This is a genomic window from Synergistetes bacterium HGW-Synergistetes-1, assembly GCA_002839185.1.
Taxonomy (GTDB): Bacteria; Synergistota; Synergistia; order Synergistales; family Synergistaceae; genus Caenicola.
Genome location: PGXO01000010.1, coordinates 1 through 57,671, shown reverse-complemented (window position 1 = coordinate 57,671; position 57,671 = coordinate 1). Strand labels below are relative to the sequence as shown.

49 protein-coding genes and 2 tRNA genes (1 of these 51 running past the window's edge) are annotated in these 57,671 nt (G+C 46.9%); 26 read left to right on the top strand and 25 right to left on the bottom strand.

What is annotated here, in order from left to right; translation table 11 throughout:
- The 4 genes in view from CVV54_08745 to CVV54_08730 are tightly spaced (at most 21 nt apart) and all read left to right on the top strand, a layout consistent with a single transcriptional unit that may run on beyond the window.
- A protein-coding gene (locus CVV54_08745; protein ID PKL03782.1) for an RNA methyltransferase crosses the window boundary here: on the top strand, nucleotides 1-187 show its 3' portion. It extends 1,133 nt beyond the left edge of the window; the window shows 187 of its 1,320 coding nt (coding positions 1,134-1,320); the start codon falls outside the window, past its left edge; its stop codon occupies nucleotides 185-187.
- A gap of 21 nt (nucleotides 188-208) precedes the next feature.
- Nucleotides 209-1,363, top strand: a complete 1,155-nt coding sequence (locus tag CVV54_08740) for a penicillin-binding protein (protein PKL03781.1) — start codon at nucleotides 209-211, stop codon at nucleotides 1,361-1,363.
- Complete coding sequence (gene rpe / locus CVV54_08735; protein ID PKL03780.1) at nucleotides 1,342-2,070, top strand: ribulose-phosphate 3-epimerase; 729 nt, start codon at nucleotides 1,342-1,344, stop codon at nucleotides 2,068-2,070. Before CVV54_08740 ends, rpe begins: the two co-directional genes overlap by 22 nt.
- Entirely contained in the window at nucleotides 2,048-2,977 is a 930-nt protein-coding gene (locus tag CVV54_08730) for a hypothetical protein (protein PKL03779.1), read from the top strand. Before rpe ends, CVV54_08730 begins: the two co-directional genes overlap by 23 nt.
- A gap of 107 nt (nucleotides 2,978-3,084) precedes the next feature.
- On the opposite strand, the gene CVV54_08725 is transcribed toward CVV54_08730, so the two are convergent.
- The 3 genes from CVV54_08725 to CVV54_08715 are packed head-to-tail and all read right to left on the bottom strand — an operon-like array spanning nucleotide 3,085 to nucleotide 5,853.
- Nucleotides 3,085-3,435: a hypothetical protein gene (locus CVV54_08725; protein ID PKL03778.1), complete on the bottom strand. Its 351-nt coding sequence runs from the start codon at nucleotides 3,433-3,435 to the stop codon at nucleotides 3,085-3,087.
- A gap of 35 nt (nucleotides 3,436-3,470) precedes the next feature.
- Nucleotides 3,471-3,680 carry a heavy metal transporter gene (locus CVV54_08720; protein PKL03777.1) on the bottom strand — a complete coding sequence of 70 codons (210 nt, stop codon included), beginning with the start codon at nucleotides 3,678-3,680 and terminating at the stop codon, nucleotides 3,471-3,473.
- 10 nt (nucleotides 3,681-3,690) lie between these two features.
- Nucleotides 3,691-5,853 (bottom strand): heavy metal translocating P-type ATPase, encoded by a 2,163-nt coding sequence (locus tag CVV54_08715; protein PKL03776.1) that lies wholly within the window; start codon nucleotides 5,851-5,853, stop codon nucleotides 3,691-3,693.
- 72 nt (nucleotides 5,854-5,925) lie between these two features.
- On the opposite strand from CVV54_08715, the gene CVV54_08710 reads away from it, so the two are divergent.
- The 5 genes from CVV54_08710 to CVV54_08690 all read left to right on the top strand — a co-directional run bounded on the left by CVV54_08710 (nucleotide 5,926) and on the right by CVV54_08690 (nucleotide 9,913).
- A tRNA-Ser gene (locus CVV54_08710) sits at nucleotides 5,926-6,013 on the top strand.
- 25 nt (nucleotides 6,014-6,038) lie between these two features.
- Nucleotides 6,039-6,545, top strand: a complete 507-nt coding sequence (locus CVV54_08705) for a hypothetical protein (protein ID PKL03775.1) — start codon at nucleotides 6,039-6,041, stop codon at nucleotides 6,543-6,545.
- Between the two features lie 188 nt (nucleotides 6,546-6,733).
- Nucleotides 6,734-7,477 (top strand): 3-deoxy-manno-octulosonate cytidylyltransferase, encoded by a 744-nt coding sequence (kdsB, locus tag CVV54_08700; protein ID PKL03878.1) that lies wholly within the window; start codon nucleotides 6,734-6,736, stop codon nucleotides 7,475-7,477.
- Nucleotides 7,478-7,576: 99 nt separating this feature from the next.
- Nucleotides 7,577-8,695, top strand: a complete 1,119-nt coding sequence (locus CVV54_08695; protein ID PKL03774.1) for a hypothetical protein — start codon at nucleotides 7,577-7,579, stop codon at nucleotides 8,693-8,695.
- Between the two features lie 36 nt (nucleotides 8,696-8,731).
- Nucleotides 8,732-9,913, top strand: coding sequence for a DegT/DnrJ/EryC1/StrS family aminotransferase (locus CVV54_08690; protein PKL03773.1), 1,182 nt, complete (start codon nucleotides 8,732-8,734; stop codon nucleotides 9,911-9,913).
- Between the two features lie 79 nt (nucleotides 9,914-9,992).
- Here CVV54_08690 and CVV54_08685 read toward each other — a convergent pair whose 3' ends face one another.
- From CVV54_08685 to CVV54_08675, 3 genes are all read right to left on the bottom strand, one after another.
- Nucleotides 9,993-11,156 (bottom strand): aromatic amino acid aminotransferase, encoded by a 1,164-nt coding sequence (locus CVV54_08685; GenBank protein ID PKL03772.1) that lies wholly within the window; start codon nucleotides 11,154-11,156, stop codon nucleotides 9,993-9,995.
- Nucleotides 11,153-11,635 carry an AsnC family transcriptional regulator gene (locus tag CVV54_08680; GenBank protein ID PKL03877.1) on the bottom strand — a complete coding sequence of 161 codons (483 nt, stop codon included), beginning with the start codon at nucleotides 11,633-11,635 and terminating at the stop codon, nucleotides 11,153-11,155. The genes CVV54_08685 and CVV54_08680 overlap by 4 nt, the downstream gene beginning before the upstream one ends.
- Before the next feature lie 266 nt (nucleotides 11,636-11,901).
- Nucleotides 11,902-12,252, bottom strand: coding sequence for an ArsC family transcriptional regulator (locus tag CVV54_08675; protein PKL03771.1), 351 nt, complete (start codon nucleotides 12,250-12,252; stop codon nucleotides 11,902-11,904).
- A gap of 160 nt (nucleotides 12,253-12,412) precedes the next feature.
- Between CVV54_08675 and CVV54_08670 the strand changes: the two genes are divergently transcribed.
- Entirely contained in the window at nucleotides 12,413-14,083 is a 1,671-nt protein-coding gene (locus CVV54_08670; protein ID PKL03876.1) for a CoA-disulfide reductase, read from the top strand.
- A gap of 94 nt (nucleotides 14,084-14,177) precedes the next feature.
- Here CVV54_08670 and CVV54_08665 read toward each other — a convergent pair whose 3' ends face one another.
- From CVV54_08665 to CVV54_08625, 9 genes are all read right to left on the bottom strand, one after another.
- A complete protein-coding gene (locus tag CVV54_08665) occupies nucleotides 14,178-16,157 on the bottom strand; it encodes a heavy metal translocating P-type ATPase (GenBank protein ID PKL03770.1) in 1,980 nt (659 codons plus the stop codon).
- A gap of 84 nt (nucleotides 16,158-16,241) precedes the next feature.
- A complete protein-coding gene (locus tag CVV54_08660) occupies nucleotides 16,242-16,631 on the bottom strand; it encodes an MOSC domain-containing protein (GenBank protein ID PKL03875.1) in 390 nt (129 codons plus the stop codon).
- Between the two features lie 49 nt (nucleotides 16,632-16,680).
- Nucleotides 16,681-17,184, bottom strand: a complete 504-nt coding sequence (gene nifU / locus CVV54_08655; GenBank protein PKL03769.1) for a Fe-S cluster assembly scaffold protein NifU — start codon at nucleotides 17,182-17,184, stop codon at nucleotides 16,681-16,683.
- Nucleotides 17,185-17,219: 35 nt separating this feature from the next.
- The gene (gene nifS, locus CVV54_08650; GenBank protein ID PKL03768.1) at nucleotides 17,220-18,395 is read right to left on the bottom strand and encodes a cysteine desulfurase NifS; all 1,176 of its coding nucleotides are present in this window, start codon (nucleotides 18,393-18,395) and stop codon (nucleotides 17,220-17,222) included.
- A 13-nt stretch (nucleotides 18,396-18,408) separates the two neighbouring features.
- A complete protein-coding gene (locus CVV54_08645; protein ID PKL03767.1) occupies nucleotides 18,409-18,879 on the bottom strand; it encodes an Rrf2 family transcriptional regulator in 471 nt (156 codons plus the stop codon).
- 325 nt (nucleotides 18,880-19,204) lie between these two features.
- Nucleotides 19,205-20,188, bottom strand: coding sequence for a glutaminase A (glsA, locus tag CVV54_08640; protein PKL03766.1), 984 nt, complete (start codon nucleotides 20,186-20,188; stop codon nucleotides 19,205-19,207).
- The gene (gene glgC, locus CVV54_08635) at nucleotides 20,172-21,476 is read right to left on the bottom strand and encodes a glucose-1-phosphate adenylyltransferase (GenBank protein ID PKL03765.1); all 1,305 of its coding nucleotides are present in this window, start codon (nucleotides 21,474-21,476) and stop codon (nucleotides 20,172-20,174) included. Before glgC ends, glsA begins: the two co-directional genes overlap by 17 nt.
- Nucleotides 21,477-21,711: 235 nt before the next feature.
- On the bottom strand, nucleotides 21,712-23,193 hold the full coding sequence (locus CVV54_08630; GenBank protein PKL03764.1) for a glycogen synthase: 1,482 nt from the start codon (nucleotides 23,191-23,193) through the stop codon (nucleotides 21,712-21,714).
- 3 nt (nucleotides 23,194-23,196) lie between these two features.
- A complete protein-coding gene (locus tag CVV54_08625; protein PKL03763.1) occupies nucleotides 23,197-26,496 on the bottom strand; it encodes a hypothetical protein in 3,300 nt (1,099 codons plus the stop codon).
- 376 nt (nucleotides 26,497-26,872) lie between these two features.
- On the opposite strand from CVV54_08625, the gene CVV54_08620 reads away from it, so the two are divergent.
- Entirely contained in the window at nucleotides 26,873-27,853 is a 981-nt protein-coding gene (locus tag CVV54_08620; protein ID PKL03762.1) for a phosphoglycolate phosphatase, read from the top strand.
- On the top strand, nucleotides 27,854-29,173 hold the full coding sequence (locus CVV54_08615) for an AAA family ATPase (protein PKL03761.1): 1,320 nt from the start codon (nucleotides 27,854-27,856) through the stop codon (nucleotides 29,171-29,173).
- A gap of 55 nt (nucleotides 29,174-29,228) precedes the next feature.
- Here the strand turns inward: CVV54_08615 and CVV54_08610 are convergent, their stop codons facing one another.
- Both CVV54_08610 and CVV54_08605 read right to left on the bottom strand, forming a co-directional pair.
- Complete coding sequence (locus CVV54_08610; protein ID PKL03760.1) at nucleotides 29,229-29,741, bottom strand: ATP:cob(I)alamin adenosyltransferase; 513 nt, start codon at nucleotides 29,739-29,741, stop codon at nucleotides 29,229-29,231.
- A 20-nt stretch (nucleotides 29,742-29,761) separates the two neighbouring features.
- Nucleotides 29,762-30,256 carry a hypothetical protein gene (locus tag CVV54_08605; protein ID PKL03759.1) on the bottom strand — a complete coding sequence of 165 codons (495 nt, stop codon included), beginning with the start codon at nucleotides 30,254-30,256 and terminating at the stop codon, nucleotides 29,762-29,764.
- A gap of 114 nt (nucleotides 30,257-30,370) precedes the next feature.
- Between CVV54_08605 and CVV54_08600 the strand changes: the two genes are divergently transcribed.
- From CVV54_08600 to CVV54_08585, 4 genes are all read left to right on the top strand, one after another.
- Nucleotides 30,371-30,456, top strand: a tRNA-Leu gene (locus tag CVV54_08600).
- 878 nt (nucleotides 30,457-31,334) lie between these two features.
- Nucleotides 31,335-34,121: a sensor domain-containing phosphodiesterase gene (locus CVV54_08595; GenBank protein PKL03758.1), complete on the top strand. Its 2,787-nt coding sequence runs from the start codon at nucleotides 31,335-31,337 to the stop codon at nucleotides 34,119-34,121.
- Between the two features lie 165 nt (nucleotides 34,122-34,286).
- Complete coding sequence (locus CVV54_08590) at nucleotides 34,287-34,619, top strand: hypothetical protein (GenBank protein PKL03757.1); 333 nt, start codon at nucleotides 34,287-34,289, stop codon at nucleotides 34,617-34,619.
- A gap of 431 nt (nucleotides 34,620-35,050) precedes the next feature.
- Nucleotides 35,051-36,271: an ATPase gene (locus tag CVV54_08585; GenBank protein ID PKL03756.1), complete on the top strand. Its 1,221-nt coding sequence runs from the start codon at nucleotides 35,051-35,053 to the stop codon at nucleotides 36,269-36,271.
- Between the two features lie 613 nt (nucleotides 36,272-36,884).
- On the opposite strand, the gene CVV54_08580 is transcribed toward CVV54_08585, so the two are convergent.
- Nucleotides 36,885-37,412: a hypothetical protein gene (locus CVV54_08580; GenBank protein PKL03755.1), complete on the bottom strand. Its 528-nt coding sequence runs from the start codon at nucleotides 37,410-37,412 to the stop codon at nucleotides 36,885-36,887.
- Between the two features lie 163 nt (nucleotides 37,413-37,575).
- Here CVV54_08580 and CVV54_08575 point away from each other — a divergent pair, with 163 nt between their 5' ends.
- The 4 genes from CVV54_08575 to CVV54_08560 all read left to right on the top strand — a co-directional run bounded on the left by CVV54_08575 (nucleotide 37,576) and on the right by CVV54_08560 (nucleotide 45,638).
- Entirely contained in the window at nucleotides 37,576-38,877 is a 1,302-nt protein-coding gene (locus CVV54_08575; protein ID PKL03754.1) for a hypothetical protein, read from the top strand.
- Between the two features lie 61 nt (nucleotides 38,878-38,938).
- On the top strand, nucleotides 38,939-39,703 hold the full coding sequence (gene budA, locus CVV54_08570; GenBank protein PKL03753.1) for an acetolactate decarboxylase: 765 nt from the start codon (nucleotides 38,939-38,941) through the stop codon (nucleotides 39,701-39,703).
- Between the two features lie 691 nt (nucleotides 39,704-40,394).
- Nucleotides 40,395-44,720, top strand: coding sequence for a hypothetical protein (locus CVV54_08565; GenBank protein PKL03752.1), 4,326 nt, complete (start codon nucleotides 40,395-40,397; stop codon nucleotides 44,718-44,720).
- 51 nt (nucleotides 44,721-44,771) lie between these two features.
- Nucleotides 44,772-45,638, top strand: a complete 867-nt coding sequence (locus CVV54_08560; protein ID PKL03751.1) for a hypothetical protein — start codon at nucleotides 44,772-44,774, stop codon at nucleotides 45,636-45,638.
- Between the two features lie 289 nt (nucleotides 45,639-45,927).
- On the opposite strand, the gene CVV54_08555 is transcribed toward CVV54_08560, so the two are convergent.
- Nucleotides 45,928-46,719, bottom strand: a complete 792-nt coding sequence (locus CVV54_08555) for an SAM-dependent methyltransferase (protein ID PKL03750.1) — start codon at nucleotides 46,717-46,719, stop codon at nucleotides 45,928-45,930.
- A 46-nt stretch (nucleotides 46,720-46,765) separates the two neighbouring features.
- The gene (locus CVV54_08550) at nucleotides 46,766-47,392 is read right to left on the bottom strand and encodes a TetR/AcrR family transcriptional regulator (GenBank protein PKL03749.1); all 627 of its coding nucleotides are present in this window, start codon (nucleotides 47,390-47,392) and stop codon (nucleotides 46,766-46,768) included.
- A gap of 181 nt (nucleotides 47,393-47,573) precedes the next feature.
- Here CVV54_08550 and CVV54_08545 point away from each other — a divergent pair, with 181 nt between their 5' ends.
- The 3 genes from CVV54_08545 to CVV54_08535 all read left to right on the top strand — a co-directional run bounded on the left by CVV54_08545 (nucleotide 47,574) and on the right by CVV54_08535 (nucleotide 50,418).
- Nucleotides 47,574-48,371 (top strand): hypothetical protein, encoded by a 798-nt coding sequence (locus tag CVV54_08545; protein ID PKL03748.1) that lies wholly within the window; start codon nucleotides 47,574-47,576, stop codon nucleotides 48,369-48,371.
- A gap of 305 nt (nucleotides 48,372-48,676) precedes the next feature.
- The gene (locus tag CVV54_08540) at nucleotides 48,677-49,465 is read left to right on the top strand and encodes an AraC family transcriptional regulator (protein PKL03747.1); all 789 of its coding nucleotides are present in this window, start codon (nucleotides 48,677-48,679) and stop codon (nucleotides 49,463-49,465) included.
- A gap of 71 nt (nucleotides 49,466-49,536) precedes the next feature.
- Nucleotides 49,537-50,418 carry an EamA family transporter gene (locus tag CVV54_08535; protein ID PKL03746.1) on the top strand — a complete coding sequence of 294 codons (882 nt, stop codon included), beginning with the start codon at nucleotides 49,537-49,539 and terminating at the stop codon, nucleotides 50,416-50,418.
- A 60-nt stretch (nucleotides 50,419-50,478) separates the two neighbouring features.
- Here the strand turns inward: CVV54_08535 and CVV54_08530 are convergent, their stop codons facing one another.
- The 4 genes from CVV54_08530 to CVV54_08515 all read right to left on the bottom strand — a co-directional run bounded on the left by CVV54_08530 (nucleotide 50,479) and on the right by CVV54_08515 (nucleotide 53,258).
- Entirely contained in the window at nucleotides 50,479-51,009 is a 531-nt protein-coding gene (locus tag CVV54_08530; protein PKL03745.1) for a hypothetical protein, read from the bottom strand.
- Nucleotides 51,002-51,763, bottom strand: coding sequence for a toxin-antitoxin system, toxin component (locus CVV54_08525; protein ID PKL03744.1), 762 nt, complete (start codon nucleotides 51,761-51,763; stop codon nucleotides 51,002-51,004). Before CVV54_08525 ends, CVV54_08530 begins: the two co-directional genes overlap by 8 nt.
- Nucleotides 51,760-52,128 carry an XRE family transcriptional regulator gene (locus tag CVV54_08520; GenBank protein ID PKL03743.1) on the bottom strand — a complete coding sequence of 123 codons (369 nt, stop codon included), beginning with the start codon at nucleotides 52,126-52,128 and terminating at the stop codon, nucleotides 51,760-51,762. Before CVV54_08520 ends, CVV54_08525 begins: the two co-directional genes overlap by 4 nt.
- A 587-nt stretch (nucleotides 52,129-52,715) precedes the next feature.
- Nucleotides 52,716-53,258, bottom strand: coding sequence for a hypothetical protein (locus CVV54_08515; GenBank protein ID PKL03742.1), 543 nt, complete (start codon nucleotides 53,256-53,258; stop codon nucleotides 52,716-52,718).
- Between the two features lie 591 nt (nucleotides 53,259-53,849).
- Between CVV54_08515 and CVV54_08510 the strand changes: the two genes are divergently transcribed.
- Nucleotides 53,850-54,293, top strand: a complete 444-nt coding sequence (locus CVV54_08510; protein PKL03741.1) for a hypothetical protein — start codon at nucleotides 53,850-53,852, stop codon at nucleotides 54,291-54,293.
- A gap of 12 nt (nucleotides 54,294-54,305) precedes the next feature.
- Nucleotides 54,306-54,605 (top strand): hypothetical protein, encoded by a 300-nt coding sequence (locus CVV54_08505; protein PKL03740.1) that lies wholly within the window; start codon nucleotides 54,306-54,308, stop codon nucleotides 54,603-54,605.
- A gap of 372 nt (nucleotides 54,606-54,977) precedes the next feature.
- Here CVV54_08505 and CVV54_08500 read toward each other — a convergent pair whose 3' ends face one another.
- Nucleotides 54,978-55,583: a hypothetical protein gene (locus CVV54_08500; protein ID PKL03739.1), complete on the bottom strand. Its 606-nt coding sequence runs from the start codon at nucleotides 55,581-55,583 to the stop codon at nucleotides 54,978-54,980.
- 322 nt (nucleotides 55,584-55,905) lie between these two features.
- Here CVV54_08500 and CVV54_08495 point away from each other — a divergent pair, with 322 nt between their 5' ends.
- Nucleotides 55,906-56,892 (top strand): aromatic ring-hydroxylating dioxygenase subunit alpha, encoded by a 987-nt coding sequence (locus CVV54_08495; GenBank protein ID PKL03738.1) that lies wholly within the window; start codon nucleotides 55,906-55,908, stop codon nucleotides 56,890-56,892.
- Nucleotides 56,893-57,671 lie beyond the last annotated feature (779 nt).

The window sequence follows — 57,671 nt, the reverse complement described above, 5'->3', positions numbered from 1 at the left end:
CATGTTCAGAGAAGAGAATGAGAAGGTAGTTGCTGCGGTAATGGCTCAGCACCCTGAACTTACCGAAGTTCCCGTTGAAAGAAGCCATAAGCTCATGTCAAAGGGCAAACCGTACGGTACTCTGATCTGGCCCGGTCTTCCATGGATCGATGGTTTCTATCTGGCGCTTCTTGTAAAGCGCAAATAGAGGAGAAAGGGAGCGTTTTTTATGGGTAAAATTCATCGCTGGGGTATGGTAATAGCATTTATAGTGATCATAGCCAGTGCATATTTAGGGATAAAGACAGTTTTTATTGAGGACAATAGTGCCACCGTGCCAAACATGGCAGGCCTGCAGCTAGTAGATGCCGTAGAAGCTCTTCAGAAGGAAGGACTCCTTGCCAAAGTCGACCAGGTCGATTCGCCTGAAAGGGCAGACACAGTGATCTCTCAGAATCTCCCGGCAGGAGAGAAAGTATCAAAGGGAAAAGTGGTCATCGTCAGGGTCAGCAAAGGCGGATCCATACTCCCGGTCCCGGATGTAAGGGGCCTGAAGTTTGAGGAAGGCGTAAAAAGGCTAAGCGAAGCGGGTTTTAAAGTGGACAAGATAACCAGGGTGACAGATAAACTTAAACCCGCCGGATCGATAATTGCCCAAAACCCAGCTGCACCTCAGCAGGTCGCGGCTAACTGCATGGTCAGCCTCCTTGTCAGTTCAGGCGGCAGCAGCGGAGGTGCATTTGTAAGCGTCCCTGATCTCAAAGGCCAGGGAGTTGATGTGGCGGCCGAGGTGCTCGAACAGATAGGACTCACAGTGGGAAGCAGTACAGAAACGCCTTCAGCAGAGGTCGCTGCAGGTACGGTATTAAGGACCAATCCCAAGAACGGGGCTAACGTCCCTGCCGGAACGCTGATAAATCTTACGATAGCAAGAGCTTTAAAGCCGGGCGAGGCATCCAGTGAAACACCCCCGGCTGACGACCAGGATACTCAGAGGGCCGCTGCCGTCAGGACTGTTGTGATCAAAAACACCGAACCTTCTGATATCCCGACGAAGCTGCCTGAAAACCCGGCCCCCGTTCCGTCACAAGAAGCAAATAAAGTGGAAGTCAAAAACGAGGCAGAGCCTGTAAAAGTCCCGCAGCCGGAAAAACCTGTTCCTGCAGTCGCTCAGAAAACGGCAAAACTGAGATACCAGGTCCCGCCTCTGACTAAACCTCTCTCTCTGAAGATAGAGCTTACAGACGACACGGGAACAAAGGTCATTAAGGATGTCATGGCAAATGGCAGCGAGTATATCTCGATGAATGTTCCTTACGCCGGACAGGCCACGATTACCATTTATCTGGGAGGTGACTTCGTATGGCAGGATCGTTTCAAATAATAAATGAGATGGAAGGCAGGAGCGTGATCATTTCGCCCTCACTGCTTTCCGCGGATGTCCTCAATATGGAGAGGGATATCGAAAAAATCGAGAAGGAAGCCGAATGGCTCCACCTCGATATCATGGACGGACATTTTGTGCCGAACCTTTCATACGGACCCTCTCTTTTAAAGGCCCTAAGAAAGAGATACCCAGACAAATTTATTGATGTACATATTATGGTCGAACCTCCGGAAGCCTTTACAGGAATGTTCCTTGCGGAGAAGCCTTCGGTGCTGACTGTTCACGCTGAAGCGACCCCGCACATACATAGGGTACTCCAGAGCATAAGGCACGAAGGTGTTCCCTGCGGCGTTTCCATCAACCCTGGAACACCCGTTGAAATACTATATCCTATCCTTCACATGGTCGACCTTGTCCTGGTAATGTCAGTCAATCCGGGATACGGTGGACAGTCATTCATACCCGAAACTCTTAAGAAAGTATCGGCTCTGGCGGAATGGCGCAGGGCAAACGAAGGCGGCTATCTTATCCAGATGGATGGCGGGATCGGCCCTGACAACACGGAACTTGCCGTGAGACATGGGTGTGACGTACTGGTCGCAGGAAGCGCAATATTCAGCAAGCCGGATCCGACAGCGGTGATCAGGGAAATGCGCGTCAACGCAGAAAGGGGGCGTCAGATTGGAAAAAAAAGAAACTTATAATGAAGAACAAAAGACCCAGATACAGATAAAGGAACTCGGGTCACGCCTGAAGAGCATAAGGGAAGCCCAGGGACTTTCAATAGCAGATGTTTCCAATGTGACCAAAATACAGAAACACTACCTGGCTGCGATCGAAGAGGGAGATCTTGATCATCTGCCAAAGGGCCCTTATGTCAGGAGTTTCATACGACAGTACTGTGATCACCTCAGCGCTCCTGATATATGGAAAAGCTACGACGTCATAACCAAAAGGCAGAAAGCGGCAGAGCCGCCGATCCCTGCCGGGGACGAAACGAATTACAGCGATTCTCCTAAGATATTCAAGCCGAGATCTTTTTTGTGGCTCTATCTTTTGATAGTTCTGTCACTTGGGGCTGCTGGCTGGATAACCTGGCAGTACAGGGGTGACATTAAAACTTCCGCAACAAGTCCTATAGACGGAGGAACGACCGGTACAGTCAGGGAGCAGCAGCCGGAAGCGCCGCTGTCGGCAGACCAAGCAGTACCCCCGGTATCAGGTGATACTGTCAGCAAAGACGAGCAGACAGACCTCTCATGGATGGACGGCAAACAGCCTCAGCCGGCAGCTGAAGCCGCTAAAGCTCCGGAAACGCAGGCCGGAGTAACGAAGCAGGCTGCCGGACCCAGATCCGTAAAGGTGACGGCTGAAAATGCCTATGTATGGACGAAGATAAGCCAGGGGGAGAAAATACTCTTCGAAGGAACTATGAAGCCCGGTGAGTTTAAGGAGTATGAGGTCAGCTCAGGCCTGCCGATTAGGGTCAGGATAGGAAAACCCGGCAGTACTTCGATACTTTGGGAGGGCAAAAAGATATTTCCTGTAGCGCCTGGCAGCGATCCGGCGACTAAATTTTTCTGGCCTGACGGAAAGATCACCGACAGTTGATCCGTTATTTCTCTGAACTGACTGGTTAAGGATATTAAAGAGGGAAGCCCATGGTCTCAGGAAGGCTTCCCTCTCTTTTTTGCTTTTTATTGTGGAATCCTCATGTACTAGGGAATAGTTATTTCAGATTCTGTTGAGCCCATAATGTTGCATACAAGCTGGACCCTTACATGTGAACCAGATTTCAGTCCCTTTAAAATAACCCTGTCACTGAACCCGCCCGGATCTCCCTGTTTATCGTACTGTTTCAGAAGCAGCTGCTTATTGCCCTCAAATACTGTAAGAGTGAGGATGTAATGTTTAACAGGATCGTTGACACTGTGCTCAGCTGTTACGGTCAGGGTCTCAGACGCTTTGTCCCAAACTGCATTTGCATTTTTCGGGGGGTGAGCGAAGGATGAACCTGCTGAGACCAGTATCAATAGCGCTGTAATGGCATAGATCAAGGTCTTTTTCATTTTTATTCCCCCTTATCTGAAATCATTTTACCATATTAATTATTTATTTGTGCCTCATACCCTGCATCATCAATGGCTTTGATAAGTACTTCTTCTGAAACATCTGCTTCTGCTTCCACGATCTTTGTCTCCAGATCAAGTGATATTACGTTTCCGCCAAGAGATGAAACAGCTTCACGGATGCGTTTTTCACAATGGCCGCACATCATTTCCGGAATTAAGAGTGTAAATTTTTTCATTTTCATGTCCTCCTTGTTATTTGTCTGCCGAACCTGAGATGCGAAGAGAGTTCAAAATAACTGTAATAGAACTTGCTGCCATCGCCAGCTCTGCTACGAGCGGATGGAGCAGCCCCAGCATTGCAAGCGGGATGGCAATGATGTTATAGAAAAATGCACCAAAAAGATTCTGGCGGATTACCTGCCATGTCTTATCAGATATTTTAACAGCCGAAACTATTTTTGAGATGCCGCCTTTCAGGATCACTATGTCTGCGCTGTCGACCGCGAGATCCATACCTCCGCCCATCGCTACACCGACATGGGCGCCCTTCAGAGCTGCGGCATCGTTTATTCCGTCTCCTGCCATAAGAACTTTCTTGCCCTTGCTCTGGGTCTCCCTAACTATTGAGAGTTTATCTTCGGGACGGACTTCCCATCTGACGTTCTTTATCCCTGCCTGTTCGGCAATTTCCAGTGCTGCCTCCATACCGTCTCCAGTGGCCATCATCGTGGTTATGCCAAGTTTCGCCAGGGCTGAGACAGCCTCTTTTGAATCTTCTCTTATCGGATCAGAGATGGCAAAAAAGCCGACAGGGATGTCGTTTTTTCTCACTTCAACTATAGATCGTGCAAGAGCAGATCTGGCTGTCCATTTTGATCTGTTGAGAGGTCTGCCCACGAACCATTCGACATCTCCCCATTTTCCTGTCACGCCCTCTCCAGGTATCTCTTCAACGCTTTCCGGTTTGTCGTACTCACGTGTACCCAAGGCCCTGACGACAGATTTGGCTACAGGGTGTCCTGAATTGGATTCCAGGGCGAAGGCGAAGGGGATCGCCTCATCTTCAAGTTCCCATTCAAGCACTTCCGGTTCGCCTACGGTCAGTGTGCCTGTCTTGTCGAGGATGGCATGGTCAACTTCGTGCAATGTCTGGATGGCCTCCGCATTTCTTATCAGAAGACCGTTTTTTGAAGCCTCACCGGTGCTGACTACAAGTGCAAGCGGAGTCGCGAGTCCAAGTGCGCACGGACATGCTATTACCAGAGTTGCCACGAAGGAATATGCGGCCGCGGATACAGGCGAACTGAATGCCGTTGGCCATGGGAGATATGCTGCCAGCGGCGCAACATAGACAGAAAGGCTGTTGAAAAAGAAAAACCATGTCAAAGCGCTTATGACAGCCAGCGAAATCACGGCCGGGACGAATTTTATGGTTATCCTGTCTGCAAGATCCTGAAGGGGCACCTTGCTCCCCTGGGCTTCCCTCACCAGGTCGAGCATTTTTGAGAGGAATGTGTCCTCACCTACTTTTGTTGTCCTGATCAGAAGGACGCCTGAGAGATTCATAGCTCCCCCTGTGACGTCAGACCCAACATCCTTGACTGCAGGCTGGGATTCGCCTGTCAAAAGGGATTCATCGACTCCGGAAAGCCCTTCCTCAACTATTCCGTCAAGCGGGATCCTTTCACCAGGGTTGACCTGGATCATCGTGTCAGGTTTGACCGCTTCAATTGGCACCATGAGAGTCTTGCCGTCAGAGACGACACGGGCTTCCCTCGGCTGAAGGGTCATAAGCGCCTTCACCTGTTTTGCGGCCTTGTCCCTCAGATGGGACTCAATATACCTGCCTGTGAGGTGGAGCATCAATATCATAACTCCTATTGTTCCGAAGGAAGGGATGTCAAGACCTGAATAATTCATGAGCGCTGTCACCCATGAGGCCACGGCGCTGATAGCTATAAGCGTATCCATGTTAGTGTGGGCGTGTGCAACTGCTATCCATGCCCCGCGGAGAGTTTTGCGCCCGCCCCAGAATATGGCGATGCCTCCCGCAACTATCTCCATTATCCCGTACCAGTGGTAGTGGATACCCATTGCCATATGCATGAACATCAGTACCGACATGGGGATGCCGATCAGAAGGATGAAGAAGAGGTCTTTTCTGGCCTCGCGGTATTTTATGTCATCTATGTCTGCGGGGGCCTCTTTAAGTATCTTATACCCGCTTTTTTCAACAGCATTCTCAAGCATCTCAAATGTGACAGACCCGTCCGCTGCAACAAAGACGCTTTCTGTCGCAAGATTGACGGAAGCATAAGATACCCCCTCGACTTTCGAGAGTGCTCTTTCAACTATTTTCGAACAGGTAGTACAGGTCATACCTGTTACGCGAAAAGACATTTTTAGTTCTGACATGGCCAACCTCCAAAAAAGATCACATAAAGACTTGCCTGAAATGAAAAGGCCGCTATAATATTAACGTTGTCCGGAGAGCTGTCCGAGTGGTCTATGGTGACTGACTTGAAATCAGTTGGGTGTCACAGCCCCAGGGGTTCGAATCCTCTGCTCTCCGCCAGGCTTTATATAAGGCGGCTTCCTTTATGGGGGCCGCTTATTGTTTTAATGATACGACACTCCCTATAATGGATACAGGTTTTTTTGCTGATATGGCTACTCGTAAAGAAACTGATAATGGGACATATATGATAAAATTTAAACATTCAGAAAAGGAAGCGGGGTTGCCCGGATTGAAAAGAATAGCTATATCTATGATCCTGATACTGATCTTTGCCATGCCGGCTTTTGCTGTTTTCAGCTCAAAGGGGCAGATACCCAACGGTGCTCCCGTCGAGTACCGTGGGCTCAAGGTAACATCAGAGGGAGTAAACATAACCTTGGTGAACAAAGGTGAAGCTCCTGTCAAATTTTCAGCTGCCTGCAGCTTTGTAGGAGATAACAGGAAAGAGATCGGTGATATCTTCATCGAGGAGATCTTGCTGGCTCCCGGTGAGGACAAGCAGTTCAAAGGCCTTTATTTCAAAGGAGATCTCAAACTGGCAAAAAAAGCAGCCTCTCTGAAGTGGACGATCTATACGCTCGAACAGTAAGGCCTGCATTATTTTTTTAAAAATATCCATCCTGAGGCCGCTTATACGCGGCTTTTTTTGTGCAAAAAAGTATTTGACAATTTTATTAAAGAGGATTATTCTTGGCCTCTAACCAAAAAATGACAGCAGAGAAAGCCGATATTTTCGGCCATACACTGCATAAGCTGTCTGAAAAGGAGGTTAGAGGGATGAAGACCCTTGCAGTGATCCCCGCAAGATTTGCAAGTACAAGACTTCCAGGAAAACCCCTCATTCCGATAGCTGGGGTACCGCTTGTCATAAGAGTTCTTTCAAATGTCAGCAGATGCAGAAATGTAGACAGGATAGTCGTCGCCACAGACGATGAAAGAATAGCTGCGCTTGTCCGTGAAAACGGAGGAGAGGCAATGATGACCCCCCCCGATCTTCCCAGCGGTGGAGACCGTGTAGCATGGGCCGCAGAGAGGATCCCCTCAGAATATGTAATAAATGTGCAGGTGGATGATCCCCTTGTCGGCAGCGACATGATAGACCCTCTAATTGAGGTGCTAAGCTCTGCTCAGGATGTCTCACTTGCCCTTCTCGCAAAAAAGATCGAACGGGATGAAGAGATAATATCTCCCGACATTGTTAAGATGGTCTTTGACAGGAATGGTAAAGGACTCTACTTCAGCCGTTCCCCGATACCCTTCCGGCGGAGTTCTGAAGGAACATGGTACAAGCACATCGGACCCTACGCCTGGAGGCGTGATCTACTGCTTGAGTTTTCAAAGTGGAAGCAGACTCCGCTTGAGAAGACAGAGAGCCTTGAGATGCTGAGGGTACTGGAAAGAGGCTATTCCATAAGGTGCATCGTAACGGAACGCGACACTATAGAGATAGATACCCCCAACGACCTGCTGAAGATAGAGGAACACCTTTCAGACCCCTCGAATTTCCAGACCTTTCCGTGACGTTTCAGTAAGAGTCGGAAATACGCACGCAGCTCAACGAAGCAGAAAAGATCTGTTTTGATCGTGACAGCCGGGAGAATATAAAAGGAGAAGTTGAAAATGGTAAGTGTTCCAACAAATATAAAGGCTTTTGTAAATTCCTCACCCTGGTGGAAAACGAATTTTCCAACTGCAGTGATCTGTTCAGATGACGGAGTCGGAGATCTGATAAAAAAACTTGAATGCGAGTCAAGGAGGCCATATTTTGTCCTAGACAGCGCTCTCCTTGAGCAGGAGGTTTTTCGTCCCCTGTTCAACCGTGCCCCTGTTTTCATTTTTGATGCGTCAGTCTCAGAACCGAAGACAGGAGACGTTGACAGGCTGGCTGAACTGATAAGGTCAGATCCCAGTTTTCCGGATCTGGCTGTAGCGGTGGGCGGCGGTTCGACAATGGATCTGACGAAAGCAGCTGCCATCTGTACCGCAAATCCGGGACCATCGTCCGGATATCAGGGATATGACATGGAAATGAATAAAGGACTTGATATATGGGTACTTCCAACGCTTAACGGAACAGGTGCAGAAATAACCCCCATAGCGGTATTGAGAGGCCCTGAAAAAAAACTTGGCATAAACAATAAATTTGTTGAGCCCGCTGTTGCGTTTATTGACCCGCAGCTTTCAGCAGGCGCAACAAAAGTCAACAGGTTCTTTACGCTTATGGACTGCTATTACCATCATTACGAAATCACAAAAAGCAGGACCAGCTCAGAGGATGCACTTACTGATGCGTCAAAGGGGCTGATGCTGGCAAGAGATGCGCTATCACATAAAATGGACAGGCATGAAACAGGGACTGCAATAAAAGCTGCGATGGCTTCAGTGCTTGGGGGAAGCAGCAGCATTGAAGGAAGGGTAGGTGCTGCACATGCTCTGTCATACGGACTCAGCAATTCTTCTCCTCATTTGCCCCACAGTGTTGCTGTAACGATTTCGATGCTGGCCATGGAGGAAATTTACCCTGACGGATACGCGGATACAATCAGATTCCTTGAATTGAACGGGATACCGTTTCCCAATGCTTCACACTATGGAATAAGCGAAAAAGACATAGACAAGATGACAAAGACTGCTCTCGGTATGGAAAAACTGTGGCAAAGCTGTTTTGGAAAAAACTGGCAGGCGGAGGCAACTTCGGAGTTTGTAAGAAATGCCTATAGAGAAATGACCGGAAACTAAGAAAGAGACGGCTGATCTGACCGGGGAGGAATCATTATGGCAGGAACCGAGATATTTGGAATGGAAGAAATTCAGGCACTGACTGATGTCATTGAAAGAAAGATGATCCACAGGTACGGTTCTCACTCTGTGAGAAACGGCATATACCGTGTGGAAGAATTTGAAGCGAAGGCTGAAAAAATAACGGGATCAAAGCATGCGCTTGCCCTTACAAACGGCACTGCCGCGCTTATCGTCGCCCTCAAAGGAATAGGAGTGGATCCTGGAGATGAGGTAATTACTTCTCCTTTCACCTTCATCGCGACTATAGAGGCTATAGTCGCATGCGGAGCAGTCCCCGTGCTCGGGGAGATAGATGAGACGCTCAGTCTTGACCCTCTATCAGCAGAAAAGCTGATAACCGAAAGGACAAAAGCGATAATGCCCGTGCACATGTTTGGAGGGGCAGCTGATCTTGACCCATTCATGGAGATCGGAAGGAAACACAGCATTCCTGTTATCGAAGATGCCTGCGAGGTTGTCGGAGGGACGTATAAAGGAAGGTATCTCGGATCGATAGGCAAGTGCGGGACCTGGAGCTTTGATCCCAATAAGACCCTCACTGTTGGAGAGGGAGGGATAGTCTTAACAGACGATGAAGATCTCTTCTTCAGGATGGACTGCTACCATGACCATGGACATATCCACAGCAAGGCGCACGACAGGGGCGAAGAGGGCAAGTTTGGTCTTGGAGTCAACTACAGGCTGAGCGAGCTCCAGGGTGCGCTGGGCGTAATTGCCCTGGACAAGATGGATGCTACGCTGGACAAGCTGAGGGCAACAAAGAAAAAGATACTGGACGCAGTCAAGGAGACCGGGATAAAGGCCCGCCCGCTGCACAACGTTGAAGGCGATACGGCTTCCCATCTGATATTCATGCTGCCCTCACCGGAGGCCGCTGTGAGTTTCAGGCGCGCGGCCGGGGAGGCTGGGACCGGTTTCAGCATAATATCGGAAAACACATGGCACTACGCAAAACACTGGAAGGCGCTTGAAGAGATGGGAGAAAAAGACATATTTGGGACAAAATCTCCCTCATATGCACCCGAAACCATGGCAGGGACAGAAGCTCTCCTCTGCAGGGCGGTAATGACCGGGCTTAACATAAACATGAGCGATGAGCAGATCGAAGGGATCATCAACTCTGTGAAGTGCGGCGCGAAAACCGCACTGAGCTGACAAAACCTTAGTGAAATTTAAATAAAAGGGGAGCAGCAGACTGACGTCCGCGGCCCCCCTGATTTTAATATCAAAAGGGTTATTGCCTCAGCCCCTCAATAAAACGAGCCATCCTTTTCATTGCTTCTTTCAGAGTATCGACAGAGTAGGCGTAAGAGATCCTGACGTGTTTGTCTCCGCACTCGCCGAATGCCGAGCCGGGAACAACGGCAACGTTCTCCGCTTTTAGAAGTGCCGTACAGAAATCTTCCGAGGTCATTTTGAACTCCGAAATGTCGGGGAAGACGTAGAAAGCGCCGTACGGCTCAAAGCAGGGAAGTCCCATCTCCCTGAACGCCTCCATGAGGAAACGTCTTCTCTGGTCGTATGATGCCTTCATCATCTCGATGTCTTTGTCGCCGTCCCTCAGTGCTGCCACAGCAGCATACTGGCTGACAGTAGGGGCGGACATTATGGCGAACTGGTGGATCTTCAGCATGTATTCCATGATATGGGCCGGAGCAAGCGCATAACCAAGACGCCAACCTGTCATGGCGTAGGCCTTGGAAAATCCGTTGATGAGTATCGTTCGTTCCTGCATGCCGGGCATATTTGCAATGCTTACATGAGCTCCCCTATAGGAAAGTTCGCTGTATATCTCGTCCGTTATCACTATAAGGTCGTGCCTGCGTACCACTTCGGCGATCTTTTCAAGATCTTCCCGCTCCATTATGGCTCCTGTAGGGTTGCTTGGGTACGACATAAGAAGAGCCTTGGTCTTTCCGGTTATCGCGGCTTCAAGTTTGTCAGGCGTCAGGCGGAACTCCGTATCGGAGCTGAGCGGTATCGGCACGGGCACTCCGTCAGAAAGCAGTATGCATGGCTGGTATGAGACGAAGCAAGGTTCGGGGTAGACCACCTCGTCACCCGGATCCAGAAGCGCCCTTAAGGCAATGTCTATAGCCTCGCTTCCTCCGATCGTCACAACCACCTCGTTTTTGCTGTCGTAATCAAGACCGTATTTTCTTTTGACGTTTTTGCATATCTCGTCCCTGAGCTCGGGAAGCCCGGCATTGGAGGTGTAAAATGTGCGCCCCTTCTGAAGTGCGTACATACCTTCCTCCCTGACGTGCCATGGAGTGTCGAAATCAGGTTCGCCGACCCCGAGGGATATTACGTCAGGAATCTCGTTGGCTATGTCAAAAAGCCTGCGTATGCCTGAGGGCTTTATCTTTTTGATCTTTTCGCAGATGAAGTCCCTCACGGCGTTACGACCATCCTCAGATCTTTGTGGGGTTCTATGAACGAAGTGCCGTGGTCCTTATACCTTACAAGCACTATGTGTGTGGCAGTGTTCTGCACCTCATCTATTACCGCGAGTTTTGAGGAAACGAAGAAAGCGATCTCCTTCATGGTCGCTTTTTTCAGTATCACTGTGAAATCATATCCTCCCGACATGAGGTAAAGAGACTCTACCTCCGGGAACTGATAGATCTTTTCCGCGATCTTGTCGAAGCCGTTGCCTCTCTGGGGTGTGACTTTCAGCTCGATAAGAGCGGAGATCTTTTCGTCGTCAGTCTTGTCCCAGTTTATAAAGGCATGGTATCCGCAGATGATATTTTCCTTTTCCATCGCATTTATTTCGGCGGCTGTCTCGCCAGCGTCGCATCCCAGCATTGAGGCGATGTCCTTAGCGTTCAGCCTGGCATCCTTTTCAAGTATCCCGAGTATTTTTTTCCTTATCTCTTTTTCCATTTTCAGGCCCTCCTATAAGTTACTCAGCATGCAGATTTATCACTTTACCGTAAAATTGGTAGAAGTGTAATTTTCATGCCTGAGGCAAAAAGAGTCAAGGGGCATATTCACTGAATGGACAAAAAATAAGGGGAGCTGACAGCTCCCCTTATTTCGGGGCTTTTGAAATCAACAGGCAGCACAGATAGAGCTTTCCGTAAGTTCTGAAGCGTTATCTGATATTGGAGATCATTGCCTCATAATTCAAATGATCATCAAATAAGTTTTTCTTCCCATTCTTCCTCTCTGAAGCCGGTGATGACAAAATCATCTCCTACGATAAGGGGCCTTTTGACAAGCATCCCATCGGTGGCAAGCAGCTTTATCTGCTCACATTCGGTCATATCCGGCAGCTTATCCTTAAGTTCAAGGCTTTTGTAGACCTGTCCGCTTGTGTTGAAAAATTTTTTCAGGTCAGCCCCGCTCATTTTGTGCCATTTTGTTATTTCCTCTGAGGTGGGGTTGTCGATCTTTATGTCGCGCTCCCTGTATTTGATCTTGTTTTTGTCAAGCCATTCCTTGGCTTTTTTGCAGGTCTCTCAAGTCGGTAAACATATGAACAGCATACAGTCCATCCCCTTTGCATAAGAATTATTTGCAGCTTTTACTGATTATCCGTTATATGATCATCTATGTACAGCGGGCATAGGAATGATGTTAATATATTGCTATGCTATATATTTTATTATGAAAAACATCCGACAGAACAAAAAGGGGGCAGCAAAAATGAAGGTGCTGGTAATAGGCGGAGTCGCAGGAGGAGCTACTGCAGCGGCGAGGCTGCGCAGGCTTGACGAGAAGGCTGAGATAATAATGTTTGAGAAGGGCCCTTACGTCTCATTTGCTGCCTGCGGCCTGCCGTACTTCCTCGGCGGAAGGATAGTCGATGACGTCAACAAGCTGATAGTGAGGACTCCTGAGCAGTTTGTCAGGAAGAATAATATTGACGCAAGAGTGAATAACAGAGTTACTTCTATAGACACGGAGAATAAAAAAGTAGAAGCCGAAGACCTCGTAACCGGGAAAAAGTACACAGAAAGCTATGACAAACTGATCATTTCAACAGGGTCTTTCCCCTTCCGTCCAAACATCCCGGGTATAGATTCAGAGGGGGTTTTTACCCTTTGGAACATTCCCGATGCTGTGAAGATAAAAGAGTTTATCAGCGATAAAAAAGTGAAAAACGTAGTGATAGTGGGCGGAGGCGCCATCGGGCTCGAAGTTGCCGAAAATCTGGCTGAGTCCGGCCAGAAGATAACCATAGTAGAGCTGAGCGATCACCTTATCGCGCCTTTGGACTCAGACATGGCTGTCCTTGTCAATAAATATGTCACGGAAAAAGGGATAGAGGTCATCCTAAATGATGGAGTCACTGCCATAGAGAAGAACGGTGACGGCCTTACGGTCAGGCTTCGGGAGAGCGGGGTCGGGACGGATATGGTCTTGATGTCAGTCGGTGCGAAGCCTCAGAGCGAGCTTGCCAAAGAAGCAGGACTCGATATCAACGAGCGCGGTTTCATAAAGGTCGATGACCGTATGATGACCTCGGATCCGGATATTTATGCAGTCGGCGATGTGACAGAGGTGAAAAACTTCATCACGGGAAAGCCTGCTTCGGTAGCTCTTGCAGGTCCCGCCAACAAGCAGGGGCGCATTGCCGCAGACAACATTGCCGGAATAAAGAGCAGGTACGGCGGGATACAGGGCACTGGGATACTGAAGATATTCGATATGACAGTTGCTTTTACGGGGCTGAGTGAAAAAGAGGCACAGAGGAACGGCCTTGATTTTGACAAGGTGCTGGTCTACCATCATCCCCATGCCGGCTATTACCCCGGCGGAGAGGAAATGGCGATGAAGGTCGTCTTCGAGGTGCCGACAGGAAGGATCCTCGGTGCTCAGATAGTCGGTCGCACGGGAGTAGACAAACGCTGCGACGTACTGGCCGCCTCCATCCGCATGGGTGCGACGGCTTATGACCTCACAGAGCTTGAGCTGGCATACTCGCCTCCTTTCGGGACCCCTAAGGACGCGGTAAACATGGTCGGGTTCGTCATTGAAAACGTTCTGTCCGGAAAACTTGAAAAGGTCGAATGGAACTCGATCGAAGGAATGCCTGCCGAAGAAGAGGCCATATTCATAGATGTCAGGGGAGACGATGACATCTCTGTCTCTGAAGTAAGAATAGACGGCTTCCGTCGCATACCTCTTGAGGAACTTCGCGGAAAGCTCAGCCAGCTGGACAGAAACAAGCCTGTATATGTCCACTGCAGAAACGGAAAAGAGGGCTACTACGCCGCGTGCCTCATGAAGCAGGAAGGTTTTGATGTTTCCAACCTTGACGGAGGATGTCTCTTCCGCGACTGCTCGATATGTTCCTGTGAGACAAAACCCTGATCACTGATAAAGATGGAATAAAAGGCCGGCCCCGCTTTCAAATAGTGGGCCGGCTTGATTTTTATGCCTTCGGGTATTGTTGGAGGTAAAGAAGTTATGCTCTTGATGCCCTTGTCGCATTGAGGATCGCAAGCAGGGCGACGCCGACATCGGCGAAGACCGCTTCCCAGAGGCCGGCTATCCCCGCCGCGCCCCCGATAAGGAATATGCCTTTTACGCCCAGAGCCATGAAGACATTCTGCCAGACGATAGTACGTGTCTTTCTCGCTATACGGAGAAGTTCAACAACCTTAAGAGGGGAGTCGTCAAGAATGACCGCATCTGCAACTTCAACTGCGACCTGCGAGCCGAACCCTCCCATGGCTATGCCCGTCTCCGAGGTCACAAGAACAGGGCCGTCGTTTATGCCGTCGCCTACATAGAGCGTCTTTTCAGTCTCTCCTTTGCATATCTCCTTCAATGCTTCAACTTTATCCTCAGGCATAAGTTCGGAACGATACCCGTCGAGGCCGAGTTCATCTGAAATCAGCCTGGCTACGCTTTCACGGTCTCCTGTAAGCATATAGACCTCTTTTATCCCCTGCTCGCGCAGCTCTCTTATTGCCCTTCCCGATTCTTTTCTGAGGCTGTCCTGAAGGACTATGTATCCCATATACAGATTGTCTTTCATGACATGGACTATAGTTCCGTGAGTGGAGACTTCCTCCGGTGTGATGCCGAAATCTCTCATAAGGGCTGCGTTTCCTGCTGCTGTGACAGAATCCCCCTTTGTAAGGATCATCCCTTTTCCGGAGGATTGTGTGATGAGAGCCTCATTGTCGATCTCCGTCTCCCCCGCAGCTTCAATTATCGATGCCGCCACAGGGTGAGTAGATCCCATCTCGACTGCTGCAGCGGTTTTCAGAAGATCTTCCCTGCTGACCTCTCCAAACGGGACAACTTTTGTGACCTTGAAACGGCCGTATGTAAGGGTCCCTGTCTTGTCGAATATTGCAGTCGTCACCTTGCTCAGAGCATCAAAGACATTGGCTCCCTTTACGAGTATCCCTCTTTTAGAAGCGCTTCCGATACCCCCGAAATATCCAAGAGGTATCGATATTACAAGTGCGCAGGGGCAGGATATGACCAGCAGTACCAGTCCCCTGTAAAACCATTCCCTAAGGTCCCCGTTGCCGGTAAGCGGCGGGATGAATGCCACCATAGAGGCCATGGCGAAAACAGCGGGAGTATACCATTTTGCAAATCTTGTGATAAACCTTTCAGTGGGTGATTTCCGTGCTGCCGCGTTCTGTACCATCTCAAGCATCCTTGCGATGGTGGAATCTTCAAAGGGACCTGCTGCCTCTATTGTGATGAGTCCGTCAAGGGCAAGAGTGCCTCCGTGTACCGGATCTCCCTGGATGGCATGGACGGGGACCGATTCACCGGTCATAGAAGATGAATCGATATCCGAGGCTCCGGATCTTATGATGCCGTCGATGGGTATCATCTCACCGGGCATGACCTGAATGATGTCCCCCTTTACTATCTCTTTCGGGTCTACATCGATCGGTTCACCATCTTTTATTACCCTTGCTGATAGGGGTTTGGTCGCCAGCAGGGCTTTTATCGAACGCCTGGATCCGGAGGAAGCCCTCTCCTGGAAAGCCTCTCCCAACCTGTAAAAGAGCATGACACCGACAGCTTCCGACATCTCCCCTATCGCTACGGCGGAGAGCGTGGCCGCTCCCATAAGGGTAAACTCGTTGAAAATATCAAACCTCGATATCGCACGGAGTGCCGATCTCAGTACAGGCATGCCGCAGACCAGGTATAGGGCGATGAAAGCCGAACCCAGCAGGACTCCGTTGACTGAACCGGAATAGAATTCTTCTGTGACGAGCAGCATGACGAATACTATTGCTGCTGCCGAGAGTAATTTTATCTCCCTGGCAAAAACAGCCTTTTCTTCGTTCTCATCGTCTTCGCATTCGCAGAAAATATTTTCATTTGCGGAGCATGAGCAGCATGAGCATTCGTGTTCATGTTGTTCGGCATTCTTGTCATGTTCTTTTTTGTGTTCAGTACCGCTCATTTTATCTCCTCCGTGACGCCTTCCTTATAAAAAAAGGCAGCAGGCGCATATAGCGCCCGGCTGCCTGAGGTCAGGCCGAATGATCTAATTATCGAACCGGACAGTATCTCCTGTCTTTACTTTTCCGCCCTTGATGACACGGGTGAAAATTCCCTTTTTGGGCATTATGCAGTCGCCGGTCTTTCTGAAGACCTCGCATTTCGTATGGCATTCCTTGCCTATCTGCGAGACCTCGAGGATCGTTTCCCCGACTTTGAGCCTGTCGCCTATCTTTAGGGCAGAAAGGTCGAATCCCTCAGTCGTCAGGTTCTCTGCGAAGCTTCCGGGTACAAGGTCCGGGAGCTTTTCCATCATGGTCCTTATGTCTTCGACAGCGATCAGGCTCACCTGGCGGTGCATGAATCCGGCGTGTGCATCTCCCTCTATTCCCAGTTCCTCAAGAAGGAGACCTTCTCTCACGTCATGCTTTATCATCCCTTTTTCAGGGGATGTGCAGACCGCTATTATCTTTCCTGGCTCATTTTTATTCTGCAGCACGATGGTCCTCGCTCACAAATGTTTCTTCTTCCTCTTCGTGGTCATGTCCGGCGCTTTCTCCGCATGAACCTCCACAGGCTGTGCAGGTCGTGTTGGTTTTGAATCCCTCTGGAGCCTTGCCGGTCTTACGGATGAAGTAATCTGCAACGGCTGCTTCGATCCCCTCCTGTGCAAGGAGTGAACAGTGCAACTTGGCAGGGGGCAGACCTCCGAGGGCCTCCGCTACGTCTTTGTTGTTTATCTTCAGCGCTTCTGTGATCGTCTTGCCCTTTACCATTTCGGTTATCATCGAGCTTGTCGCTATGGCTGCCGCGCAACCGAAGGTTTCGAACTTTATATCTTCAATGACCTCCTGGTCGTTGATCTTAAGATATATTTTCATCACGTCTCCGCATCTCGGATTTCCTACTTCACCTATCGCGTTAGCGTCATCCATCTTGCCTGCGTTTCTGGGATTCATAAAGTAATCTACTACTTTTTCGGTGTACATGATCTAACATCTCCTTAGTCAGGGATATTCAATATTTATTGGTTTTTCTTGTAGAAAGGCGACATAGAACGCAGCTTTTCTACGATTGGCGGGAATTTCTCCAGAACATAATCGATGTCCTCATCGCTCGTATCTTTGCTCAGCGTCATCCTTACAGAGCCGTGCGCCGTCGGGTGGTCAAGTCCAAGTGAAAGCAGGACATAGCTTGGTTCCAGGCTTCCCGAGGTGCAGGCCGATCCGCTTGATACCCCTATACCTGCTGCGTCCATAAGGAGGAGCATACCCTCGCCCTCGACATACTTGACGCAGATGCTGGCGTGGTATGGCAGCCTCTTTGTCCTGTGCCCTGTCAGTGTGATCTCCGGTATCCTTTCCATTAGGCCGTCGATCAGTTTGTCACGCAGACGCATCTCGTTGTTGATCTCGCCGCTTGCCAGACGGTTTGCAGCTAGTTCCGCCGCCATTCCGAAGCCTACGAGTCCCGGTGTGTTTTCCGTCCCGGAACGAACTCCAAACTCCTGGCCGCCTCCGTGTATCACCGGGATAAGCTTGATGCCTTTTCTGACATAGAGGGCGCCTACTCCTTTGGGACCGTACATCTTGTGGGCAGCCATGGTCATCATGTCTATCGGAAGATCCTTGACGTCGATTTTTATGTGCCCCGTGGCCTGTACTCCGTCTGTATGGAAAAGCACTCCATGTTTGCGGCAGACCTCGCCAAGTTCGGCTACGGGTTCGATAGTCCCTATCTCATTGTTTGCGAACATAATCGAGGCAAGTATCGTATCGGGCCTGATAGCCGCTTCCAGTTCCTTGGGATCTACCATTCCCGTCTCGTCAACGGGAAGGATAGTGTAGTCAAATCCGTTCTTCCCGAGCCATTTAACTGTGTCCAGAAGAGCGTGATGCTCGATCGAGCTGGTGATTATGTGTTTTCCTTTATCCTTCAGGGCCCATGCCGCTCCCTTGATGGCCAGGTTGTCGGCTTCGCTCCCGCCTCCGGTAAAGATTATGTCCTTCGGCTGCGCTCCGATAAGCTCTGCCACCTGTGCGCGGGCTTTGTCCACTCCAGCCCGTGCTTGTCTTCCCCAGGCATGGAGACTGTTCGGGTTTCCGTAATCTTCCGAGAAATAGGGAAGCATTGCTTCGAGCACTCTCTTATCTACCTGAGTTGTTGCTGAGTTGTCCAGATAAACTTTACGCGGTGTCATAACAAGTCACCTCTTAATTAGATTTAGATTCTATCTTCTTTTTATTGCAGCTACACTGAGGTATCCTGCAAATATTCGCTGACTGATCGACGAGATCCTGGAACGTTGTTCCGTCATAAACGCTTTCAAGTGCTGCCCTTGCCTTGTCCCAAAGTGGTCTGAAGACGCAGTCGCTGTAAAAATCGCAGTCATCATCCACGCGGCTCGTGCATTCAACGGGTCCGAGGGGCCCCTGGACGAACCTTATCACCTCTCCGACTGTAATTTTGTCGGCAGGCTTAAGAAGATAATATCCGCCCTCTTTGCCTCTCGCGGAATCGACAATGTCCGCGCCTTTGAGGCTGTTGAGGATGTTTTCAAGGAAACGTACCGGTATAGACTGCGCTTCGGCAATGGCCCCTATCTTGCAGGGACCCTCATCCTGATGTAGCGCGAGCTCGTATATAGCTCTAAGAGCGTATTGACACTTTTGTGAAATTGCCATAATCCTCACCATCCCTACCAAGCTAGTGAAGATTACTATTTATTGTCTATGTTGTCAATACATAAAATGCTTAAGATATGGCGGAGAAGCTTCCGCGGGAGTCAGTTGGAAATCGATTGCAAATCTGTTGGGAATCAGTTGGAAAGACGGTCGCGAGAGGCTTCTGCGGGGAATTGCAGCGTTGACGCTGCGGTGAATTCGGTCTCAGATACTAAAGAGAAGTGCGTCGAGTATTGAGACGCACTTCTCTGCCTTACCCCATTGATTCCCAACAGACTCCCGCGGGGGACTCTTCCCCGCTGTCTTGCCTATTGCTAGCCCGCATTTACAGTTGCTTGCCGGCAAAGTAGTGCAGGCCCAGGCTTTTTGAAAGATGCTCTAAGAGGTGCATGCCTCCTACGCTGTTTCCCTTAAAGTCAAGTGAGGGGTTGAAAACTCCAATCCCCATCCTGCCTTCTACGACGGAAAGGATGCCTCCCCCTACTCCGCTTTTTGATGGTATCCCTGCTTTGATCGCAAATTCACCGGAACCATCGTACATACCGCAGGTGACCATGAATGTTTTAACGATCCTGACTATCCAGCTTTCAGCGAGTCTCTCTCCGCTTATAGGGTCGACACCGTCGTTTGCGAGTACCATTCCCCAGTTTGCGAGGTCTTCGGCAGTTACGTTGACGGAGCACATCCTGAAATAGAGGTCGAGCGCATCTTCGGGATCTCCTTCAATTATGTTCTCGCTCTTCATCCAGTATGCCATAGAGCGGTTTCTCATCCCGGCGCGTTTTTCTGAGAGGTATACTTCGAGGTTTATAGAGAGACTTTTGTTGAGACAGACTTTTCTTGCAAGATCCAGATAAAGTTCGAAGGGGTCTTCTCCCGGTATGCAGCTGGCTGTAGCTATCGCGCCGGCGTTTATCATGGGGTTCAGCGGGTGAGCCGTTCTGGTCTCAAGTTTCACTATTGAATTGAAAGAATCGCCGGTCGGTTCAAGTCCGACTTTGCTGAAAACCTTGTCATACCCGGCTGTCTGCAGGGCCAGTGTCAGAGATATCGTCTTAGATATGCTCTGCATCGTGAACGGTTCATGCCAGTCCCCTGCAGAATAAGTCTCTCCCGTTACTGTCTTTATGCATACCCCCACGTGTTCGGGGTCGGCTTTGGACAGTTCGGGAATGTATGTTGCTACTCTGCCGGTTTTTGTAACCCGTTTTCCCTCGTCTACTGCCTTTTCTAGAGCTTTCTGTATAATCCTGCGATCCGATCCCCTCTCGTCGGAGGAGCCCAGGACCGAACTAGAAACCTGTCTCATCGGGCGAACGGAAGAGCTGTTCATAGCTTCCGGGTATTATGAGTTTTTTTCTCAGCTGTATTTTGGGCATGCCCAGAACTACCACACCCGAACTTGGGTCCAGATGATAATTCTTTGCGTCCTCGACAGGATCGAAGCCGATAGAGGTTCCCGGCGGGATAATGTTGTGCGCATCAACTATGACCCTGCGGAGCCTGCAGTTCTCTCCGACCTCAACGTTCTGGCCGATTATTGATTCTTCAACGACAGCTCCGGGCTTGATCACGCAATTCCTGGAAAGGACGCTCTTCCTGACATATGCTCCCAGAACACGGCTGGCTTCCGCCCTTAGGCACCCGTCGACCGAACAGGAGTGGTCTGCTGCGGGATAGGTGAATCCCGGAGGATCGGAATAAGATACTGTCCTTATCGGCCACTGCTGGTTGAAAAGGCTCAGCTCAGAGGGGTGCTTGAGAAGGTCCATCTGAGCTTCCCAATAGGCTTTTATGCTTCCCACGTCTTTCCAGTAAGGCCTGTCTCCTCCGGGCAGCACGTTGGTGGAGAAATCATAGGCCATTACTTTCTGGTTTTTGTATAAGGAGGGGATTATATCCCTGCCGAAATCGTGTGAGCTCTCTTTGATCTCGTTGTCTGAAAGTACAGATTCTTCCAGTGTCTCCCGTTCAAAAATGTAGTTTCCCATTGAAACGAAACTGAAGCCGGGCCTTCCCGGGATCTCAGGAGGTACGTCCGGTTTTTCTACGAAGTCGATTATCCGTCCTGTCTCATCTGTTGCTATGCACCCGAACTGGTTCGCTTCAGAAGATGGCACAACGTATGCGGAAACAGTGACATCCGCTTTGTTTTCCATGTGGTACTGGAGCATCTGTTCGATGTCCATCTTGTAGACATGGTCAGCCGCAAAAATGCATATCCTGTCTGCATTGAAAAGGGTAACCAGATGAAGGTTCTGGAATATGGCATCAGCCGTTCCCTCGTACCAGCGTTCTCCATCCCACATTTGTGCAGGTACGACATTGACGAAAAAGTCACGGCCGCGGAGGGCACTTCCAAACTGCCATCCCTTTCCTATATGTTCATGGAGTGACTGGCTTTTGAATTGTATCATGCAATAAATTGAAAAAAGGCCGCTGTTGACCATGTTGGAAAGCGCGAAATCTATGATCCTGTACTTTGCTGCGAAAGGGACAGCAGGCTTAGCTCTGTATTTTGTAAGCGGCATCAGTCGTTCGCCCTTACCCCCCGCCAGTACCATGCCCAGGACACGACCGTACTTGCCATGGATCATCTTAACCCCTCCTTAAAAATCTTTTTAACGATGCCTTGCCATTTTGGGGACAAAAGTCAGTCATTTTTAGATCACGCAGTGTTAAGGATCACATATGAAGCACTGATACTACAAAACAATTATAGCCTATAAAAAAACAAACGATATGGTTTTTTATAATGGTTACAATCATTCATTTATTATATTTCGGTTTTATAAAAAGTTCGTCTCACCAACGTTGCATTTGTGTAAAAGATCAGTCTGATGTCAGTATGTCCCTGTAGAGTTCCGCGTAGGCCTTTGCCGAATTATCCCATGAAAAATCGGAATTCATCGCGTTTTTGATTATATTCTCCCATCTTGCATTATCTTTTTTAGCTGTGATAGCCCTTTCGATGGCTTTTTCTAGTTCCTCTGAAGTGAATTCCTTGAATAGAAAGCCGGTTCCGTCAGGTGATCCGTCAGCGTCTATGATAGTATCGGCAAGCCCTCCTGTTGCCCTCGCAACAGGGATCGTGCCGTAGGTAAAAGCTATCAGCTGAGAAAGGCCGCATGGTTCGAATAGGGATGGCATCAGCAGTATATCTCCTCCGGCGTATGTAAGATGCGCCTTGCTCTCGTTGAACTCGAGGATAGCGTGCACCGAGCCGGGGTTTTCTTTTTGAAACTCATTTATCCTTCTGGTGTAAAGATCGTTGCCGGATCCGACTATCACGCATCTGGCCTTTTTTGCCAGAAAGGGTTTGACCGCTTCAAGCATTATGTCTATCCCTTTTTGCTCCGTCAGCCTTCCGACAAATATGAAAATGGGCCTATTGTCTTCCTTCCAGCCGCATTCTTTTAAGAGGGCTTTTCGGCACTCTTCCTTTCCCGTCATGTCCTTCAGACTGTAGTTGGCAGGGAGAAGGCTGTCTGTTTCAGGGTTCCATATGTCGTAGTCTATCCCGTTGATTATTCCGCGCAGCTTGTTCCTGTGGGCGACTATTACACCGTCAAGGCCAAGGCCGCCGTTGGGAGTCTGGATGTCCCAGGAGTAGTTAGGGCTTACTGTTGTGAATGCTTCGGAGGTTGTGATGGCGCCCTTCATCATGTTCAGCTGACCAAAGAACTCCATGCTGTCCATATCAAGGTTGGAATATGCCTTCTGGCTGAATCCCCAGCCGTCAAGGACAGAATGGTCGATTATTCCCTGGAATGCAAGGTTGTGTATGGTGAAGACTGTATCGTAATCTCCGTTGAAGTATGAATAATACCTGTGCCATTTCAAAGCTGCGGATACAGGGGCAGTCGGCCAGTCGTGGGCATGCAGGAACTGCGGTTTCCACCCGGTCAGCCTCAGGAGCTCGAAAGGAGCAAAAGAAAGGAACATAAATGGAAGCACAGTCTCAGCATCCAGTTTTTCGGGGTAAATGCACGGGTCGGAAAAGAGTTCAGGCTGGTCGAGCAGATATATATGAAGTCCGTTGACCTCAGCCTCAAGGACTGAGGCAGTATAGGCACGCCAGTTCAGTGCGACGCTGATCTCTCCGAGCGGCACTCTGTTGAGAGTTCCCACCTCTTCGGCCTTCTCGAGTACGCCGGGCCACGCCGGCATCAAGACCCTTGCGTCAATGCTCTGTTTTTTTAGGGCTTTCGGAAGCGTACCGACAACATCCCCAAGCCCGCCTTTTTTTGCGAGCGGAGAACACTCGGGAGCAATGTGGAGCACCTTGAGCGTAAAATGTTTATAGGCTATCATTTTTTAAAGGCCCCTGAAAACAGTTCCGTAAGCTTTCTCGCAATATTCCCTGACTACCCTGTGTGTGTTGAAGTAACTCGCGTTTATCGAAATAGCCAGCTTCATCATCCTTATCCACCTTGGTCTGTTGTTGTAATAGAGGGGCAGGATCTTATTCTGAAGTTTCCTGTAGAGATCATCCGCGTCCTCTGCTTCATTGTAGCCTTTCATGTCATCGGGACCCGGTTCTGGTCCTATGGCCCAGCCCGTATGACCTTCAAGGCAGCCCTCGATCCACCATCCGTCCAGGACCGAGAAGTTCATTATTCCGTTGTGTACGCATTTCATTCCGCTTGTACCGGAGGCCTCTCTCGGCCTTACCGGTGTGTTGAGCCAGAGGTCCACTCCTGACGTTATCAGCTTTGCAGGAGCGATGTTGTAATTTTCGATGAAGACCACGGGCATTGTTTTCCCCAGTTCCTTCGATATGTTGAATATTTTCTGAAGGATGTCCTTTCCGGGTTCATCGTGGGGATGAGCCTTTCCCGAGAATATGAACTGTATCCTGCCGTCCCCGATCTCCAGAAGCCTTTTTATGTCAGTAAAGACGAGGTCAGCTCTTTTATAGGTTGCAGCCCTTCTTGCAAACCCTATCGTAAGGATTTCAGGATCCAGTTTCTGCCCGGTCTCCTCATATACCATATCCAGGAGCTTGAGCTTTGCAGTCTGGTGAGCCTCCCAGATCTCTTCGTTCGGGATCTGTATTGCCTGCATCAGCCTGCTGGTGTTTGAACGCCAGCCACGGATGTATTTGTCATACAATGCCGCGAATGATTCACATGTCCATGTGGTGGAGTGGACACCGTTAGTTACCCAGTCGATGGAATCAGAGTTGAACATGGCCCTGCTGACCTCTGCATGTTTCTTGGATACTCCGTTGACATACCTGCTGAACTTAAGCGCAAGGTCTGTCATCGAGAGTCCGCTTCCGCCTATGGTGTTCTTAAGCTTTTCAATGAAGGTGCTCTCAATGACCGCATTTATCAGGTCATAAGAGAAGAAGTCATGGCCTGCTTCGACGGGGGTATGCGTTGTGAAGACGACCTGGTTGCGTACTTTCTGGAGGTCGGGGTAGCCCTGCTCCCTCAATAGTTCAAGAGTGATAAAGCCGGCATGTCCCTCGTTAAGGTGGAAGGTCTTTACATTTCGGTATCCCAGGTCACGAAGTATCCTCAGTCCGCCTATCCCCAGTATAAGTTCCTGGCACAGCCTGTATCTGTTGTCGCCCCCATAGAGCTCATCAGTCAGCGCCCTGTCCTCAGGCGTGTTTTCGGGGAGGTCAGTATCAAGGAAGAGGATCGGGATCGGATGGCCTGAATATCCGATTATCGTGTAGGACCAGACTCCTACCGAGACGCTTCTGCCGTTCATGACGACTGAGACCCTGTTGGGCAGCTGCGTAAGAAGCTCTGTCGGGTCCCATTCCACAGGTCTTTCTGTTTGTCTTCCCTGTTCGTTTATTTTCTGTGCAAAATAGCCTTTTTTGTAGAGGAGTGTAATTCCGACCATAGGCACTCCAAGATCTGCCCCACTCTTAAGTATGTCTCCGGCCAATATTCCCAGACCGCCTGAATAGGTCGGGATCTCCGGAGTAAGTCCTATCTCCATCGAAAAATAGGCAACATTCCTGAATGCAGGATCTCTTTCAAGTGTAGATAGGATCGATTGGGCAAGATTTCCGCCATAATTCATGTCTGTCATATTTTCTCCTCCAAATTGGTTGCCTTCTGCCTCGGAAATTAATGCAGAGCCTGTAGATCTCAGCGCTCCGTTAGTCTGTTTCCCGTTTCTGCCCGCAGGTATCTTCGAAATTATATCCCGCTCAGCCAGTATCCTTGCATTGGTATATTTTTTATCGTTGCCCCTGGCTTTTCGCAGATCGGTCAGGAGGTCAGTTATGAAGTCTTTTTCTATCACGTTGCCGGCAAGCTCTGCTGCTCTTACAGCGAAAGAGATGACCTGTTTTGTTTCCACGCCTGAGATATCGTTAAAAAACCATCCGCACGAAGTGAACATGAACATCCGCATCCGCTCTGCCTCAAGCATCGCGAGCATCGAGGCCCCCTCTTTTTCACCTATCCCGCCCAGGTATTTTGAAAGGAATTCCATTCCATCTTCATACTCTTTTTTTCTGTCTGCCTTCGCCAAACGGTAGTGTTCGATCGATATGTTTCTCAGATCCCATGGATCGAAATAGGGCGAGACTGTTTCGTAAAATGCCTCGTCGATCTTGCCCGCCAGCTTGTCGAACGCTTCCCTTAACGGAGCTCTCCACGACTGGTTCCAGCCTGGTTTCCCGCCCGTGCTGCACCCGCAGTTGCTTCTCCAGCGCTCGATCCCGTGTACGCAGGACCATGATGAGTTTTCTCTTATGCGGCACTCATATTTGGCCGGATGGTTTTCAAGAAAGGTCCCTATGTCAGGAAGTGAGATTTCAGAGTCCTGGTCAAACCTTTCAAAAAGACGGGCCAGCGCCATCTCTCCAAACTTATGGTGATGGCCGTATGTCTCACCGTCTGTCGCAACTACGAGAAGCCTGTCTGCAGCTCGGATCTTTACAGCGCCTACAAGCGCATCCCGGAATCTGTCTCCGTTTTCCAGGAGCCCGCCGAAAGCTATGTCATGCGCAAGTTCCCCATGATAAAAGACTATAGTTATCGCCCTTCCTGAAGGGAGCCTGCAGAGGTATGGCAGCGTAACATCAAGGCCGTTCCCTTCAGGTGTCTCTTTCCATTTGCCATCCATATTTACAGCGCCGCACTGTCTTGGAGCAAGGATAGTAAAAGCTATCCCGTTTTCACTCAGGACTTCGAGGGTTGAAATGTCAACGGCTGTCTCCGGAAGCCACATCCCTTTAGGCTTTCTTTTGAACCTATATTCAAAGTCTTTTATGCCCCATATGGTCTGGGTCTTTTTGTCCTCTGCGGAAGCAAGGGGCATGATCATATGGCTGTAACACTGGGATATTGCTTTTTTTCCTGATTCTATAAGGGTCAGGTCAAGTGCGGGATCTTCTTTCTCGATCCATCTATGAAGGGTAGGGCCAAAGTTAAAGCTCAGGTGAGAATAATTGTTTATGACCGATATGATCCGGCCGTCTGATCCAAGTATTTTTGCCGCACAGTTTGGTTTGTAGCATTCGTTGGCTATTCTTTGGTTCCAGTCATGGGCAGGAGCTGCTGTGGGATCCTTTAACACCGCGTTCAGCCATGGATCTTCGCGCGGCGGTTGGTAGAAGTGTCCATGAACCGCGATATTGAACAACTAACTATCACCTCCGGAAGGGTACGCCGGTCAGCCCGGCAATATGATTATACTATGACAAGCGGGATTTATCACTGGTGCCAGAAGCCTGATGATGCCTGTATACACTGGTACTCTTGTTTTTTTTATTCTTAAAGCTATAATTGGGTAAGAATCTAAAATCGACCCTGCGGAGTACGTGGAATACGGGTTGTGTCTTGAGCCAACAATAAATCCCGGCTGAACTTTTTTCCCGTTAGCGGCGGAGACCTCGTCGGTTGACCAAGCTTTGCGGGTGGAGTTCTAATCCTCTTTCAGGAGCGGGTCAAGACCTTCCGTACACGGCTCTTGCGGGGTATTTTTGGCATCTTTGAAAACAACAGTAAGGAGCAAAGTCATGAACATCAAACCACCATTTTGGCACCCCTCAGGCTCAAGAGGTTTTATCCTTGACTGGGATGGTGTAATAGCAGACACCAAGCTTGATTTCTCCGGATTAAGGGAACGTTATTACGGGGGACGTCGGGCTATGCTGCTTGAAGATGCTTCAACACTTTCTCCCGAAAATCAGGCATCATTTATGAAAGAGCTCTGCGACCTCGAAATGGAAGGCGCAGGTAAAGCAGAACCCATTCCGGGAGCTTTCGAGCTTATCGACTGGCTTAAGGCCAGAAACATTCCTTACACTATCGTATCCAGAAATTGCAGGGAATCCATAGAACTGGCAGCAAAGACGATCGGACTCAAGCTTCCGGAGAAAGTATGGAGCAGGGACGAACAGAAAAAGGTAAAACCGCATCCGCGCTCGCTTGCAGAGGCCGCTCGTTCTATATGCCTTGAACCCGCTGAATGCCTTCTTGTCGGGGATTTTCTTTATGATCTCCAGGGAGCAAGAAGAGCAGGAATGAGGGCAGTGCTTGTCCAGAGGGATGAGCCTGACTGGACCGCCTGGTCAGATGTCGCTTACCCCAAAATGACTGATTTTGTTGCAGATCTTGATGAACCGAAGCCCATAACGCCTTGGGAATATCGTGAGATATTTGCCAAGCGGGGTGAAAAATGGCTCCATGCGGCATTCGAGCTTGCTTTTGAACTTCCCGAAACGACCTCGCCGACCCTTGACTGCTGGCTTGTAAGGGTCGCAGCCCTTTGTGTGGGCACTATTACCGTATCCAGTGACTATATACTTGGCCCCACGGAATGGAAGAACAATCAGTCCTTTGAGCCGTACTTTATGGGGCTTACCATATCTTCCATCGCAAAAAAGTACCTTGCATCCCGTTATCCCATGATCACCGTAACTACAGAAGAAGAGGGCATCAAGGCACCTAAGAACTCACTTGACCTGACGAGGTTCATAGAAAGAAAGATCTTCTAAATGGAAGAAGGAAGCCTTTTCGGCCCGGAAAAAGATCATAAAATTCCAATTTATGAAATTCCGCTGGCTGAACGTATGCGGCCGGACAACCTTGATGATTACGCAGGGCAGGAGCACATTCTTGGTCCGGGAAAACCTCTCCGTATAATGCTTGAAGGGGGCAAAGTCCCCAGCTGCATACTCTATGGTCCTCCCGGAGTCGGAAAGACCACTCTTGTCCGCATTATGTCCAAAACCACAGGCAGGGAACTGCTTGAGATAAACGCAGTAAGCGCCAAGGTTGAAACTTTGCGCACCCTTGTTGATCAGGCCAAAGCATCAAAAAGAACATCAGGCAGATCCGCAATAGCATTTGTGGATGAAATATATCACTTCAACACAAAACAGCAGAACGTACTGCTGCCCTCTGTGGAGACAGGCGACATAATACTTGTCGGCACAACTACAGAAAACCCCTGGTTCGAGATAAATAAGACGCTCCTCTCACGCATGGTCGTCTACACGCTGAAACCCCTTGATGAGGAAAACATAGCATCATTGCTTGAAAACGCGCTCTCTGACAAAGTGCGCGGGCTTGGAATGCTTGAAGTGACGGCCGACAAGTCAGTCATTGGCAAGCTTGCCTTGCTTGCAGGAGGGGATGCCAGGCAGGCTCTGACAAGGCTCGAAGCAGCTGCGTCAGCTGTCGCCCTCGGAGGCGGCCGTGAGGTAACGCTCAAGATCATCGCCGAAAGCACCGGAATGGCGACCCAGAGGTATGACAGGGTCTCAGATGACCATTACGCGGTAATATCAGCCCTCATAAAAAGCCTTAGAGGATCAGACCCCGATGCAGCGCTCTACTGGCTTGCTAGGATGCTTGCGGCGGGGGACGACCTCCGGTTCATCTGCAGGAGGCTCTGTATATTCGCATCCGAAGATGTCGGGCTTGCAGATTCCATGGCTCTTGTCGTGGCGCAGAACGCTGCCGCGGCAGTTGACAGGGTCGGACTTCCCGAAGCCGACATCATACTGGGCCAGGCAGTCGTCTATCTTGCATCCGCACCAAAGAGCAACAGCTCATACCTCGGTATAAGGGCTGCCATGAAAGCGGTGGAAGAGGGAGATCTCATGGAAGTTCCCTACCATCTCAGGAATGACGGTGAAGGCTATCAATATCCCCATGACTCGCCAGGCCACTGGGTCCCTCAGGCATACCTGCCCGAACAGAGGCGTTTCTACTATCCCGGAAAACTTGGTGCCGAGGCGCGGATCAAAGAGAGGCTCAAGCTCTTCTGGAAAAGGTTCGCGGACGACACTGCCGATGAGCAGGGATCATAATACGACTTTATTGGAACAAAAAAGGGCGGCCGAAGCCGCCCATGTTTTTTAAATTTCAGTTTTTCTTTTCCCGCTCTTCCTCGTCGACCTTTAGCGAGATCATGTAAATCACATCGGAAAGCCTGTTCAAAAAGGCGTAGCTCTTCTCTGTTATCTCTTTCTCCCTGAACAGCGGAGTCGCCGTCCTTTCGGCCCTTCTTGCTATTGTCCTTGCAAGGTGCAGCGCTGCCCCGCAGGAAGAGTCCCCCGGTCTGACGAATATCTGTGCCTCTTTAATCGATGCTGCCACCCTTAAAGATACGTTCTCCAGTATTTGAGGGTCCGGTTCGGGAAAATCGCATTCTGCAAAGTATGCCATTGCGTTGAAAAGATAATCTTCCAGGAAGAAGATGTCCTCAGCTGTCTTTGGAGATACGCACAAGGCACGTGCCAGTCCCATCGCAGCCTGGCATTCATCCAGTGTCCCGTAGAGTTCTACCCTTCTGTCATCCTTTGCTATTCTCGTACCGTCACCGAGTGAAGTGGTGCCTTTGTCTCCGCCTTTGGTGGTGATTTTTATATCTGCCATTTTATTCTCCTTCAGACACTTCAGTCTTTGTGGCGTATGCCCTGTTCCTCGTCGCCGCATCCGCTGGCGCAGGAAGAACAGTCAGAGCAGCTGCAGCTTCCCTCATGCTGTGATTTGAAAGCAACGCGAAGTGTAGCCTCCATGAAGAATTCCTCAGGCAGGACCATCCTGTCATTTCCGTCAAAATCTTTCAGTGTCCGGCAGGGAAATCCTACTCCGTCAGGCACCCTGCAGGAATCACACTCGGCAAATCCGACTTCGAGCATAATGAGTTCCTCTATAGGAGTCTCTTTTACTTCGATCTCCGGTGACTGGATCGTCACCATGTTGCCGGCCATCAGGGTCTCCTGGGTGATCTCGTCAAGGATCACCTTCCTGAGCTTCAGCTTTATATTCATAGGTTCAAGCTTGGGCGCCATCCTCTCGCCGAAATCGACGAGGTTGTCCCATGTCTCTTTCCACGGTTCGGGCTCAATATCTCTGACTGTATAGTGCGAAAGAATAATATTTTTCATCTTTTGTCCCCCTAATCGCCGCTTCTTTGTCACCCGTATATCTTACAACATTTTAACAGGTAAAGGCATTGCGGTTAACCAATAATTCCGCTAGAATATCCGGGTCAGCATATTGCCGGGATGGCGGAATGGCAGACGCAGAGGACTCAAAATCCTCCGAGGTAACACTCGTGGGGGTTCGACCCCCCCTCCCGGCACCAGATTATTACTGCCATAGAAACATCTGGCGCGAAACTGCGGTGTTCTGCACCGCGAGAAACTGCCGAAAGCCCATCGGCGTTAAGCAATTGTGAAGCGGTCGTAGCGTTTATAAAAATAAACTATACAGTAATGCCTGAACTATGGTGAAACTGCGACAAATACGGTCGCGTGAAGCAATGGTGAGCGATAGTAAAGACCGGCGAGCAGTTGGCAAGCAGTTGTAAGGGCAGTCGGAAACAACATCCGACGGAGAATTTGCGACTTTACAATAGTGAAGCTGCCGAAAAACCATCGGCGTGAAGCTGTGGTGAAGCAATGGTGAAACGGTTGTAGGGGCAGAAAGAGATCACTGTCGCTGGTGAATTTGCATCGCTTCGCATCGCGGAGAATTTGCCTGACGGGGTCAGGCGGTGAGTTTATACAATTGCTTACCGATGCTTGCCAATTGCTCGCCGCCGGAGATCTTTCCCGGCTGCATTTAACAACTGCTTCCCAACCGCTTCGCGGCGATGGAATCGCCACTTCGCGCGGCATCTTCATGCCGCACTTCGCCATTGTCTCAGCATACGTTGAAGCGCAGGACCACAAATGTTGCTAAGCTAGGGCTTAGAGATGCCCCAATTGCAATGAAGGAGGAGCAAATGTTGCTAAGCTAGCGCCGCGCGATGCCTCACTTGCCGCAATTGCTCTGCCGCATATATAAGTATTGCATCGGTTACCCAATAAGCTTATTATTTAACTATTTAAATAGATACATATGGGGTTTTTATCTGAATGCGGCAGCCATAATTAGCAATGCTTAAATAAAGATGTACTCAGCCATTCCCTGCCTGGTTTTTTAAAATTTGTGCCGTTGGAAGAAAGAGGTGTCTTTATAATGGTGGGTGAAACAAGTACAAATAAATCTTCTTCATCCGGCAACCTTCATTCCAGACAAAATCTGATACATGGGATCGTTCTTACCGTCCTGGTATTGTCTGTTATTGCCCTCCATTTACGTTTCTCATGGAACAGGTACAACGAAGCTGCCTCATCTGAAGCCATTATGCTGGCTGAGTCGGTGCGAGCTCTTTTGCCTCATCAACATATAGCAGAGCTGTCAGGCAGTGAAGAAGACACTGCAAAACATGAATACATCGCGACAAAACTTAGTCTCTCAGAGCTTGTTAACACAACCAATCCGATTCGTTTTGCCTACCTTATGTCACAACGAAATGGCGATATTATTATTCTTGCAGATTCAGAACCGCCCGATTCACCGGATTATTCGCCTCCGGGACAAATATATGATGAGGCGGATGAAACCTTAAGATCGATCTTTATATCAGCTAAAACAGAGCTGACCGGACCTACATCTGACAGATGGGGAACATGGATGAGCGTACTTGTACCAATAAAAGACCCGGCAAACGGAAAAGTCATTGCAGTCTTCGGGATAGACTATTCTGCATCGGAATGGTATGCCCGCCTGAAGGAACGCATGATCCCTGATTTGGTGATCGTATTAAGCCTGCTTGTCCTCTTTTTTGTCCTGCTTCGCTTATGGAGTCAGAATTCCACACTTATAGAAATGGGTAAAAAACTGGCTCTGAACGAAGCCCTCTATCGCAGCGTGTTCGACCAGGCCCCGACGGGGATCGCGATCGTTAATGGCAAGAGCTTTGTCTCACGATCGGAATATATACATTTGAATATCAATCCCATGTTCGAACGGATCATTGGTTGGAAAAGCAGTGAATTAATGAAAATAGTATGGACAGAAATTACACACCCGGGCGACCTGGCGGCAGATCTGGAAAAATTCGATCAGTTCAAGGCGGGTAAAATTGATGGTTATTCAATAGAAAAGCGGTTTTTGAGACCTGACGGATCGAGCGTATGGACAAACATGAAGATATCTCATCTTTTGGGCGGTTCGGATATGCAGTCTTTGCATCTCTGTCTTCTCGAGGACATATCTATGCGCAAAGCGGCAGAAGAGTCACTCAGGGAAAGCGAGCGCAGTAAAGCCGTTCTCCTTTCTCATATTCCCGGCATGGCATACAGGTGCAATTATGATCCGGAGTGGACAATGCAGTATGTTTCCGACGGTTGTGTGGAACTGACAGGATATCATCCGGAAAGCCTTATCAACAACAGGGACATCTCATTCAACGATATCATAACGCCGGAATATCGCGCGCTTCTCTTAAAGGAGTGGGAGCGTACCCTTCCTGAGCGACTGCCGTTTAAGTATGAATATGAGATCACAACGATCGATGGAAAACGCAAGTGGGTCCTTGAACTGGCAGAAGGCATTTTTGACGAGCAGGGAGAAGTGGTGGCTCTTGAGGGCATCATCATCGATATATCAGACCGAAAAGAAATTGAAAATACTCTCAGGTATAACAATGACCATAACAAATGGACCAACCTTTATAACAGAAATTATATGGAGAAGACGCTGACGAATGATGCGATCATGCATACAGAGAACAATAAAGCTCTTGTGTGTGTTAACATCTCTTCGATACAGTCTTTGACCACAGCTTACGGATTTAACTATACGCAGGTACTGATCAAAAAAATATCCGATTCCCTTAAAAAATTCTGCACGGACAAGCGCACACTGTTCCATGCCCATGAGAACCGTTTTGTCTTCTTCATCAAAGACTACAAAGACAAGGATGAATTGCTTGAATTCAGCAATGCCATTATAAGGACTCTGGACTTTTTCCTTTCGCCGGAAAGAGTCGGAGCAGGAATAGGAATAGTTGAGATAGATAAGGACAACGAGCTCAGTGCGGACCAGCTTTTGAAAAAACTCCTCATCTCATCTGAAAAAGCGCTTAATATTCAGGGAAATGATTTTAACGTCTATTTTTATGATTCTGAAACGGAAAAAGAAATTGTCCGGGAACAAATCATAAAAAGCGAGCTTACCACGATCGCCGATAATGATAGTGACGGAGGTTTATACCTGCAATATCAGCCGATACTTGATCTCACGTCAAACCGCATCTCCGGTTTTGAGGCACTTGCAAGATTAAAAAGTGAAAAACTTGGGTCCGTTTCGCCGCTTGAATTCATACCAATTGCGGAGAAAACAAAACTAATAATCCCGATCGGCAATAAAATTATACTTAAGGGCTTCGGTTTCATTAACAGACTGAAGGAGGCAGGACATGGCGATATCAACGTTTCGATCAACGTCTCTGCCATTCAGCTGCTGGCAAATGATTTCACTGAAGATCTGTTTAAGATGATCGATGAAATGCATGTCAGTCCGGAAAATATTGGAATTGAGATAACGGAGTCGGTATTCTCTTCAGATTACGGTGAAATTAACTGCATACTCGGCAACTTAAGAGAAAAAGGGATCCGCATTGGAATCGATGACTTCGGTACCGGATATTCCTCACTTGCAAGAGAGCACGAGTTAAATGTCGACTGCCTGAAGATCGATAAATATTTTATCGATAAGCTCTTAGAGGTTGACTCAGAAAAAGCGATTACTGCAGAAATAATATCCATAGCCCATAAGATGGGACACTTCGTGATCGCCGAAGGTGTAGAGTACGAAGAGCAGAAGGAGTATCTGCTGAAAAACGGATGCGAAAAGATTCAGGGGTACCTCATAGCGCGGCCTATGGATCAGGATGATGCTATCAAGCAACTGTTGTAATTGGGGCATATCGGAGCGCTAGCATAGCAACATTTGCGGTCCTGCGCGTTAACGTATGCCCAATACGCCTCCGCTTTCATGAGAATGCTGTTTCCTGTTAAGGAAACATTTAGATAGTCCATGGCATTCGAAATATTTCGAGTGCGTTTCGAGATGAACCACTGCATGTTGCGTCGCTATCATCTCCGATCTGCCCCAATTACGGCAATTGGGGCATCTCGCGGCGCTGACTTAGCAAAACGCAATGCTCCTTCACTTCAACGTATGCTGAGACAGTGGCGAAGTGCGGCATTAAGATGCCGCGCGAAGTGGCGATTTCATCGCCGGGAAGCGGTTGGGAAGCAGTTGTTTAATGCAGCCGGGAAGATCTCCGGCGGCGAGCAATTGGCAAGCATCGGCAAGCAATTATATAAACTCAACCTCGGGTCTCTCTCCGTCGTCCAGGACGACCCTTATCGGGAGAGCACTATTTTCCGTCAGGAAAACTTTTTAAATTAACCATAGTGCTCGAAACATTTCGAATGCGCTATGAGATCGGGAGAGCACCGTTTTCCGTAAGGAAAACATTAAAAATTATCCTCAGTGCTCGAACCATTTCGAATGCGCTTTGAGATCGGGAGAGCACTATTTTCCGTCAGGAAAATTTTTTAAATTAACCTCAGTGCTCGAACCATTTCGAATGCGCTTTGAGATCGGGAAACCAGTGGTTTTGAATCTTGTCTATTACTGGGTTTTGCCCCAACCTTTTACTTGCCTATGCTTGCACGTCCCTACAACCGTTTCACTATCCCTTCACCACGGCTTCACGCGACCGTATTTGTCGCAGTTACACCATCTAATGGGACCCCTGGCCGCCCCTCCCCTTGATTTCCTGCAATAAATCGGCTATGATAATATGCAATATTATATTAGACGAAAGGAGACGCGGCATGTATATTCATAGGCACGCAGAGGAAACAGTTAAAAATATATCAAAAATGTTTGGTGCGGTGCTTGTTACCGGGCCTCGTCAGGTTGGCAAAACGACCCTTTTGAAAAGGATCGCGGAGAACTTCAGATATGTGACACTTGATGATCCGATCATGCTTCAGTCAGCGCGGGATGAACCCGGGACTTTTTTTAAGAACACCCCACCGCCGGTATTCGTGGATGAAATTCAATATGCCCCTAACCTCTTTCCGTACATAAAGATGATAATTGATTCAGAACATAAAAAAGGACAATTCTATATGTCGGGCTCCCAGCGATTTGTAATGATGAAGAATGTCACTGAGTCGCTTGCGGGAAGACTTGGTTTCATCGAACTGCTTGGGCTGTCACTTCGCGAAATTAATGGAGTCGTGTTTGATGACCCTTTTATCCCGACAGAGGAATACTATGAAGGCAGGAAAAAGGATCTAAAGGAAATATCCTATAAGGAAATATGGAATACTATTTTTAAAGGGAGCATGCCTCAGGTGTATGCCGAAAAGGATGTTGACTGGACAGTTTTCTATGGTTCTTATGTCAAAACATATATAGAGCGTGACGTGCGTGATCTGACGCAAGTCGGCGATGAAAGCAAATTTTTGAAATTCATGACAGTGTTGGCGGCCTGCACAGGTCAGCTCTTAAATCTTGCGTCAGTTGCCCGTGATGTGAATATAAGTGGACCAACTGCAGAACGTTGGTTATCAATATTGCAGACATCGCAGGTCGTTTATCTGCTTCAGCCTTATCATAACAACCTTATTAAGCGTGCCGTTAAAACACCCAAGATATATTTTCTTGATACGGGACTTGCTGCTTATCTTACAAAATGGAACACATCTGAAGTAATGCAAAACGGGGCAATGGCAGGAGCGTTTTTCGAGACTTTTGTAATTGCAGAAGTCATAAAAAGTTACTTGAACAAAGGGAAAGATATCCCGCTCTTCTTTTACCGTGACAAGGATATGAATGAGATCGACCTGCTGATCCTGCAGAACCAAACGCTACATCCGATTGAGATCAAAAAACATGCCGACCCGGGTAAAAAAGATATTTCCGCCTTCCGTATCCTCGATAAGATCCCCGGGATAAAACGGGGACAAGGCGGTGTTGTTTGCATGTATGACAGTCTTATCACCCTTCATGGTGAGGATAAAGTTATACCGGTCAATTATCTTTAATCCCAGGTAATTGGGATTTAGAGCGGCGCTAACTTAGCAAAGCTTGCGAAGCCTCACTTCGACGTATTGATATACGCCTTCGTGAGGCTCCGCTGCGCATTGCGTCGTTATCACTCGCTCTAAATCCCAATTACGGCACTTGGGGCATCTTGCGGCGCTGACTTAGCAACACTCAAAATCCTTCACTTCGACGTATGCTGAGACAGTGGCGAAGTGCGGCATGAAGATGCCGCGCGAAGTGGCGATTTCATCGCCGGGAAGCGGTTGGGAAGCATTTGTTTAATGCAGCCGGGAAGATCTCCGGCGGCGAGCAATTGGCAAGCATCGGCAATTATATAAACTCAACCTCGGGCCTCTCCCCGTCATTCCCGTATGCTCTTATCGGGAGCACCGTTTTCCGTAAGGAAAACATTAAAAATTATCCTCAGTGCTCGAACCATTTCGAATGCGCTTTGAGATCGGGGAACCAGTGGCTTTGAACCTTGTCTATTACTGGGTTTTGCCATAATCTATTGTTTGCTCGTCCCTACAACTGTTTCACTATCGCTTCACCATTGTTTCACGCGACCGTATTTGTCGCAGTTTCACCATTTAATGGACCCCCGGCCGCTCTCTACTGTTTTACTTCATTTCTGCTCTGAAGTATCTCAAAAACACTTGTTGGCGGCATTGTGTGCCATTTTTTCTTCTGCCAGTGGGTATATTTCATTACTTTTGTCAAAACCCACTCTTTGTTTTCGTATGACATAAAAAATTTATATACATTTTTAGCCGAATTTACTACCGTTGTTTCTTCCTTTGCCGCTTCTTCAGAGTCATAATTATCGGCATAAAATGCAGTTGAGTGTTTTACAATAAGTATTCCGGTTTCCGTTTCCCCAGGTCCTGCTGATTTTTGGATCTCTATATCGTAAGCAGGGTCCACACTTTCTGAAGTCTTCTTCCAGTGCTCAGGTTTTTTGCCAGATTCCTTATAAACGACGGAGTATTGCTCGCCTTTATAAGTATCAAGGACTTTTGCCATTTCAGTTTTACAGTAAGCCCTGAAAGAATCAGATGTATTTGTGTTTTCATCCTCTGCTGCAAAAACCTGGCAAGCGGCAGCCAAAAATATTATCAGCAGCAGTAAAAATTTTTTCATCTTTTTTCACACCCTCTCATTATAATAGGACAGTACATACCCAGACAGATTGTATCATTCTCCTGTAACTATATATGCTGCAGCAGCAGATTTGAAATATGATTCAATATTTTTTGGTGAACAGAAGGAGCTGAGTACGATAGAGAAACGTTTTCGGTTGCCATTGTGCTGCTTATCACTGATGGTCTTATTATTTTCTTTTGGTAATTCAGCGGCCTCAGGCGCAGGTATAACCAAGGATGCAAAGCTGACAGACCCTGAATTCTGGATTTCCGTCGCCAAGGATTCGGACAAGGTTATTTTGACCGGTGAGCAGATAAGGGCGTTTAATTTGGAGATCGCCGGAAAATCACCGTCAATTCAGGATCTGCAGATCTTACCTGATACAAATGACGGGGAAGTTCTCAGACAGAAAGTTTCTGATGTAAGTGTTCTTAACAGCAAACTTTATCGTGGCGGAATACTTTTTAGCGATGAAGAGAGAGCACTTCTGAAAAAAGAACTGAATTTAAGAGTCCTGAGTGGTTTTATTCCCATTCGTTACGGCATTACTGTCAGGCGCACTGATCTTCGTACTCTTCCAATGTCAGAAGGGCTTTTTGATACAGCAGACGATGTTTTTTTCGATAACCTGCAGGAGACTGCAGTAGACCCGGGTGAACCTTTGATTATCCTTTATGCCAGTGGATCCGGAAAATTCTTTTATGTTCAGATGTACAACTACAGAGGCTGGATAAAGGCGGAGGACACAGCAGTTACTGACAGGACAAAATGGCTTGATTATGTGCTTCCGCAGAAATTTCTTGTCGTTACTGCACGCAACTTATTTGTTCATTCAGAGGGAGAAGATGTCCTTTATCAGATGGGCAGCCGAATGCTTATAAAGGCAAAGTACTCCAATGCATTTATCGTGCTCATACCGCGCCGCAGGGCAGACGGAACATTTTTTGAAGAGAAACAGTTTATTTTTGTTAATAACGATAATGTCAACGAAGGCTTTCTCCCGTACACACGAGCCAATCTGATCAGACAAAGTTTTAAGTTTTACGGCGCTTGCTACGGCTGGGGAGGTCTCATGGAAAGCGAGGATTGTTCAGGGTTAGTCAATGATGTTTATAGGGTGTTTGGAATATTTCTTCCCCGTAACTCAGGTCAGCAGGCTAAAACGGCAGGTGTAAGCACTTCGTTCGAAGGGCTGAGTTACTCTCAGCGTGATGCCTTGATTTCTGAGGCAGTATCCGCCGGAGATGTTCTCTTTATGAAGGGACACGTTATGATATATCTTGGCCGGAACAACGGAGTACACTATGCTATCCATTCCCTCGGCAGCCATACAATTCATTATTCTGACGGCAGAAAGGAAAAACAGCGTATCATGAAAATAATTGTAAGCGATCTGTCACTTAAGACATGGGCTGGCCTTGAGCATATAAACGCTTTTACGAATTCAATTTCTTTCAGATAAAGTTCTAAACGTATAATATTTACGTCCAAAGTATTCACCTCAGAAAGGGAGTTAAAAATTTATGAAGAAAACTGTATTGATATCATCCTTTTTTCTCTTCTTTATCACATTTCCATTTTCTGCATTTGCAGATCCACAGCCGAACAGGGAGACTCTTTATCAGGGGTCGACAATAGAGGCACTTTTAGCGGGGAATTATGAGAGCGTGGCTTCTGTTGAAAAGATAAAATCGCAGGGGAATGTCGGTTTGGGGACATTTACCGGACTTGACGGAGAGATGATCATACTGGACGGCGTGGTATATAAAGCAGCTAAGACAGGAAAAGTAACTGTCGAAAACGACAATGTACAAAGCCCGTTTTACGCAGTAACGTCTTTTGAGGCAGATATAACTAAAAAAATCGGGACCGACGGTATGGACTTTGATCTATTGAGAACAAAGCTTGATGGACTACGGAAACGGAATGATTTGCCGTACGCCATCGTCATTAAAGGGAAATTTCAATCAATAAAAGTACGCAGTGTCGGCCCATATCAGCCGCCATTCCCGCTCCTTTCCGATGCGCTGAAGGAACAGAGTGTATTTGAATACCACGAAATATCCGGAAGGCTGGTGGGGTTTTGGATGCCAGCATACATGGGTAATACAAATGCTGCAGGCTATCATTTGCACTTTCTTTCAGACGACTGCCAAAAAGGCGGTCATGTGCTTGACCTGATTCTAAATGAGGCTGAAATCAGTATGGATGAAACGCCGATCCTTCATATCGAATTTGCACCGTATCCGACAAAACCTTTAGAAAAACCGGACAGCTATAAATCATAATTGTATTTATCCCGGCCGCGCGAAGTGGGGATTTGATCGCCGTGAAGCAGTCGTAAAGACAGTCAAGCTGTTAGCAAACATTGGCAAGCTATCGGCAAGCAGTTGTTACAACCTGAGACCTTAGTCCTTTATCATCGTCCCCAAGTGCCTTTATCGGGAGAGCACTGTTTTCCGTTAGGAAAACTTTTTAAATTGACCTCAGTGCTCGAACCATTTCGAATGCGCTTTGAGATCGGAGGTCCAGTGTCTCTGGGTCTTGACTATTACTGGATTTACAACCCCTAAACCCAAAGCCGCCGGACTCCCGTTTAGCATCGTCGGGGAGCGACAAGGAGGGGCTATATCATTGATTAATTTGAGTTTCATTCATTATGGCGTGTACGCCATGATTCCCCGCGGCTCGAAAAGCCGCAAATTCTTTGCAGCGCAGGCGCTGCAGATCCCCCTGCACACCTTAAAATAATTGCGTTTTGCGAATCATTACTGTATACTTTTATTTGAAAATTAAGTTATTTAGACAAATATCATTAAACTATTAGGCCTTTTTAAATGATGTCTGAAAAATGTCATATAGACCTGAAAAGCAGTCAAAGCTTCAATATATATTCTCTGACATATCGGTTTTTAACAAGAACTCTCTCAGAAGCGGAACTTTAAAAAATCCAGATATTTCCGTAAAGGGTGTTGGCAGATGAAAACTAAAATTATAGACTATTTTGATTTTGAAAAAGCGGACACTTTACTTGAAGGCTTTAGCAAATCAACAGGTTTTGTAACTGCCATTCTGGACCTTGATGGAAATATCCTTTCCAAATCCGGATGGAGACGAATTTGCAGTGATTTTCACCGGAAAAATTGCGAGACCGCTTCCAACTGTATTTTCAGCGACACCGAGTTAGTCAGACAAATCAGTAAAGATGAAAAATATCATTTTTACAAATGTGAGAATGGATTGATCGATGTAGGGCTGCCGATAGTGATAAGGGGAGAGCATGTTGCGAACTTTTTCTCGGGGCAGTTCTTTTTTGAAGAGCCGGATTTTTCTTTCTTTGTAAAACAAGCCCAAAAATATGGATTCGATGAGCAAGCCTATATTGAAGCTCTCAAGGAAGTTCCGGTAGTTTCAAAAGAAAAAGCCGAAACAGTGATCCGTTTTTTGGCGAACATTACCCAGATGATCATTGAGATGACAGTTGAAAAGTTGGAACTGACAGAGCTTAATGAAGAGTTTAAAGATACCGGGGCTGCTCTTATTGAGACCCAAAAACAACTTAGCCTTAATTTAAAAGACTTATTGAAATCGCAGAGAATCGCACATGTTGGAACATGGCGGCTGGATCTGGCGACAAATGAGGTATTTGGGACGGAAGAGCTCTATAAAATGCATGGTTTTGATCCTGCTCTGCCGGCCCCGACATACACAGAGATCATGACGTTGTTTACTCCGGAAAGTTGGGAAAGACTGTCGGCATCAATTGATCTGATAAAGATGACCGGTACCCCTTTCGAATTAGAGCTTGAAACCCTAACCAAAGATGGATCAAATGGCTGGATGTGGGTGTGCGGCGAGGCAGAAAAAGATCCGAACGGCAACATTACTTCTCTTTGGGGAACTGCCCGGGACATTCGCGGGAGAAAAAAGAGAGAAGAGTTATTGAGAAAGAGCCTTAGAGAGAATATCTTCAAATCAGAGCTGTTACAAAAAGCTCCGGTGATTGCAGCATTCCATGATAAAGAACAAAACATCGTATGGGCGAATCAGGCATACGAGGAGGCTACCGGGTTATCATTACAGGATATTGTAGGCAAGAAATGCTATTCCATTTGGAATCTTTCCGGGCCGTGTCTGGGCTGTCCGGTACTTACGGCTATAGCCACCGGTGAAAACAGTGAGGCTGAACTGACTCCGCAAAATCAAGACCATTGGCCTGAGTCGCAAGGCAATTGGCTTTCAAAGGCTTCGCCCATCCGCGACGAGGAAGGAAACATAATCGGAGCCATCGAGGTAGCAATTGAAATTACCGACCGAAAGAAAATGGAAAAGGAATTAAAGCAGAGTGAGGAAAGATTCCAACTTTTGTTCAACAAAGCTCCCCTGGGGTATCAATCGCTGGATCAAGAAGGCCGTTTTATTGAGGTCAATCAGAAATGGCTTGATACATTAGGTTATACAAGGGAAGAAGTTATTGGCAAATGGTTTGGTGATTTCCTTTGCCCTGAATGTGTGGAAGGGTTTCGCCAACGCTTTCCTGTATTCAAAGCTCAGGGGTATATTCACAGTGAGTTTGAGATGGTGAGAAAAGACGGACAGCGGCTGGTTATGTCATTCGAGGGAAAGATCGCTTATTCGACCGACGGAGAGTTCAAACAGACACACTGCATACTGCAGGACATTACCAATCAAAGGATGGCCGAGAGGGCGTTGATCGAAAGCGAAGAGCGCTATAAACAATTAAGCGAGCAAAGCCGAACGTTTACGTGGGAAGTTGATGAACAAGGTCTGTTTACTTTTGTAGATCATGTGTGTGAAGAAGTCCTGGGGTACCGTTCTGAAGAGCTGATCCAGAAGAAACATTTCTACGACCTTTGTCCGGAAGAAGAGCGTGATGGATTCAAAAAGAATGCTTTAGATGTATTCGAGCGAAAGGACCTGTTCCATGAGTTGGAAAACAAAGCACTGACAAAAACCGGTGTTATGGTGGTTCTCTCAACTAATGGGCTTCCTATTTTAAAAGATGATGGGAGCCTGCTGGGGTATCGTGGCAGCAACACGGATATCACAGCCAGGAAACAGACCGAGGAAGCTCTGCGAAAGAGCGAGGAGAGATTTAGGGTCGCACAGGAAATATCTCCCGACGGATTTACCATCCTTCATCCCGTCCGCAACGAGACAGGTGAGATCATTGACTTCACATGGGTTTATGAAAATCAGGCCATCGCAACTATCAATCAAACAGATCCTCAGGAGATAATCGGCAAAAGGGTGCTGGACCTTTTTCCGGATCATAGCGGAACAGTTGTTTTTGAAGCATATAAGCAAGTAGCAAACACAGGGGAAACTAAAATATTAGAAGAGATCAATGCCGGAGAGGTAATTTCCAAGCCGGCATGGCTGCGCTTGGTAGTCGTATCGATGGGTGAAGAGATCGCAATCCATACTCAGAACATCACGGAACGTAAGGAAGCAGAAAAAACTTCCAAAGAAAACATTTTCAGATTCCAGTCCCTGTTTAATGAAATGTCTGCCGGTGCAGCTATTTACGAAGTTCTTAATGATGGACAATATGGAAAAGATTATATTATCCGGGATTTCAATAAGGCCGCCCTTAAGGCAGAAGGAAAAGAAAAAACAGAGGTATTGGGAAAAAGCCTGTATGACCTTCGGCCAAAAATTGACGAATATGGATTGATCCCGGTTTTTCAAAACGTCTGGAAAACCGGGGAACCGGCCTATTACCCAACCAAAATTTATGTTGACGAAAAATTCTCCAATTGGTACGAGAACCGTGTTTATAAGCTGCCGTCCGGAGAAATTGTTGCCATTTTCGATGATGTGACGGAAAAGACCCTTGCAGAAGAGTCTGTCAAAAAGCAGAACGATCTTTTTGCTTCCCTGCTGAAAATTCTTCCTGTCGGAGTTTTCATGGTCGATTCTGCGGAGGGAAGACCGTTAGTCGTAAATGAAACGGGCAAAGCCTTAATGGGCAGCGGAATACTTCCTGATGCAAATGAGCACAATCTTTCTGAAGTTTATAAGGCATTTAAAGGAAATACACAAAAACATTATCCCGCAAATGAGATGCCGATCACGCTGGGAATGAAAGGCTTCAAATCTCATATCGACGACATGGTGGTTGAGCGTTCTGACGGATCAAGAATACTTTTGGAGGTATTCGGTACCCCTGTCAATGACATCCAAGGCAAACCCTGGGCCAGCCTTGTTACTTTCATGGATATAACAGATCGCAAGAAGGCAGAAAATGAACTGCTCTATTTAAGCTACCATGACCACCTCACGGGGTTATATAACAGAAGATACTTTGAACAGGAATTAAAAAAATTAGACACGCCCGAAAACCTTCCATTGTCGATCATTATGTTTGATGTAAACGGATTGAAGCTGGTCAACGATTCCTTTGGACACGATCTGGGAGATGTTCTGCTTAAAAAGTCCGCGGAAGCGATCAAAAAGGCATGCCGCGAAGATGACATTGCTGCCAGGATCGGCGGTGACGAATTTGTTGTCCTGTTGCCAAAGACTGCAGCTCCTGAAGCATTGCAGATCTCAAATTTTATAAAAGAGCTGGCATCTAATGAAAAGGTGGCAAATATGGATTTGTCACTTTCCTATGGGTATGACACGAAGAAAACGGAGAAACAGTCAATTGTCGAGATCATTGCTAACGCCGAAAACCATATGTATAGACACAAGCTGTATGAGCGTTCAAGTATCAGAAGCAAAATAACAGATCTGATCATGAACACATTATTTGAAAAAAGCAACCGGGAGGCTGCACATTCAAATAGAGTGAGCAGGATTTGTCAGGCTATAGCTTCTAAAATGAATATGGATAAGGATGCTGTAAATAAGATGAAAATCGCCGGGCTGATCCATGATATTGGCAAAATAGGAGTCGATGAAAGGATCCTGAATAAACCGGGAAACCTGACCATTGATGAAAGAGGCCACATTGAAAGACATCCGGAGATCGGTTGGAGGCTGCTAAGTTCAACAGATGAATTTTCGGAATTAGCAAAGTTTGTCCTAAGTCATCATGAAAATTGGGATGGCAGTGGATATCCGAATGGGCTCAAGGGTGAAGCAATACCGCTTGAAGCAAGGATAATCAGTGTTGCCGATACCTATGATGCAATGACCAGCGAAAGAAGTTACCGAAATAAAATGGACAAAGAGGAAGCCGTTAAAGAGCTGAAGATGTGCTCCGGAACACAATTTGACCCTGAAATCGTGGATGTGTTCGTAAATCAAGTATTGTCAGATGAAATCTTCAGGTGAGTCGTAATTCCACCAGGCGCTGAAAGTAAATTTTCCCCTCTTCATAAATTGATGGATCTTGAACAGTACCAACTGATCGTTGATTCTTCTCCAAACATGATATGGAGAGCTGATCTTAGTACCGGATGCAATTACTTTAATAAAACATGGCTCAATTTCACAGGGCGCACTATGGAAGAGGAATATGGATTTGGATGGGCTGCAGGCGTTTACCCAGACGATTTAGACAGATGCGTAAAAATCTTTCTTGATAATTTTAAACTGCAGCGTCCGTTTGAAATGGACTATCGTCTCAAAAGATACGACGGTCAATACAGATGGATCAATGATCGCGGAGTCCCTTTTTACGATAAGAATAATATTTTTATTGGCTTCATCGGCAGCTGTATGGATGTTACAGATAAAGTTGAAGGTCAATTACTCAAGGAAATGGCACAAAATGATGCTTTGTGTCAAACCTATAATCGACAATATTCTCATCAATTACTGACAGAGGTTTTCAACCAGGCACGAAATGATGCTTTGCCACTTGGCATTTTAATGATGGACATTGATGATTTTAAAAACATTAATGATAAATATGGACACAGTGCCGGAGATCTTGTCCTGACAAAAGTTGCTGCCACAGCAAAAAGTGAGATGCGTGGTTTTGATATCCTTGGGCGTTATGGGGGAGATGAATTTTTAATCGGTTTGGTACATGCGAATTCAGAAACAGTACTCATGGTTGCTGAACGTATAAGGGCTGCCATTGCAGAAGCAGAGATAAATATTTCTGATGCAACACCGGTCAAGGTTTCTGTAAGCATTGGAGTAAAATGTCTCCAAAATGAAAAGACCCTTGATGAACTCATCAATAATGCGGATAAAAAGTTATACGAGGCAAAATCAGAAGGTAAGAACATAGTCAAAGGATGATGACGACGTGCTTTTGGTTTTAGCGATAGCCTCCTAATATCGCAATTGGGATAGAGAACAGATGATGACGACGCAATGCGCAGCGGAGCCTTTTGAAGGCGTATATCAATACGTCGAAGGGAGGTTCCGCAAGCCTTGTTAAGTCAGCGCTGTGCTTTTAGGTTTTAGCGATAGCGTCTCCAAAATTGCAATTGGGGCAGATCGGAGATGATAGCGACGCAACACGCAGTGGTTCAAGCGGAGGCGTATTGGGCATACGTTGACGCGCAGGACCGCAAGTGTTGCTAAGCTAGCGCTCCGATATGCCCCAATTGCCAACTTTTTTGCCAATATAGAAGACATACCCATAGTACCGCTTGTATTTTTCATATAGTTCTGCCTCGCGCCTCATGAATGCGATCATATTCTCGGCGGCCTTATTCCCCGCGTGCTTTTTCAGGAATTCCTCCTGTCTGGCTTTTTGCGGTGCAAAATAATTTTCTGTCCAGCAGGTTTCGGGCAGCGTAAATGCGGCAACTGGAACGTATCCTGTTTTTTGCATGACAGCAATATTGTGCGCTATCGTGCTGATCTCAGGGACTGCGTCTGTCCACCATTTTTCAATTTCAGCGGGGCGCTCGTCTGTAAACCATGACTCATATGTCACGGCGACGTATCCCTCTTTTTTGAGGAAGCGCTTCCAGTGGGCCAGGCCTTTTTCAAAACCTATATTGCCAATGGCTCCCTCAGACCATATGATATCGAATTCCTCGTCTCCAAAGGGCAGATCGTCCATTGAACCGACGACACCCTTGACCCTGTTCTGTAAACCAAGTATTTTGGCTTTTGCGTTAAGTTTGTCGATCGAACCGGCGAAAAGGTCCAGTGCGGTTATTGTGGCTTCTGTGTTTTGTGCCAGGACCATTGTCTGAAAACCTGTGCCGCAGCCCAGATCTGCTATTTTTGTTTTATCTGAAAGGTTCCGTATAAAACTCAACGCCCTGATCGTTTCTTCGGGACTGCCTGGCCCTTGGCGTTCAAGTTCTATGAAAAATTCATTTATGAGTGCAAAATCAAATTCGTGGATCGTCATATCTTCCATTGTCATACTCCTTATCTTCGTCTATTAATTTGTGTCGCACCGGTCATTATTTGTCTTTACGCAGTGCGGGGTTCTTTTCTATAAAACGCTCTATGTGCACCGTTAGCAACTTAGCGGGCTCTTTATTCTCAGGCGACGCATCCGAAATACTAAGCAGCAGATAAAACGGCGCATAAAACTCAAGTGCAAGCTGTTTCGGATCGCTTTTGTCCCAAATACCCCTTTCCATCATTTCACGGAATAGATCTTCTATATAACTGACCGGTCCGCTTACAAGGCATTTTTGATACAGTTCGGCAATTTCCGGGTTTCTGTATTGCTCTAATATAAGCATTTTTCGGAAATTACGGGCAAATTCATCCTCCGTCAAAAAATGAAACTGCGCTTCGATGAAAGCCGTGATCTTATCCATATCAGTATTCCGGTAGGCCTCCGGTGACCTGTCAAATGTTTCCTCCGGCACTTCAAACTTTTTCGCTCTTTCAGCATCGATCTGATACATACGCTCCACAATGCTGTTAAAAATATCTTGCTTATTCTTATAGTGCTTATATAAAGCTCCTTTTGTGATGCCAAGCTCCCCGGCGATATCGCTGACTGAAGCGGCCTCATATCCATCCCGCGCAAACAGGCGGAGCGCAGTGTGCAAAATATTTTCTTTTGTGTCGGCCATCCAGGGATCCTCCTTATGCAGTAAACGCTCGTTCACCAGTATTATAGTTAACGAGCGTTTACTTGTCAACTCCATAAGACTCGACGAAGTGGCAAATTCCCCCGCGGTATATAATACCCATATGAAATCTGTAGATTCCTTGACTGTGCATTATGTACAGAGTTAACCGGAGGTGTAAGTCATGCGGCAAAAGATAGCGTTCATTGGATCGGGACATATTGCTGAGATACTGATCAACAGATTTATTGAGAGCGGTGCTGCTGAGGGTTCTTCAATCGTTGTATCAGAACCTGATGTCTCGAGAACGGCAGAATTAGAATTAAAATATGGAATAAGCGCTGCTAAGGATAATGCCGATGCGGCGAACTCTTGTGACATTATCTTCATATGCGTCCGCCCCCACATTGTGCCGTCAGTCATCAACGACCTTAAGTCTGTAAATATGGGTAAAAAAATCCTGATCTCAGTAGCAGCAGGGATCCCGCTCTCTTTTTATGAGAATTCGATAGAAAACATCAAAGCGGTAAGGATACTTCCCAACCCGCCCAGCAGGGTGGGAGAGGGTGCAGTGCCTGTGACATTAAACGGGAACATCACCCCGGAAGAAAAGACGGATGTGCTTGCCCTGATCAGTACTCTGGGCAGATGCTTCAGCGTTTCGGAGGACAAAATAGACATATTTACCTCTTTGACCAGCCCTGCACCTGTCCTCTGTTATTTCGAATCGATGATCGATTCCGCAGTTTTGTGCGGCCTGGACTATAAAACTTCAGTTGAAATGGTTTTCCAGACGATCAAAGGATGCCTGAAGATGTGGGAAGAGAGCGGCGCAGACATAAAGGAACTGATCACCCAGGCGTGTACGCCCGCAGGAACTTCGGTAGAGAGCCTCCGCGTGATGGACAGGATGTGCTTCAGGTCGGCGGTTAAGGAATCATACTATGCTGCTTGGCAGAAATCGTGCAATTGGCGCAATTGAGATTTATAGCGGCGCTGACTTAGCAACACTCAAAATCCTTCACTTCGACGTATCTTTCAATACTTTGGCGAAGTGCGGCATGGTGATGCCGCGCGAAGTGGCGATTTCATCGCCGCGAAGCAGTGGCGAAGCAATTGTGAAGAACTAAGGACCAACTGATTTCCAATCGATTCCCTACTGACTCCCGCCGGATGTTTTTCCGGCAGATCCTTGCGTCGTCATCACTCGCTCTAAATCCCAATTGCGTTTGGTGGAAACAGTCGCAGATACGGGCGGAGAGGGTTTCCGCTGGAGGATGAGATCATATGAGCAGTATCGAGAAAGAGAGGCATATGGAATATTGCAGAAGCATTATTGAAGGCGTGGAGATCAAGCTGTGCTCAAACGATCCCCATGCATACAAGGCCCATGTCCATAATGAACTTACACTGGGTTATATCATAGAAGGATCCACCGACTTAAAATTGAACGACAGGACTATCCACTATGAAACAGGCGACGGCGTGATTATTCCGCCGTTGATGACTCACTGTTGCTCACCTAAAGATCTCGATCACTGGGCATACACGATTTTATATGTTGATCCCGGCTATTATGGCGATTTAATAAGATTTGATCAGGCAAAAAAATTAACAGGCGATCGAGTACAAAAATTAATTGGCTTTATCGAACAGCTGCTGACCGAAAAGATCCCGGACACCTTGGAAAATATTCTTATTGAACTATTGATAGAGTTTGCAGAAAAAGACATTACGAAAGCTGCCGCTTCAAATACATCGGATATTGCCGCAACGATTCGTGAATATATCTTAAATCACGTAAAGGACGTCATTACATTGGATAAGCTTCAGCAATTGACCGGACTTAACAAGTTCACGATAATAAGGAATTTTAAAAAATCTTATCTAACCACACCTGCGGCATACCATTTACAACATAGGGTAGCGGAAGCAAAAAGGTTGTTAGGCAAAGGCACAGACGTTTTCGAAATATGTGAGGCATTAAACTTTTACGACCAGGCTCATCTGATACGGGAATTTAAAAAAATGTATGGGACCACACCGGCAACATATTTAGCGCAATTAAAAGGATAGTGTCAATTTTATACAATACAGCTCCTTAATATTTGCTAACCTTGACGCAGCTGAATATAAGGAGTGAGCTTATGAACAGAATCAAATTAGTTCTTGTTATGGTCATATGGGGCAGTTTGGGAGTTTTTACAAGATCCATTCCATTGTCTGCGCTGAGCCTGGCTTTCCTAAGGGCATTGATCGCGCTGCCGGTTCTTTTTGCGGTATTGAAAATGAAAAAGACTGAAAAGGTGGAATGGCGGCTTTTAAAGCCTTACATCATTTCGGGCTCGTTATTGGGCTTTGGCTGGCTGACTTTATTCTATGGATATAAGCATACAAGTATCTCATCAGCTGTGATCATCTATAACATGTGTCCGGTCTATGTGATGATAGCCGCCCCCCTTTTACTGAAAGAGACCATTTCAAAGATTCAAATCGCTGTGGTTTTCTTCTCATTTCTGGGGCTGTTTATGATCGTCGGACAAAATCTGTCAGAGGGATACGGGTACTTGGGAATGGCACTCAGTGCAGTTTCAGGAATGCTCTATGCAACAATTATCCTTATTAACCGGAGCATAAGATCCAGGGTGGATAATCAAACCGGGACTTTCGTACAAATATCTGCAGCGATGATCGTTTTACTGCCATTTGTACTGGCAGAAGGGAATATATTAACGGTTCGGGATCTGGATGCTGCGGCAGTCATTTATACCATTCTGTTAGGCGTATTGCATACCGGTATCGTCTATACCATATTCTTCTCCCTGACCACACAGATGAAATATCTTGAAATAGTACTCTACAGTTACCTGGAGCCCTTATTCGGCATCTTATTCAGCGTGATCTTCATCGGAGAGAAACTGACCGTCCTTCAAATCATCGGCGGGATCCTTATATTGGGTTCAACATACATTGGGGAAATACTTAAAGATAAGAAAAAACCGGCCTTACCCTCACCCATGCAAACATGACTGCCATAGTCACCCCTGCGGCACAGCAGTCGTAAAGATAGGCAGACGCTGCAAATCCCCCTAATTGGCGGCAAGAAAATCTGAAAAAGAGACAAACCCAAGTTTTCGCCGTTTTGCCAACATTTTACTCCAGATCAAATTGCCCTGTACCTCATCTATAAAGCCGCGTTCCAACGCCTCTTTGAGGATGTCACCTGTTGTGAGGTGTTGTAAGCCATAATCACTCACATAATCGGCAATGTCTTTTAGGTTATTGCTTGCCAGGATCCCATCGTTGCATTTGGCAAGTGCGATCGCGGCAGCCTCTCCCTTACCGATAATTTTATGCCCTGCATCCGGTTCTGAGGTGAGCTTGCGATAAATGGTATATGCTTTCGTGTCGGACTCTATTGATATTTGCACGGCATTACCTGAACTTAACAACAAATCGACTCGTCTCCGAAGGTGCTCTACGCCGGGAGAGGAAAGCTCTATGTAAACATGCATGGAGATCATAATTCTTCCCAGGTAAAGTTTTACGAGAAGACTTTCGTCTCCGGTCCACAAAAAAGCTGAAAGGCAGTCATTATCAAAGAAGAGAGGCTCAGTCAATTACTTCCTCACCTTCTTCATTGCCGCCATAAACCAGATCAGAGCGAAATGCAGTGAGGAGCAACTCTTCATATTTTCCATCAGAGACTAGTCCTCTTTTTAAAACTTGTTCCGCCTGGTCGATATAATTGCCATAAGTCATATACTGTTTTTCGGCAGGCAGTGGTTTGTAGAGCTCGGTACTGTATCCCATGCTTTCCGCAAATCGCCGGACACCTTCCGACATCATCGCATCAGCTGCATCTGCATTCAGCAGCTTGTCTTGCCTAAGACGTATGACAGCAGCCTGATGGCTGACTTGAAAATACTGCTCTAATCTGATCACATCATGAATTGAAAGATCATCGCTGTTGTTTTTTGCTTTCAGCATTTCAACCTTTGTTTGAAGTGCCGCAGCCGGCATGAGGAAATAGGACGCAAACAAGTCTGCCTCTTTCTCGGTTTCCTGACCCATACCGATTTTTTGGGCACAAACCGCTGTCATATTCTTATCGAAATATAAATGGTACAACTCGTGGGCTAATGAAAAGCGCTGCCGCCCTACGGTCATCAAAGAATTGATCGCTATGACATTATTGCCGGCAGCACCTTTCAGGCAGATCCCGCTTAGATTTTCACCCATCGGATAATAGACGATCGTTAGTTGTTCGATGTCCTGCGCAAGTGCAAAAATATCAATGGGTGAATTGGCATCTTCGCCAAGTTTCGTTCTAAGTTTAATTGATTTTGTCATAATATCGGCAGTGCAGATCATCTTTGCTCTCCTGCAAGCAAATCAGCCATAAATTCAGAGTTGAGTGCGATGCGATTTATTGCACTGACAGCCTCCATATCTACTGTTGTCAGTTCTCCTGCCCGCAAAGCAAATTTAAGCGGGCTGACCGGCAAAGAGTCTTCTTCAAAGTCCAACATACTTACTCCGTACAGAGCAGCAAGTTTTTCAAGCATCTCCACCGAAAGGCTGCGTTCGCCATTTTCAGCTTTTGAGATCAGGCTTTGATCAACACCAAGGAAACAGGCGATATTAGCTTGACTCAATCCACTGTTCTTCCGAAATTCTTTTATCCGTTCAGCGATCATATTAATTTTACTCATATCACTCATCCTTTCCATCGTCATTATTATATGCTTCGTTTGTCATAAAAACAATAGTAATTTAATTAAATTTTATGACACGCCTTATGTGGGGGCTGCGGCTTTTCAAGCCGCGGGGAATATGCTAGAAATGCACTTGGGTGAATTTACGAGAAAAACACTCGTGTTGAATTTGCTGAAGGGACTATTCAGCGTTTAATTTGCCCTTAAATCATTAATTCTCCGCCTGACTCAGTCAGGCAAATTCTCCAGCGAAGACGATCTCTTCATGCCACTACAACCGTTTCACTACTGCTTGACTATAGTTTCACGCCGATGGTTTTCCGGCAGCTTCACCATTGTAAAGTCGCGAATTCACCGCAGCCTTGAGGCTGCAAATTCCCCGTCGCGTAGACGCGGCAGATCCCTTCATTGCCTATAGAATCGTGAAACTGTGACAAATGCGGTCGCGTGAAACAGTTGGGGAGTGGTCAAGCGATCTGTCTGAAGGCCTTTCCACTATGGTGCTGCAAAAAAGGGGTCTTTGGCAAAAGCCAAAAACCCCTGATGTCAAACCTATAAACCGTCCAAAAGTATAACCTTTGTACAGTTACTTGTTATAGCAGAAAAGGTTACTTTTTCCCGCCGCCGTTACCGCCGCCGTTACCGTCGCCGTTACCGCCGCCGTTGCCGCCACCGTTGCCGTTGCCATTACCGCCGCAGTTGCCGCCCGCATTGGAATTATTGGAGTTACCAGCATTTAGCCCCTTCTGATTTGAGGCCCTGTTGTTTTCTTTCTCCATATTCTTAAGCGAATTTTCAACGGCATGAGTATTTCTGTTAACATCAGAGACTTTCACTCCGTAAGTTGCGGCTATCTCGCCCCAGCCCATAGCTGCCCTCATACCAAGCAACTCACTAACTGTCACACCCGACAGCGAAGAGATACCATATGCTGTTGATATCTCGCCGTAACCGAGAGATGCAGCATGCAGATCAGCTATCTCCTGTGAGGTAACGGTCATATTGTAAGTTTCTGAAATGGAGTTTGCGACATTTTCATCCTGAGCGGTAGTTACAGCTACAGTTTCTGTTGTTTCCGCAAAAGATGCAATGGGAGCAACAAACAGCATCGCAAAAACCAACATGGTAACTATAAGTTTTTTCATATCCATGTAATATTCCTCCTTCAAATCTATCAAATTTTATTGTACTCCTCTGCTGAATTTATGCATCGGCAAACACACACTAATGCTCCGGCAATGGTAAAACACGTAGTTCGCGGATAATCAATTTATGTCGTGATCCTATTGAAGAGGTAGTGCTTAATGAAAAAGTTTGAAGATATGCCGTTGGAGAGGAAAGAGAAGATCTACAGGGCAGTCGTAATTATTTCAATGATAGTCATTATAATCTCTACCGCCTGCAATATTTACGCCTATAGGACATTAAACACGATCTATGAATTGATGCAGGTCGAAGAGCTAACAGCCTTTTAATGCAATTGCCCCCTAAACGGCCGGCAAGTTTCAAAAACTATCCCCGGCAATTAAAAACCACAGGTAAATGCACCTTTCCTGGCCTCTTGCCGATCATGCCCGTATTTAGAATATCAGCAATGAAGGATCACACCTTCAAGAACGACTATCGCAACGACAATGGTGATCTACATGTCTCCCTTTGGTGCCATGAAAATACATGGGTGTAGATAAGCTTTGATGTTAATATTATTATAGTAATAACTAGATGGGGAGGTCGATTCTAAAATGAACGAATTGGATAAATCATCTAAAGTGTTTGAAATGACCGCAGTCTGTGGTATTTATTGTGCTGAATGCGAATGCCACAAAGCTAAGGAAAATCCTCAATTGTTGAAGTATCTTGTAAGTGTGGGTATAAGTGCCGAACGCCTGTCTTGTCCTGGATGCAGAATGGGAGAAGGGGACTGTCCGGCGATCGATGGAGAATGTGAAACCTATCAATGTGCGCAGGAGCGAAAAGTCAATTTTTGTTTTGAATGTGCAGATTATCCCTGTCCTAAGTTAAATCCTGCTGCTGACCGTGCAGATAAGCTGCCCCATAATTTGAAGGTTTACAATCTTTCATATATTCAAAGCCAGGGATTAGAAAAATTTGCCGATAATGCTGCTGAATTCAAAAATAAATACTACAGAGGCAAGATGGTAATTGGAAAAGGACCTCAGATATGAGTCAATGGACAGGTGATCTTGCTGTCCAGGATAACCCAAAAATTAAGCTGGCAAAAAGCTTGTTTAATTATCCAAGATCAAAACAAAAAAATCTTTGAAGACCCAATTTTGATACTTAAACATAAGTCAGATCTATCTTATAGTAACAATCTTGCCGCGATTAACCCCCAACTGCCGAGTAAACCTCAGCAGTTGGGGGTTTTATATCATCCTGTCTTTTCCCTGATCGCTGAAATTACATGTGTGAGTAAACCACAAAGGGAAACACGCGCTAGTATTGATCAACAAATGGACAAGACGGCGATCAAATAGTTTTCTGGATCTGTCAATTGTGTAGGTCTGCCCCCATTGCTTCATTCAAAATATTTGAGAATGAAAATTCCCTTTTCACTCCTCAAGAGGCCGGGCTGCCCAGATTCACACTTCGAAAGATCCCTTATGATTTCTATTATGTTTTTAATGCAAAAACTTCGGATACTGAAGACCGAGAAGTCAAACTTAAAATTACTGATTGGGAAAGCGGGGCTTTGTACTTTAATTGTTTAAAATCTAATGGAGAAGGCTGGCAAGAACCTTTTAGGGCACGAATGGAATCATATATGAAAACAAGAGACTTGAAGTTACTTTTAGGTAACATACACCAACACCCAAACCAGTGGCTCGCTGTCAGTCTCCTATATCCTCCTAAGACCAGCACAGGCGAAGCTGAACAGGGGTCTCTTTTTTAGGTTGTTTTTCAAAAGACAAGTTGTTGATCGTAAGTTCAGGGTGCATCAGTGCAATTGATTTTGCTATCAACGAGCGGTGACAGAAATTCGCGTTAGCTTCAAAACAAAAGATCGCACAGGGAAAGCTTTTGATAAATGAAGCAAGTGATTCTAATATAATGGATTCATTGACTAAAAATTTATTGTAACTTTCGCAGTAAGCAGACCAATTTGCATCAACTTTGTATTGATCTCTGATCTGAACAGGACATCCCAAAGCTTCAAAATGTTTATAGGCAATACCAACTTCCGACAGTTTGATGTTAAGCGCTTGTTTAGAAAATCCGGCCTTACGTGAATATGGCCGCTGCCGAACATCGGCAAGAACTTCGATTTTGTTATTTTTTAAGTATTTTATAAACTCCTCAATATTTACACCTTGATATCCAATTGTATAAATTGTGTTCACCAGAACCACCTCGTTGTCGTTATTATACTCTAGCCGTAAGCATCGGACAACACAAACCCTGACAGACATATTTTTGACCTTGTCATCACAATGCTCCCAATCTATCCCCCTCAAATGCAATTCCCACCGGAAATTGTGGCTTTTCAAGCCACGGAGAATTTGCTGAAAGAACCATTCATCGGTTAATTGGCAGTCATAAATCTTGAATTCACCGCGATGCGAAACAATGCAAATTCACCGGCGACAAATGTCGCGAATTCTCCGCAGCGCAGACGCTGCAAATTCCCCGGCGGATGCTCCTCCCGGCGTTGATCCGACAGCCTTTATTCAATTTGAGGGATTTTCCGTTGCAAAACCGGGACTTTTAGCTTACAACAAACAGAATAAAGAGTTGATTCACTGATCGTTGACTATTTTTATGCAGGGAGCCTATGGAATGATCGCAAATCAGTGGTATGCAATACTGCCATCAAAAGCAGTCAAGGCTGACCGGATCACGGGCGTAAAACGTATGGGTCTGGATCTGGCGTTATTCAGAAACAGCAAAGGCGAACTTGGCTGTGTGGTCGACCAGTGCACCCATCGCGGCGCTGCGCTTAGCTTAGGCAAGGTCAAGGATGACTGCATCCAATGCCCTTTCCATGGACTTGAATTTAATAAGATCGGCCAATGTACTTTTATTCCCGCAAATGGGACATCCTCTGCCGCTGACATCAGTCGGTATAACGTCAGGCACTACCCCGTCAGGGAAGGAAACGGCATCATCTATATGTGGTATGGCGACGAGGAAAAAATCAAACAGGATCTTCCGTTCTTTGATAATGAGATCGATGATTCTTACGTCTTCAGCGAGGTCGAAGACCACTGGAACTCGCACTATTCAAGATGCATTGAAAACCAGTTGGATGTAGTGCATCTTCCTTTCGTACATAAAAGCACCATCGGAAGAGGAAACAAGACCCTGGTCAATGGCCCTAAGGTGATCTGGGAAGACGGGATCCTGACCACCAGCGCCAATAACGAGCAGGATCACGGGCAAAAGCCCCGGTCGCCGGAAGAGTGCGTCATAAAGGATACCCATGTCTCCTTTATGTTCCCCAATGTCTGGGTGAACCACATCAGCGAGAAGATTAAAGTCATTATCTATTTTGCTCCCGTTGATGATGAAAATACCGTCCTTTACATCAGGTTTTACTGCAAAGCTACAAGCTTCAGGCCACTGAACAGCTTTATTGCCTATATAGGCAAATTTGCGAACATAAAAATCGAAAGGCAGGATAAGAGGATCGTTATCACACAAAAGCCCAAAGCTTCCGCATTAAGATCCGATGAAAAGCTCCTCCCCGGAGACGGCCCGATCGTTATGTACCGCAAAATCAGAGAAGATCTCAAAAAAACGCCACCATATAAAGAAGACCTATAAGGGCAAGACCTATGGTCATATCTAACATTTCTATCATTACCTTCACCCCGGGAATATGCGGCCCTTCAAGCCGTTTAGAATTGGGTCATAGATCCTGAGTTCACCGCGATGCGAAGCGATGCTAATTCTTTACGTATTTAACGTAAAAATTTAATCAAAATATCGTCGTAATAAGTGTTATTGTTGATCATATATTCGTCGTAATTTATGTAAATATGGTTTATAAAAGCAGGTCAGCGGGGTAAGACCTACATAATTCACAAACCCAAAAATTCGGGGATATCTTCGACTTTTTTCCCCAGTTGAACTTCGGCTTCTACATCTTCTTTAAATCTTCTGTTTGCCTGGATAACACCTGATAGGACAGAAGAAACAGCTACCCTGTCGCCGATGCGAAGCGATGCTAATTTACCAGCGACAGTGATCTCTTTATGCCCTTACAACCGTTTCACCATTGCTTCACCACAGTTTCACGCCGATGGTTTTACGGCAGCTTCACTATTGTAATGTCGCGAATTCACCACAGCTCAAAGGCTGCAAATTCCCTGCGGATGCACTCCCCGCCTGCCTTTAACAACCGCTTGCCCACGCTTGCCAATCGCTGCCGCCGGTGCTCTCCCCGGCTGTCTTAACGGTATCTCAGCCGCATTTAGTCCAGGTTTGCCCCCTATAGTCTTTTCATATATTCATATAGTATGTTAATTTGATCAACTGCTATTTTTTTGTGTGGCTTGTTACGGCCAAAGGTGATAATATTTGATATAGGTCAGATCGAAATG

Bases quoted from the DNA above. Each gene is read 5' to 3' on its own strand.
- CVV54_08740 (PKL03781.1), top strand. From the start codon at position 209: ATGGGTAAAATTCATCGCTGGGGTATGGTAATAGCATTTATAGTGATC.
- rpe (PKL03780.1), top strand. From the start codon at position 1,342: ATGGCAGGATCGTTTCAAATAATAAATGAGATGGAAGGCAGGAGCGTG.
- CVV54_08725 (PKL03778.1), bottom strand. From the start codon at position 3,435: ATGAAAAAGACCTTGATCTATGCCATTACAGCGCTATTGATACTGGTC.
- CVV54_08720 (PKL03777.1), bottom strand. From the start codon at position 3,680: ATGAAAATGAAAAAATTTACACTCTTAATTCCGGAAATGATGTGCGGC.
- CVV54_08715 (PKL03776.1), bottom strand. From the start codon at position 5,853: ATGTCAGAACTAAAAATGTCTTTTCGCGTAACAGGTATGACCTGTACT.
- CVV54_08705 (PKL03775.1), top strand. From the start codon at position 6,039: ATGGGGGCCGCTTATTGTTTTAATGATACGACACTCCCTATAATGGAT.
- kdsB (PKL03878.1), top strand. From the start codon at position 6,734: ATGAAGACCCTTGCAGTGATCCCCGCAAGATTTGCAAGTACAAGACTT.
- CVV54_08695 (PKL03774.1), top strand. From the start codon at position 7,577: ATGGTAAGTGTTCCAACAAATATAAAGGCTTTTGTAAATTCCTCACCC.
- CVV54_08690 (PKL03773.1), top strand. From the start codon at position 8,732: ATGGCAGGAACCGAGATATTTGGAATGGAAGAAATTCAGGCACTGACT.
- CVV54_08670 (PKL03876.1), top strand. From the start codon at position 12,413: ATGAAGGTGCTGGTAATAGGCGGAGTCGCAGGAGGAGCTACTGCAGCG.
- CVV54_08665 (PKL03770.1), bottom strand. From the start codon at position 16,157: ATGAGCGGTACTGAACACAAAAAAGAACATGACAAGAATGCCGAACAA.
- CVV54_08660 (PKL03875.1), bottom strand. From the start codon at position 16,631: ATGATAAAGCATGACGTGAGAGAAGGTCTCCTTCTTGAGGAACTGGGA.
- nifU (PKL03769.1), bottom strand. From the start codon at position 17,184: ATGTACACCGAAAAAGTAGTAGATTACTTTATGAATCCCAGAAACGCA.
- nifS (PKL03768.1), bottom strand. From the start codon at position 18,395: ATGACACCGCGTAAAGTTTATCTGGACAACTCAGCAACAACTCAGGTA.
- CVV54_08645 (PKL03767.1), bottom strand. From the start codon at position 18,879: ATGGCAATTTCACAAAAGTGTCAATACGCTCTTAGAGCTATATACGAG.
- glsA (PKL03766.1), bottom strand. From the start codon at position 20,188: ATGAGACAGGTTTCTAGTTCGGTCCTGGGCTCCTCCGACGAGAGGGGA.
- glgC (PKL03765.1), bottom strand. From the start codon at position 21,476: ATGATCCATGGCAAGTACGGTCGTGTCCTGGGCATGGTACTGGCGGGG.
- CVV54_08630 (PKL03764.1), bottom strand. From the start codon at position 23,193: ATGATAGCCTATAAACATTTTACGCTCAAGGTGCTCCACATTGCTCCC.
- CVV54_08620 (PKL03762.1), top strand. From the start codon at position 26,873: ATGAACATCAAACCACCATTTTGGCACCCCTCAGGCTCAAGAGGTTTT.
- CVV54_08615 (PKL03761.1), top strand. From the start codon at position 27,854: ATGGAAGAAGGAAGCCTTTTCGGCCCGGAAAAAGATCATAAAATTCCA.
- CVV54_08610 (PKL03760.1), bottom strand. From the start codon at position 29,741: ATGGCAGATATAAAAATCACCACCAAAGGCGGAGACAAAGGCACCACT.
- CVV54_08605 (PKL03759.1), bottom strand. From the start codon at position 30,256: ATGAAAAATATTATTCTTTCGCACTATACAGTCAGAGATATTGAGCCC.
- CVV54_08595 (PKL03758.1), top strand. From the start codon at position 31,335: ATGGTGGGTGAAACAAGTACAAATAAATCTTCTTCATCCGGCAACCTT.
- CVV54_08590 (PKL03757.1), top strand. From the start codon at position 34,287: ATGTTGCGTCGCTATCATCTCCGATCTGCCCCAATTACGGCAATTGGG.
- CVV54_08585 (PKL03756.1), top strand. From the start codon at position 35,051: ATGTATATTCATAGGCACGCAGAGGAAACAGTTAAAAATATATCAAAA.
- CVV54_08580 (PKL03755.1), bottom strand. From the start codon at position 37,412: ATGAAAAAATTTTTACTGCTGCTGATAATATTTTTGGCTGCCGCTTGC.
- budA (PKL03753.1), top strand. From the start codon at position 38,939: ATGAAGAAAACTGTATTGATATCATCCTTTTTTCTCTTCTTTATCACA.
- CVV54_08565 (PKL03752.1), top strand. From the start codon at position 40,395: ATGAAAACTAAAATTATAGACTATTTTGATTTTGAAAAAGCGGACACT.
- CVV54_08560 (PKL03751.1), top strand. From the start codon at position 44,772: ATGGATCTTGAACAGTACCAACTGATCGTTGATTCTTCTCCAAACATG.
- CVV54_08555 (PKL03750.1), bottom strand. From the start codon at position 46,719: ATGGAAGATATGACGATCCACGAATTTGATTTTGCACTCATAAATGAA.
- CVV54_08550 (PKL03749.1), bottom strand. From the start codon at position 47,392: ATGGCCGACACAAAAGAAAATATTTTGCACACTGCGCTCCGCCTGTTT.
- CVV54_08545 (PKL03748.1), top strand. From the start codon at position 47,574: ATGCGGCAAAAGATAGCGTTCATTGGATCGGGACATATTGCTGAGATA.
- CVV54_08540 (PKL03747.1), top strand. From the start codon at position 48,677: ATGAGCAGTATCGAGAAAGAGAGGCATATGGAATATTGCAGAAGCATT.
- CVV54_08535 (PKL03746.1), top strand. From the start codon at position 49,537: ATGAACAGAATCAAATTAGTTCTTGTTATGGTCATATGGGGCAGTTTG.
- CVV54_08525 (PKL03744.1), bottom strand. From the start codon at position 51,763: ATGATCTGCACTGCCGATATTATGACAAAATCAATTAAACTTAGAACG.
- CVV54_08520 (PKL03743.1), bottom strand. From the start codon at position 52,128: ATGACGATGGAAAGGATGAGTGATATGAGTAAAATTAATATGATCGCT.
- CVV54_08515 (PKL03742.1), bottom strand. From the start codon at position 53,258: ATGGATATGAAAAAACTTATAGTTACCATGTTGGTTTTTGCGATGCTG.
- CVV54_08510 (PKL03741.1), top strand. From the start codon at position 53,850: ATGAACGAATTGGATAAATCATCTAAAGTGTTTGAAATGACCGCAGTC.
- CVV54_08495 (PKL03738.1), top strand. From the start codon at position 55,906: ATGATCGCAAATCAGTGGTATGCAATACTGCCATCAAAAGCAGTCAAG.